The following is a 57,671-nucleotide window of genomic DNA, read 5'->3' as shown; positions in this document are numbered from 1 at the left end:
CCGGCGAGGTCGGCGTAGGGGCCGTACTTGCGGTCGGCGGGGTAGTCGGGCAGCGGTCGGTCGAAGTAGTCGGCGAGCGGGCGGTCGAGTTCGATCCTGCCGTCGTCGACCAGTCGCATGACGGTGTAGGCGAACACCGCTTTGGTCAGCGAGGCGCCGTACATCACCGTGTCGGTGCGCAGCGGTTCGCCGCGCGCGTTGCGTTCGCCGTAAGCGCGGACCTGGACGACGCGGCCGTCGTCGACGACCGCGACCGCCAGCCCGCGCGCGCCGGTCGCGGCCATGGCGCGGGCGACTTCGGCGTCGAGCGCGGCCGGCTCGGGCAGTGCGTGCGGCCGGGCGAGGGGGCGTGCGGCGGCCGTGGGCAGCGCGGCGGCCAGCAGCAGGGCGGCGAGCAGCGCGGCGGCGCGCGGGCGGCGAAGCATGGATGCGGGCAGGGGCATGGCGCGTTCTCCTGGGATTCACCACACTCGACGCGCGGGGGCGGCGGAACTTACATCGCCGCGTGGCGGTGTCGCGGGCGGGGGCGGGTGGGGGACGGACGGGGCGATGTAAGTTCCGCCGCGCCGGCGCGTCTGCTCGGTCGAGACCCACGAACGGATCCCGATCCATGACGTCCCCGACCGCCCGCATCGAGAGGAGCGAGCCGATGAGCGCAAGCGAGCAGTCCCGGTTGGCCGAGTCGCTGGCGCGGCAGTACGGGCGGCTGGTGTTCCAGGCCGCCTACCGCGTACTCGGCGACGCGGCCCAGGCCGAGGACGTGCAGCAGGAGGTGTTCCTGCGCCTGCTGCAGTCCGACGGCCGCGACACGATCGAGTCCTGGCCGGCGTACCTGTCGGCGGCGGCCTCGCGCGCGGCCATCGACGTGCTGCGCCGGCAGCGGCGCTGGTGGCGGGCACTGCCGCTGTGGCGCGCGCAGCAGTCCGGCGCGGCCGAATCGGCCGAGCAGGCGAACCTGCACGACGAACGCGCGCGCCGCCTGCGCCAGGCGCTGGCCGGGCTGCCGCGGCGCGAGGCGCAATGCTTCGGCCTGCGCTACCTGGAAGGGATGGAGATCGAGCAGATCGCCCGATCCCTGCAACTGAGCGTCAACAACGTCAACGTCGTCCTGCACCGCGCCCGCCGCCGGCTCGAAGCCGAGCTGGCCGAACGCGGCGATACCACGGAGATCGCGCCATGAACCGCCACGACCACGAACTCTCCGCGCCGCTGGCCGACGCGGTGCGCGCCGCGCAGGCCGCGCCCGCCGACGCCGCCGACGCGGCCCAGGCGCGCTTGCTCGGACGCCTGCGCGCGCAGCCGCGTCCGGCCGACGGCGCGCGCCGACCGGCGCTGCCGCGCTGGCTCGCCGCCGGCGCGTTCGCGGCGCTGGCGGTGGTCGCGGTGTTGGCCGTGCCGCTGCTGCCGGGCGGCGGCGACGCCTTCGCCGCCGTGCAGCAGCGTCTGCGCGAAGCCGCGGTGCTCGACCTGCGGGTGATCCAGCGCATCGACGGACAGGTGTTGCAGACCTCGCGCACCGTGGTCGACCGGCGCGGCGTGCTGCGCACCGATGTCGGCGCGCAGCTGAGCGTGATCGTCGATCCGCCGCGCCGGCGCGTGCTGACCTTGCTGCACGATTCGCGCGAAGCCAGGATCATGCCGCTGAGCGCGCAGGCCGCGGCCGCCGCGGGCGACCTGGGCTGGTTGCGCGAACTGCGCGACTTCCAGGGCCGCGCCGAACGCCTGCCCGACCAGCGCGACCGCGACGGCCGCACCGTGCAGCGCTGGTCGCTGCGTCTGGGCGGCACGCCGGCGGAAATGTGGGCCGACGCCGCCGGCCTGCCGCTGCGCCTGCGCCGGGCCGGGCCGGGCGGGCTGCAGATCGACTACCGCTTCACCCTCGATCCGCCGCTGGCGCCGGGCTGGCTCAGCAGCGAGCCGCCAACGGGGTATGCGCTGGAGGACGCGCCGCGGTGAGCGGCGCCGGCGGCTATCGCGGCGCTTCGTCGCGCAGGTTCTCGCGCTGCGGCAGATCGCGCTGCGGTAGATAAGGCAGCGCGAACAGGTACAACCCGGTCAGCGCCAGCAGCGCGAGCGGCGCCAGCGGCAGGTAGGACATCCACAGCAGCGGCCGCTCTTGCGCCAGGGCGATGGTCGTGGCGATCACGCACAGGAAGAAGACGACGGACGTCCAGCGGTGGAACTGGCGGATCCAGCGGGTCGCGCGCATGGGCGTTCTCCAGGTCGGTGGGCGGGCGCGGGCGAGCCGCGCCCGTGCGGCCGCGGGATGCGGCCGGGTGCGAAGGTTCGGGAAGCCGGAACGGCCGGGGAGGATCGGTCCGCGAACCGCGGGCCGGGACGCGCGGTTCGGCTGCGGCGGCGCGGACGCCGTTGCTGCGCGGGCGGCGGACGGCGCCGGCGGATGCGGCGCCGCGCGGCGCGGGCTCAGCCGCGCGCCGGGGTCTGCTGGATGCGGATCAGGTTGCCGGCCGGGTCGCGCACCGCGCAATCGCGCAGGCCGTAGGGCTGGTCGACCGGCTCCTGCACGATCTCGGTATCGCCGGCCTGCAGCTTGGCGAAGGTGCCGTCCAGGTCGGGCGTGGCCAGGTTGAGCATGGCGAAGCTGCCCTTGGCCATCATCTCGGCGATCGCGCGTTGTTCGGCGTCGGTGAGGCCGGGCGTGGCCTGCGGCGGGTACAACACGATCGCGGTGTCGGGTTGGCCGGCCGGGCCGACGGTGATCCAGCGCAGGCCCTGGTAGCCGACGTCCTTGCGCACTTCGAAGCCGAGCGCGTCGCGGTAGAACGCCAGCGAGGCCTCCGGGTCGGTGTGCGGGAGGAAGCTGGAATGGATGCTGAGGTTCATGGCGGCGCTCATGGTGGCGATGTCCTGCGGGTGGTGGCGGGAGAGGCCATGCTAGGCGGGCGCGCGCCGCTACGCTTCTCGATTCCTGATCGGTCGCGTCACCTGCTTGGCGACGCAGGCCGGCATGCCGTCGGTGGCGTCGGCGTGCTGGCGCTGGTAGACGCTCGGCGGCATCCCGACCAGTTCGGCGAAGCGGGTGCTGAAAGTGCCCAGCGACGAGCAGCCGACCGCGAAGCAGACCTCGGTGACGCTGAGCCCGCCCGCGCGCAGCAGCGCCATCGCCCGTTCGATCCGCCGGGTCATCAGGTAGGAATAGGGCGATTCGCCGTAGGCGGCGCGGAACTGCCGGCTCAGGTGCCCGGCCGACATGTGCGCGCCGCGCGCCAGCGCCTCCACGTCGAGCGGTTGCGCGTACTCGCGGTCGATGCGGTCGCGGACCTTGCGCAGGCGCGCCAGGTCGCGCAGGTGGACCGGGTCGATGGGGCTGTCGTTCACGGCGGCGATGCTGCCACTGTCGCCGGACGCGCTCAAGCCGGCGCGGGCGCGCGAGGGACGCGCACGCCGCGGGCATGACAACGGACATGACAGCCGGCGCGACCGATGGCACGGGCGCGCGCCGGCGCGCGCCGGCAGCATCGGCGCGATCGCGCGCGCCGGCCGGCGCCGCGCGCCGCCCCGCACGCCTCAGTCAAGGAGCACCGCATGCCCCGCTTGTGTTCCGCGCTCTTCGCCAACGCGCTCTTCGCCAACGTGTTCTTCGCCATCGCGTTCCTCGCCGTCGCCTGGCTCGCGGCCGCGTCGCCGGCCGCCGCGGCCGATAGCGCGTCGTTGGTCGGCACCTGGCGGGTCGAGCGCATCGTCGACACCGACGCCGCCGGCAAACGCCACTATCCCTACGGCGAGAAACCCAAGGGCTACATCGTCTACGACCCCAGCGGCCACCTGCACGTGCAGATCATGCGCACCCCGGCGCCGCCGCCGTTCGCGGCCGGCGACGACGCCAAGGGCAGCGATGCGGAAACGCGCGCGGCCTTCCTCGGCTATGCCGCCTACTTCGGCACGTATCGCGTCGATGCGGCCAAGGGCGTGGTGGTGCACCGGGTCGAAGGCAGCCTGATGCCCAGTTACACCGGCACCAACCAACCGCGGCCGTTCCGGATCGACGGCGACGTGCTGACCATCGAAGGCGACAGCGAGGGCGTGCACTTCGTGCGCCAATTGCGCCGGGTGCGCTGAGCGCGCTCAGTCGGACGATGGATTCGGCGACAGTTCGCCGTTCCAGTCGTTGAACAAGAAGCCGCCGGTGCCCTCTTGCAGGGTCGTCTGCACTTCGATCAGGGTGTTCATCTCGTCGAGGGCTTCGTCGAGGTCGTCGATGGCGATCTCGAAGCGCGCGTCGCAGCCGCGCAACGCGTCTGCGTAGCCGCCGCCGGCGGCGATCGCGGCCGCTTCCCGCGCGACCTGCGCGCCGTGGACGAACGCGATCCGCAGCACCGGGCCGTCTTCGTCCCAGCGCACCTGCAGCCCTTGCGCCGCGGCCGCGACCTCCAGGCCCTGCGCCGACAGCGTGGCGTGCGCCCAGTCCAGGTCGAACGCGGCGGCGGGAAAGAGCACCATCGAGACGGCGGTGGTCATGGTGCGTTCCTTGGCGGGGCGCGGGTCGCGAGACGGCCAGGATAGCGCGCCTGCGTGCCCCGGCCCTGCCGTGTCGGGATCGCGGCGCGGGCGGGCGCGGCGCCGGCTGCGCAGCGGCGACGCGGGCCGGATTCGTCGCCGCGCAGCCGGTTTCGTCGCCCTGCCGGCGGTTTCGTCGCAATGCGCTTGCGGCGCCGGCGCGCGCCGCCGCAGTCTGACCCTGCGCCGGCCCCGCGGCGCCGTCCTGGAAGGAAGCCGCCCCGTGAAGACGCTGTTCGTCCTGCTCGCCTGGTGCCTGCTGTTCGTGCTGTGCTGGCCGCTGGCGCTGCTCGCGTTGGTGCTGTGGCCGCTGGTGTGGCTGCTGTCGCTGCCGCTGCGCCTGGTCGGCATCACCCTGGGCGCGGTGTTCGCGTTCCTGCAATCGCTGCTGTACCTGCCCGCGCGCCTGCTCGGCTGGCGTCCGGCGGCGCCGCAGTACGCGCCATGAGCCCGGCGCTGCGCGGTCGCCCCGCCGCGCAGCGCCGTCCTCGGCCGGCCGCGCTCAGAAACCCGACAGCCACTGCGCGACCGCCCGCAGGAAATAATCCGGCGGCTGGTGGTCGCGCAATCCGCCGCCGCCGGAGTACTGGCCGCCGGCGTACAGGGTGAAGCGCACGCCGGTCTTGCAGCCGCGATAGTCGCGGGTTTCGCCGTTGCTGTCGTAGCGGCTGGAACACTGTTGGCGGGCGGTCCAGAACGCGTTGTGTTCCTTGCCGAACAACCCGTCCGGACTGGCGGCGCCGAAATGATCGTCGTCGCGGCCGAAGAAGGTCCACACCGCCGGCATGCCGGTGCAGTCGGCATCGCTGGCCGGCGAGCCGAACCAGTACGGCCGGTTCGCCGCCACCGGCGCGATCGCGCGCAAATGCGAACCCAGATAGCAGCCGACCACCGCCGCCATGTCGCCGCCCCAGGAATGGCCGGTGGCGAAGACGCGATCGGTGTCGATCGAATAATCCCGTTCGGCCTGGGCCAGCAGCTCCTCGGCGAAACGGATGTCGTGCCAGCCGTCGTAGGGGCTGGCCTTCGGGCCCAGCGCCCAACCGCTGACGTCGCCCCAGACGTACAGCTGGTCGGGATAGACGAACACGGTGTCGTCCATCCAGCGTTCCAGGCCGACCACCTCGGGCGGCCGCCAGCCGGCGCCGAACCATTCGTGCATCTCGCGCCCGCTGGTGTCGGTGCCGGCGAACACCACCACCAGCCGGTAGCGCTTGTTGCGGTCGTAGTTGGCCGGCAGCGCGACGTAGTAGCTGCGCTCGCCGCCGGCGGCGTCGGAAAACACATGGGACAGCTGGCCGCTGGGCGGCGCTGCGTCGGCGGCGGGCGCCGGGCCCGGCAGGGCGGTGGCAGCGAGCAGTGCGAGCAGCATGGGGGTATGAATGGGCGAGCGCATCGTTCGACCTGTCGTGGGGGAAGGCACGGTGGAGGCGGCGGGCGCTGCGCCGGGCCGGGGCGAGTCGGGCCTGGCGGCGCGACTCGCCGTGCGGTCGGGGGGAATCGGCGTTCGCCCTCGTAGCCCCTGGCGGGGCGCGCCCACCTTCGCGCAGCGCGCGCGGCGCGTCTTGACCGGTTTGCGCCGCGCCGATGCGGATATGCGCCGAGTGCGCATCCAGGCCAAGAATCCGCTGTGACTGCGGCCGCAATCGGCGAAATCGCTGGTTCGGGGCGGCGATCGCGCGGCCGTCGCCGGCTAGTGGCCAGCACATCGACGCGGCTGCGTCAATGCATTCGCCGCGATTTACCGCGTTCAGCCGCGATGACCGCCGGCCCAACCGCGATGCCGTGCGAACCGCGGGCGGTCGCATCGCGCGTGTAAAATGACGAACTTTTAGCCAGACCAGTTTGATAGTGGAAGCTTCTCGACGGGCGGCGGTCCGTGGTCCGACCTTCATCCGCCTGCTCGCCCGCCTCGCCGATGCCGACGCCGCGCCCGATGCGCAGCCGCTGTCGGACCGGCTCAGCCAATGGATCGAATGGACCCAGACCCTGGCGCTGTCGGCAGCGTTGGACGGCGCCCCTGCGGTTGCGGGTTTCGGCGCGGCCGGCACGGTCCAAGCCGAGGCGCAGGAGTGCGCGCGGGTGCGGCGCATGCTGGCCGCGGCCATCGACGGCGATCGCGCGTTCGCGCCGCCGCGCGCGGGCGCGGCCATCGCCGGGGCCCGCTCCGCGGCCGCGGTCGAGGACGCCGGCGACTATCCGTTCTTCCGCCAGCGCTACCTGGTGCTGCAACAGACCCTGGAAGCCGGCGCCGGCCGCCTGCGCGAACGCCTGCGCGAGCGCCTGACCGTGGCTTCGCCCGAACTGGCCCGGCTGGCCGCGCTGGATGCGGTGATGGAACGCGCCCTGGGCCGGCGCGAACGCAGCCTGCTCGGCGCCGCGCCGGCGCTGCTGGGCCGGCGCTTCGAACGCCTGCGCGAACGCGCGCAGGACGCCGCCGACGGCGGCGAACCCGACCGCGAGACCTGGCTGCCCCGCTTCCGCGCCGACATGCGCGAGGCCTTGCACGCCGAACTGGATCTTCGACTTCAACCTGCGCAGGGCCTGCTCGACGCCCTGCGCGCACGCGCAAACGACTGACATGCTCAACAAATCGCTTCACGCCGCCGTCTTCGTCGCCGGCCTCGCCATCGTGGCCTGGGTCGGCGCGGTCGCCTTGAATTCGCATCCGCTGGCATTGGCGGTGCTGGCGCTGATCGCCGCCGGCTACCTCGCCGGCGGACTGGAACTGCGCCGCTATCGCCAGGCCACCGCGACGCTGCAGCGCGCGCTGGACGAACTGCCCGCGCCGGCGGAGGCAGGCGACGGCGAACGCCTCGACGCCTGGCTCGGCCGGCTGCATTCCTCGCTGCGCAGCCCGGTGCGCCTGCGCATCGAAGGCGAGCGCGTGCCGCTGCCGGCGCCGACGCTGGCGCCGTATCTGGTCGGCCTGCTGGTGCTGCTGGGCATGCTCGGCACCCTGCTGGGCATGACCGCGACCCTGCGCGGCACCGGCCTGGCGCTGGAAAGCGCCAGCGACCTGCAGGCGATCCGCGCCGCGATCGCCGCGCCGGTCGCCGGCCTGGGCTTCGCCTTCGGCACCTCGATCGCCGGCGTCGCCGCCTCGGCCATGCTCGGCCTGCTCGCGGCGCTGTGCCGGCGCGAGCGCGCCGCCGCCGTGCAGCGCCTGGACGCCGCCGCGAGCGGCGCGCTGCACGCGCACTCGCGCGCGTTCCAGCGCGAGCGCCGTCGCGCGCAGGCGTTCGAACTGCTGCAGCGCCAGACCGAGACCATGCCCGCGCTGGTCGCGCAGTTGCAGGCCGCGATGCAGGCGCTGGAACGCCACGGCGAAAGCGCGCACGAGCGCCAGCTCGAACGCCAGGACGCGTTCCACCAGCGCAGCGAGGCGGCGTACGCGCGCCTGGCCGAATCGTTCGAGCGCTCGCTCAAGGACAGCGTCGGCGAAGGTGCGCGCGCCGCGGGCGCGGCGCTGCAGCCGGTCGCGGACGCGACCATGGCCGCGCTCGCGCGCGAGAGCGCGGCGCTGCACGAACGCGTCGGCGACGCGGTGCAGCGGCAACTCGACGGCCTCAGCGCCGGCTTCGCCAGCGCCGCCGACGCGGCCGCCGACGGCTGGAGCCGCGTGCTGGCCGACCACCGCGGCGGCAACGAAGCGCTGCTGCGCGACCTGCGCGGCGCGCTGGAAGGATTCGCCGGCACCTTCGAGCGCGGCACCGCCGGCCTGCTCAAGGACGTGTCGACGCAACTGGAAGCCAGCCACGACCGCAGCGCGCAGGCCTGGGACGACGCGCTGGCGCGCCAGGGCGAGGCCAACCAGGCCCTGGCCGAGCGCCACCAGCAGGCGCTCGGCGGCGCCGCGGCCGCGTTCGAACGACACGCCGCGGCATTGGTGACGGTGGTCGAGCGTTCCCACGCCGAACTGCAGGACGCGCTGGAATCGCGCGACCGCGAACGCCTGTCGGCCTGGACCGAATCCTTCGCCGCGATGAGCGCCGCGCTGGGCGAGCGCTGGGAGCAGTCGCAGACGCTGACCGCGCAGCGCCAGCAGGACATCTGCGCCACGCTGGCGCGCAGCGCCGACGAGATGTCGGCGCAGGCGCACGAGCGTGCGCGCGGCACCCTGGCCGAAATCGAGCGCCTGGTCGACGCCGCCGCCGAAGCGCCCAAGGCCGCGGCCGGCGTGGTCGCCGGATTCGAAACGCATGCGGCCGGGTTGGTGCGCATCGTCCAGGACTCGCACGCGCAGTTGCAGGCCGCGCTGGAATCGCGCGACCGCGAACGCCTGGCGATGTGGACCGACGCGTTCGGCGCGATGACCGCCGACCTCGGCCAGCGTTGGCAGCAGGCCGGCGAAACGGTCGCCGGCCGCCAGTTGGAAGTCTGCGACACGCTCGCGCGCACCGCGCAGGAGGTTTCGGCGCAGAGCCAGGCGCAGGCGCGCGACACCATCGCCGAGATCTCGCGCCTGGTCGATGCTGCGTCCGAAGCGCCCAAGGCCGCGGCCGAAGTGGTCGCCGAGCTGCGCCAGAAACTTTCCGACAGCATGGTCCGCGACACCGCGATGCTGGAAGAGCGCAACCGCCTGCTGGCGACGCTGGAAACCCTGCTCGACGCGGTCAACCACGCCTCCGGCGAACAGCGCGCCGCGGTCGATGCGCTGGTCGCATCTTCGGCCGAACTGCTCGAACGCGCCGGCGCGCGCCTCAACGAACGGGTCGAAGCCGATGCCGGCAAGCTCGACGCCGCCGCCGCGCAACTCGGCGCCGGCGCGATCGAGGTCGCCAGCCTCGGCGACGCCTTCGCCGCGCTGGTGCAGCAGTTCGGCGAAACCCACGAGCGCCTGGCCGACCGCCTGCAGGGCGTGGAGGTCGCGCTGGACAAGTCGCTGGCGCGCAGCGACGAGCAACTGGCCTACTACGTGGCGCAGGCGCGCGAGGTCGTCGACCTGAGCGTGCTGAGCCAGAAGCAGATCATCGACGAACTGCAGCGCGTGGCCGACGGCCAGGCCGCGGCGCAGGCCGGCGACGGAGCGCAGGCGGCATGAGCGCGCTGATCGAGGACGACGCCGGGATCGATTCCGGCGCGCCGGTGTGGGCCGCCTTCGGCGACTTGATGTCGGTGTTGCTGGGCGTGTTCGTGCTGATCCTGGTCGGCGTGATCGGCGCGCAGATGCAGCTGTCCAGCCGCCTCGACGAGGAAGTGAAGCAGCGCAAGATCGAAGCGCAGCGCCGGCAGACCCTGGAGCGCGCGCTGGCCGCGCCGCTGGCGAGCGGCCGGGTGACCCTGGTCGACGGCCGCATCGGCATCAACGGCAACGTGCTGTTCGCGCTGAACTCCGACCGGTTGCAGCCGCAAGGGCGCGAACTGCTCGATACCCTGGCCGGTCCGTTGACCGAGTACCTGCGCTCGCGCGACGAGATCCTCATGGTCAGCGGCTTCACCGACGACCGCATGGTGCGCGAGAGCAACCGCCAGTTCGCCGACAACTGGGAGCTGTCGGCGCAACGTTCCTTGACCGTGACCCGCGCGCTGATCGCCGCGGGCGTGCCGGAAACGGCGGTGTTCGCCGCCGCGTTCGGTTCCCAGCAGCCGGTGGATTCCAACGCCGAGGAAGCCGGCCGCGCGCGCAACCGGCGCGTGGAGATCGCGCCGATGCCGCGCCCGGCGCAGGCCGCCGCGGCGCCGCGCGGATCGCGATGAATTCCGTCCCGGCGAGCGCGGACGCGGCCGATCCGCGGACGACGCTGGAGGCCTGGCGCGCGCGCGGCGACGACCGCTGCGATCGCGCCGGCTTCGCCCGCATCGACGCGCTGGAGCGCCGCGCCGCGGCGCAGGACGGCGAGCTGCGGCGGGTGCTGGACGCGCGGGTGCGCGAGTTGATCGGCGTCTACGCTGGGGCACTGGAGCGCAGGCAGGCGCAGGCGAGCGAAACGGCCGCGCGCGAGGCCGGCGCGCAGGCGAGCGCGGTCGATGCGGCGACGGCCGCCGCCGCGCCCGCCAAGCGCGCCGCGCGCAAGGGCGCGAAGCGCAAATCCGGGACGAGCGCGGAAGCCGCGGCGCCGGCGCCGACCCTGATCGAACTGACCCAGCGCCTGCAAGCGACGGCGGCGACGCGCGAGGCGGGCGACGGCGATGCGCCGCGCGCCGCGTTCCCGCAACTGGCCGCGCTCGACGAGTTCCGCATGCGCTTCTCGCGCCTGCGCATGGACCGCCAGCTGCGCGAGTCGCTGGAACCGTCGTCCACCGACGCTGGTCCGCTCAATTCCGGCCGGCTCGTGCACCGCGCGCTGAGCACCATGCAGGCGCTGGCGCCGGAGTACCTGCAGCAGTTCATGGCCTATGTCGACGCGCTGGCGTGGATGGAGCGGCTCGGCGCAGGCGTCGGCGAGTCCGAGGAACCGGCCGCGGCCGGCGGCAAGCGCGGCCGCAAGCGCCGCGAATAGCGCCGGCGAAAGCGTCGCCGCGCGCGCGGCAGGCGCCGCGGCCGCTCAGCGCCGCCCGACCGAACGCAGGTAGGCGCAGAACATGTCGGCCATGGCCTGCGCATAGGTCTCGATCTCCTGCGCCGTGCGCGGCGTCTCCGAGAATTCCTTGCCGACCTGCGACAGCGTGGAGATGACCAGGTCGCCGGCGACCGTGCGCGCCGCGTCGTCGGCGCGCGGCAGCGCTTCGCGCATGAACGCCTCGAACGCGCGCTCGCTGGCGCTGTGGGCCTGGCGCGCCTCGGGCGCGTCGCGGTACAGCGGCGCTGCGTCGGCCAAGGCCACCCGCATCGCCGCTTCTTCGCATTCCGAACGCACGAACGCATGCACCAGCTCGCGCAGCCGGCGCAGCGGCGGCTTGCGCGCGTCTTGCAGGATCGCGCACAGCAGCGCGGTGGTCTGGCCCCATTCTTCGGTCTGCAGGCGGAACAGGATCGCCGCCTTGTTGGGGAAGTACTGGTACAGCGAGCCGACGCTGACGCCGGCGCGCTCGGCCACGCGCGCGGTGGTGAAGCGCTGTGCGCCTTCCTTGGCCAAAACCTGAGCGGCGGCCTCCAGGATGACCGCGACCGAGTCGCTGGAGCGCGCCTGCTTGGGCTGTTTTCGCTGGGAAATCTGCGGTTTCTTGGGGTCGGTCATGGGGGCGGCGCCAATGCGAATAGCGAACATGACGAATCAGTCGCATTCTGATTCTACCCCCCAACGACGCCCGCATACGGGCCGGAGACGCCGCAATGAATACCTCCGCTGCAAGCCATGGCGCGGCCAGCACGCTCACCGCCGCGCCGCTGTCGGTGCTGATCCAGCGCCTGTTCGACGAAGCCGACGCGACCTCGCCGATGGACCTGCCCGAAGTGGCTGCGATGCCGCGCGACGAACACGAGCGGCTGATGCGCAGCACCACCGAATACCTGGATTTTTACGGTCGGCTCAAGGACATGCCGCTGGCGGTCTCGCGCGAGACCGGCATCCTGCTGTACCAGCTGGCGCGCAGCACCGGCGCGCGCAGCATCGTCGAGTTCGGCACTTCGTTCGGCATCTCGACCCTGCACCTGGCGGCGGCGCTGCGCGACAACGGCGGCGGCCGCCTGATCAGCAGCGAGTTCGAGCCGTCCAAGATCGAGCGCGCGCGCGCCAATCTCGCCGCCGGCGGCCTCGCCGACCTGGTCGAGATCCGCGAGGGCGATGCGCTGCGCACCTTCGCCGCCGACCTGCCCGAATGGATCGATCTGGTCCTGCTCGACGGCGCCAAGGCGCTGTACCCGCAGGTGCTGGACCTGCTGGAGCCCAGGCTGCGCCCCGGCGCGCTGATCGTCGCCGACAACGCCGACTACAGCCCCGACTACCTGCAGCGCGTGCGCTCGCCGCAGCGCGGCTACCTGTCGGTGCCGTTCGGCGACGACGTGGAACTGTCGATGCGCCTGGGCTGAGCGGCGCCGCATCGGCCGGCGCGGATCAGCGCCGGCCGATGCGCACGTCGTGGAACACGCCGTCGGGATCGCAACGGCGGCGCAGTTCGCGCAGCCGCGCCCAATTCGCCGGGGCGAAGCAGCGCTCGACCCGGTCTGAGCGTTCTTCCAGGTCGAACTCGTTGATGTAGGCGCCGCTCGCGATGCCGGCCAGTTCGTCGTACAGCGCCTTGAGCCAGCGCCGGTTGGCCTCGTCGTCGCGTTCGGCGTCCCATTGCGCGTAGGTCGAGACGAACCAGCGGCCGCGCGCCGAGAACGCCGCGTCGGGCAGTCGCGGTTCGCCGCGCCAGATCAGCAACGGCACGGTCGCCGGCGACGGCCGCGCGGGCAGGTGCGCGGCGAGGATGCGCGCGGCCTCGCCGGCGCGGTCGGTGAGGATGTTGTCGCTGCGGTAGCGGCGCGAGACCAGCATCGCCTCGCTCTGGCGGTAGATCGCTTCGAAACCGCTGGGCTGGTCCTGCGCCGGCGGTTCGAGCAGTCCCGCCGGCAGGTTCGCGAACAGCGAGGCGTGCAGCGCCTGCGCCTGGCGCGGCGTGTCGGCGAAGGCGAGCGCGCTCAGCGATGCCTGCAGGCCGTCGCCGTCGGGCACCACCGCGACCATGACCTGCAGCGCCGGCTCCGGGTCGGCGCGTTCGATCGCCTGCAGCAGTTCGCCGAGCCGGTCCAGGCCGGTGCGTGCGCTCGTCGAGGTGATGCAGCGCGGCAGCGGCCGGCAGTCGAGATAGAACTTCACCACCACGAAGCCCAGTCCGGGGCCGCCGCCGCGCGCGGCCCAGAACAGCTCGGGGTGGTGTTCGGCGTCGGCGTGCAGCAAGTCGCCGTCGGCGCCGATGAGGTCGATCGCGCGGACATTGAACGCGCTGATTCCGCCCCAGGCGCGGAAGTTGATGCCGAGCCCGCCGCCGAGCAGGAAACCGCTGAGCCCGACGTCGCCGCCGTGGCCGGTCGGAAACGCCAGCCCGTGCGGCGCCAGCGCCTGGGCCAGTTGCCGGCTGCTCGCGCCGGGTTGCACCGCGGCCAGGCGCGCGGCCGCGTCGACGTCGATCCGGTCCAGCGCGGCCAGATCCAGCAACAGGCCGTCGTCGCGCAGGAAGCAGCCGGCGTAGCTGTGGCCGCGGCCGCGCACGCTCACCGGCAAGCGGTGGCGGCGGGCGAAGTCGATGCTGTGGGCGACGTCGGCGACCGACTGCGCGCGCACGATGTACTCGGGGAAGCGCTCGAAGCGGCGGCCGTTCCAGCAGGCGCTGCGGTGCCAGCCGGCGTATTCGGCGTGATGGCGCGAGCGCGCCTTGCCGTCGAGGTGGCGCGGGAAGATGCGGAAATCGTCGGCGTCGATGGGATCGCGGCGCGTGTCCATGGCGGAGCTCCTGTCAGTCGAGGGCGGCGGAGGCGGGCACGCGCGCGGGCGGCGGGGCGGTTCGCGGCAGCGGCGCGAGACGGGCGATCGCGCATTGCAGCGGCACGGGCGACAGGCCCAGGCGCCGCTTGATCCGTTCGTTGAGGCGGCCGCCTTCGAAACGCTGCAGGCCGTGGGCGAAGGCGTGGCGAAAGGCGGCGGCGAAGCAGATCGTGTACGGGCTGAAGTCGCTTTGGTCGTAAGTCACGCCGGCCGACCACAGGCAGAACGTGTCGCGCCGTTGCCAGCCGATCATGCCGCTGATCACGCGCCCCTGCGCCTGGATCAGCACCAGCCGCGCCAAGTCGCCGCACAGGCGCACGAAGCGCGCCAGCGGCGCGGCCGGGAAATAGTGCGGGGTGCCGCGGCGGGCGGTGGTGCGGAAGCACAGCTCGCAGACCTGCTCCAGACGGTCGTCGAACGGCGGCGCCAGCACCTGCGCGCTCGCGCCGCTGGCCTCGAACTTGCGCAGCTGGCGCCGCATTTCCGCGCGTCCGTCGCTCGGCAGCGCGCGCACGTAGTGATCGAAGTCGTCGAACAGGCCCAACTGCGCGTCGTAGCGTTCGACCAGCGGGTGCAGGCGCAGGCGACTGCCGCCCGCCCGCGCCGCTTCGCCGAGATTGAGCAGGCCTGCATAGGCGGCGCCCTCGCGCGCGGCGACGTCCAGCAGCGCGTCGAGCAAGGCTTCGCGCACGCCGCCGGCCGTTTCCAGGCAAGGCACGCTGCTGTCCCAGCAATGCATCATGTGGCTGAACAAACCCGATTCCCCGCCGCGGGCGCGCACCTGCGCGGCGCGCGCCAGCAAGCCCAGCGGGTCCACCGCCGCCAGGCGCTGCAGATAGGCGGGCAGGCATCCGGCCAGTTCGTCGCCCTCGTACGCGCACAGGTACAGGGTCTTCTGCGTCGGCAGCAGCGGCGAGCGCTCGGCGGCGAGCAGGAAACGCCAGTCGTAGAACAGCGACGCGCGGCTGGCGTCGTGCAGGGTCTGGTAACTGCGCCGGTCGACCCGTTCCAGCGAGTCGAATACCTCGATCCTCGGTTTCACCACGGCCTCCTCGCGCGCGAACGGGCCTGCGCCGGCCGCGGCCGGCGGCGTTGCGGCGCGTCAGCCGCGCCGGCACTCGACGATGGCGGCGTGCGGCCGGCGCACATAGGCCTGCAGCTCCGGCGGCGCGTCCGCCGGCGCGTGCAACTGCGGCGGGTGCCAACGCACCGCCGTGGCGCCGGCGCGGTGCAGCGCGGTTTCGATCGCGCTGCGGCTCCAGTACCAGGCGTGCACGCTGGCGTCGTAGCGCTGCTGATAGAACAGGTCCAGGCGCAGGCGCGCGCCGTCGCGATGCGGCTCGCGCGGATCGTCGGGCGTCATGCGGAAGCCGAACGGCTCGTAGTACGACGGCGCGGGTTCGTAGTCGGGATGGATCGGCAGCGCGATCAGGCGTCCGCCCGGGCGCAGCGGCGCGAGCATCTGGAAGCACATGCGCTCAAGCTCCGGCAGCGCCTGCGCATACGGCAGCACGTACACCGCCAGCACCAGGTCGAAGCGGCCGGCCTGGTCGGGCCCGAGCGCGGATACGAACTCCACGTCCAGGCGCTCGGCCGCGGCGCGGCGGCGGGCGCTGGCCAGCATGCCTTCGGCGAGGTCGTAGCCGACTACGCGGCGCGCGCCGGCGCGCTTGAACATCCGCGCATACGTGCCGGCGCCGCAGCCGAAGTCGAGCACGTCGGCGCCGGCGACATCGCCGATGCGCGCGAGCACGCTCGGCGTCTCGATGTATTTGCGGAACGGCCAGTCGCTGATGTCTTCGTACAGATCGGCCAGGGCTTCGAACTGGGCGGCGTTGTGCTGGGTCATCGGTCGGGTCCTCGACGAAAGCGGGCGATGCGGCGGACGCGGCGGTGCGACGGCTTGCGCGGCGACGCGCGCGGACGCGTTCGCCGATGCGGATGGAGTGCGCGCGTCTTCCCCGGCGTGCGGCGGTACTAGTACGTCCGAAGCCGCCCGCGCGAACGTGATGGCGAATGCACAAATGCGGCCGTTAACGCACGCTCACGCGCGTGTGGCGCGCGCGGTCACAGCGCGGGGGCGAGGGTGATGGAGCGTGAGCCGTTTTCGCCGCGCCCTGCGAGTGCATCGATGGGCGGCCCGCTCTCCCGGCGCGACCGCATCGCCGCCGCCCGCACCACGCAGGCATTGGCGCCACGTCGGGACTCACCTGTCTTTCGAAGGGATATCGATCATGAAACTCAAGTCGTTCGCGACACTCTCGCTGTCGGCCTCGCTGTCGGCGCTGGCCTTGCTGGCCGCGTCGCTTCCCGCCGCGGCCGGCTCGGTGACGGTGTCGCCGGCCGGTTCGACCACGCTGGCCGGCGGTGCCACCATCACCGTGATGGGCCTGGACGGCCGGCTCGAGCGTCAGGTGCGCTGCGCGCTGAGCCTGAGCATCGCGCTCGCCGGCAACGGCGCTTTCAGCATCGGCGCGATGGAGTTTTCGCCGCAGTGCCAGGACCAGACCGGCACGCCGTTCAGCGCGGTCGCGCAGAACCTGCCGCAATGGCGCGGCACCACGTCGGCCTACGACGCCAATTCCGCGCAGTCGGCGCTGACCAATCCGTGGGTCGTGCTGATGGAGGACAGCGGCCTGGGGCCGCCGTACTACGCCGAGTGCCGCGGTCCCTCGCTGAAGGGTTTGTACTGGGTCGGCCTCGCCGGCGGCCCGCCGACGCCGGCCACGCGCCTGTACACGCCGGGCAACCAGTCGATCGGCGCGACTTCGAGCGGGCGCAAGTGCTACATCGACCTGGACCTGCGGCCGGCGTCTTACCAGTATTTCAACTACCGGCCCTGAGCCGCGCGCCCGTCGCACGCGCGGCGGGCGCATTCCTCAGTGCGCGGCGAGCCAGACGGGCCACCACAGGATCAGGCCTTCGCCGGCCTGCCATGGCTTGCGGGCCAGAACCCCATTGCGCAGATGCACCAGCGTCCAGCCTGCATGGGGCATGGGAAAGCTGTGCGTTCCGCCGCCTTCGACCGAGACCGTGGCCTGACGTCCGTCGAAGACCAGGACGAACCGCGACAGCGACGGCTTCGGCGAGAGATCGGCGACGGCAAGGGCCTGGGTTTCGCCCAAATCGTCGGATGGACCGGCCAGCGACCAGCCCGCTCGCCCGGGCGCGTACAACTGCGCGAGTACCCGGGTCGGCCCGGCCCCTGCGTCCTTGCTGTCCTCGCTTCGCCACAGGCTGAGGACGAGCAAGCGCAACTCGCCGGTCTTGCTCGACTCGAACGTCCATTCGATCAGGGCCTCGCCATCGACGAAGTTCTGCGGCCCCACATCCACCTCCAGACGGACCGGAGCGGCCGTTGTAGCGGGCGGCCGGCGCAACGTGTCCCATTGCAGATCGTGCAGGCGCAAGCCGCCGGCGGGATCGAGCGGACTGGGGCGGTCGCGGAGCAGATCGACCTGGCAGCGGCCGCCGGCATAGTCGTTGCCGGACCGGGTCAGCAACGGGACCTCGACGATGCCGTCGCAGAAGTCGTTGCCGCCCGCGGCGACGGCTGGGAGGGCGGGGCCGGCGCAAAGCAGGCCGGCGAGGGCGAGGGAAGACAGACGATGCATGCGACCTCCTTGTTGAGCAGACCGCGCAGCGGGCACGGTGCCCGGATGTGCTGGCGTCGGGGGATATGCGCGCCGTTACCGGCGAGCAGGGTTGGCGGCGAAGCGGCCCCGCCGCCGGCGCGAGCGGGCGCCGGCGGCGAATCAGTCTGCCATCGGCGGCGCATGCCATCCGCGGGGATGCGCGGCGCTTGCGGCGCCGATGCCGGATACTCGCGATCCAGCCCCGAAACGGCTCACGCTCGTGGCTGAATGCGCCCATTCGCGCCCGTACGGCGTCGGGATTTCAGCATCGGCGCGGCAGCGCCTAAAATGCGTGGCCCCAGCCGACGAGATTCGACATTGATCATCCATCCCAAGGTCCGCGGTTTCATCTGCATCACCACCCACCCCGTGGGCTGCGAGCTCAACGTGCGCGACCAGATCGCCGTCGCCCGCGCGCACGGCGTGCGCAAGGATGGCCCGAAGAAGGTGTTGGTGATCGGCGCGTCCAGCGGCTACGGGCTGGCCGCGCGCATCGGCGCCGCGTTCGGCTTCGGCGCCGACACCCTGGGCGTGTTCTTCGAGAAGCCCGGCAGCGAGAAGAAGCCCGGCACCGCCGGCTGGTACAACGCCGCCGCGTTCGACAAGTTCGCCAAGGCCGAGGGCCTGTACGCGCGCTCGATCAACGGCGACGCGTTCTCCGACGAAGTCCGCGCCAAGGCGATCGAGCTGATCAAGAACGAGATGGGCGGGCAGGTCGACCTGGTGATCTATTCGCTGGCGTCGCCGGTGCGCAAGCTGCCGTCGACCGGCGAGGTCAAGCGCTCGGCGCTCAAGCCGATCGGCGCGGCGTACACCTCCTCGGCGATCGACACCAACAAGGACCAGATCGTGCAGGCCACGATCGAGCCGGCCACCGAGCAGGAGATCGAGGACACGGTCACGGTGATGGGTGGCCAGGACTGGGAGCTGTGGATCGACGCGCTCGAACGCGCCGACGCGCTGGCCCCGGGTGCGCGCACCGTCGCCTTCAGCTACATCGGCACCGAAATCACCTGGCCGATCTACTGGCACGGCGCGCTGGGCCGGGCCAAGGCCGACCTCGACGCGACCGCGCTGCGCCTGGACGCGCGCCTGCGCGCGCACGGCGGCGGCACGGCCAACGTGGCGGTGCTCAAGTCGGTGGTGACCCAGGCCAGCTCGGCGATCCCGGTGCTGCCGCTGTACATCTCGCTGGTGTTCAAGGTGATGAAGGAAAAGGGCCTGCACGAAGGCCCGATCGAACAGCTCGACCGCATGTACCGCGAGCGCATGTACCGCCAGGACGGCCAGCCCGCGCAGACCGACGAGCAAGGCCGCCTGCGCCTGGACGACTGGGAATTGCGCGAGGACGTGCAGGCGCAATGCAGCGCGCTGTGGCCGCAGGTGACCAGCGAGAACCTGTTCGCGCTCAGCGACTATGCCGGCTACAAGCACGAGTTCCTGAAGCTGTTCGGCTTCGACCGCGACGACGTCGACTACGACGCCGACGTCGACCCGGACGTGAAGTTCGATTGCATCGAAATGTGATCGCGAAAGGCCGGCGCAAGCCGGCCTTTTCGTTTCCAGCCGCAGCGGAAATCCGGGCGCGCCCTGTAGGAGCGGCGCGAGCCGCGACCGCGAAACCTCGCTTGCGTCGTCAGCGCGATGTCGCGGCTCGCGCCGCTCCTGCAGTCGGGAATCCGGTTTACGAATCCGCGGCCACCGCCAGTGGCGCCACGGCGGCGCGGCGCGCGCGCAGCCGCTCGGTCAGGCGCTTGCCGGCGCGGATGCCGGGCTCTTCGATCCAGCGGTAGCTCAGCAGCGAGCCCGCGCACAGCGCCAGCGCGCAGCCGATGTTGACGATCCAGAACGGCAGCGTGCCGCTGAGCGCGTAGGCCTTCACCCCGGGAATCGCGAACACCGCCACCAGCGCCAGCCCCTGCGCCAGGTAGATGCTGTAGCTCATCGCGCTGAGCCGGCGCGAAGCCGGCCACGACAGGGCGCCGAACAGGTCGTTGCCCGAGCACAGCACGAACAGGAACGCGCCCAGCAGCGGGCAGAACGCCAGCAGCTGCAGCATGCCGACATCGCGCGCGCCCAGCATCGCCGCGAACGCCAGCGCGATCGCCAGCAGCGCCAGCGCGCCCCAGCGCGCCTCGTGCAGGCGCAGGCGTTCGCCGATGCGTTCGTGCAGCAGCGAGGCGACCAGCATGCCGGTGGCGAGCGTCGCGATCAGCTCGGCCAGCACCGCCAGCAACAGCGCCGGCCGCGGCTTGACCCCGGACACGAAGCCGCCGTTCCAGGTGCCGGCGAGGATGACCAGCAGACAGGCCGCGACCACGCCGGCGCTGAACGCCAGGTGCCGTCCGCGGCGTACGAACAACGCCCACAGCGGCAGCGAGAAATAGAACAGCCACTCGAACAGCAGGGTCCAGGTGACGCCAGCGAGGATGGTGCCGGTGTCGGCGTAGCCGTTGATCGCCGGCGGCGGCGGCAGGATGCCCAGCGCCAGCCACGCCAGCGCCTGGCCGATCACCTGCAGCGGCGGCTGCCGCCATTGGAAGCCGGTGCGGTAGGCGACGATGGCGATCATCGTCGCCACCACCGCCACGTACATGGGCCCCAGCCGGAACACGCGGCCGATGTAGAGCGCCTTCCAGTCGGGCCGGCCGCCGGCCTTGAGCAACTTGTTCCAGAACAGGAAGCCGGTGAGCATGAAGAACAGCGCCACCGAGATCACCGCGGCGACGTTGTAGAAGCGCGCGGACGAGGGCTTCCACACGCCGCTGAGCAGATAGTCGTAGTGCACGACCGCGTGCACCGCGAACACGCCCAGGGCCAGGAAACCGCGCAAGCCGTCGAGGGTGTCGGTGCGCCGGCCGCTGCCGCCGGCGGCGTCGGCGCCGCGGAACGCGGGCAGCGCGGCCAGACCCAGGCAGGCCAGCAGGATCGCGAAATACGGCCATACCGTGTGGATATCGACCATAACGCTGCGCGCCGCGGGAGTGGGGTGGCAGCAGGCTAGCGGCCCGGCCGCGCGGCTTCTGCCGTCGGGATCACGCTTCCCGGGGAACGCCGGCGGGCAAACGTGGACTGGGTTGGCTTTCCGGTTTTTTCCGCACGTCGCAGCCGGGACGGGCGGCCCCGGTCCGAGCGCCGCGGATACGACGAAGGCCGGCTTGCGCCGGCCTTCGTGGACGTTGCTCTGGCCGCGCCGCGGTCAGAAGTTGAACAGATAGCTGAACTTCATGAAAAGCTGCTTGCCCGTATGCATGTCCAGCCCGCGCGTGGGCACGACGATGTTCGGGTTCTCGTTGATGCGCAGGTTCTCCTGCTGGTCGGTGTAGCCCAGGTAGAACGCGGTGCCCGGGTTGGGCGAATAGCTCACCAGCAGGTCGGTGACCAGCTTCTTGCCGCGCGGGATCGCGAACAGGTTCTGGTTGGAGTCCAGCGCGCGGTAGTCGAAGATCACGTGCGCGGCCCAGAAGCGGCTGAACTGGTACTTGATCTTGGTGCGCGACTGGGTGGTGCTGAACACCCGCGAATCCGAATCCTGGCCGGCCAGCGAATGCTGGGTGCGCAGTTCGTCCCAGATGAAGGACTGGTCGATGCGCAGCTGCGCGAACGGGCTGATGGTCAGTTTGATGATCGCCAGGCGCTGGTCGCCCATGAACGGCTCCAGCCCGGCCGCAGGCGTGTAGTTGATCTTGTCGCGCACGGTGATCTTCGCTTCGGCGGTCAGCCACCTCCACCACTCGGTGCTGGCGCCGATGGTGAAGCCGCTCATGTAGAAGTCCTTGCCGGCGAAGGTCTCGTAGTTGCGGATCAGGTTGCCTTCGAACTTGGTCTGCAGCAGGCCGTTGACCACGAAGCCCGGCTCGACGCTCCAGTCCTGCACGTCGTTGCCCTGGTCGACGGTGTACTGCGCCGTCAGGGTCGGGCCCATGCTGATCAGCCACGGCGCCTCGGGGAACTGCTTGAGGTAGGACGACTTCTGGTAGAGCTGGCGGATGTCCACGCGCGGCAGGTAGGCCAGTTCGGCCTCGAAGTCCTTGCTGGCGTCGAAGTACTGGCCGTCGAAGTTGAAGTTGCGGCCGCCGCGGATCGCCTGCAGGAAGAACAGGCGGCCGTCGCGCTTGTAGCCTTCGGCTTCCTCGGAGTTGCTGTGCGCGGCCTGGGCGTTGAGGCTCCAGCTGTCGTTGAGCTTCATGCGCGAATCGACGCTGAAGACGCGGTTGTACTGGTCGCCGACGCTGCGGTCGGACAGGAACACGCCGAGGTTGGACTGCTGGCCGATGTCGCGCTGGACGCGGGCGATGCCGATCTTGCCGGTCTTGCCGGCGTCGTCGCCGCCGACGGTCGCGCCGGCGTACTCGTCGTCCATCAGCAGGCCGCCGACGGCCCAGCGGCCGAGCCGGCCGGACACGCGCGCGCCGTACTGCGGGTTGACGATGCGGCGCGAGTAGAACATCGACACCGGCGAGGTGAAGATGCCGCTGTTCTCCAGGAAGAACGGTCGCTTCTCCAGGATGTTCTGCTCGTAGCGCTCGTTGACGATGACCTGCGGCTCGTCGGTCTCGACCTCGCCGAAGTCGGGATTGACGGTCAGGTCGACCGCGATCGAATCCTTGATCACGAACTTGGCGTCCACGCCGAGCTCGCTGCGGCGGTGGCCGCGCATGTCCGGGCGGCCGGCCGAGTCGACGCCCAGGGTCTGCGCGTCGCGGTAGGTCATGTGCGGAATGACCTGGATGTTGCGGCCCGGGCGCAGGTCGTCGTCGATGCGCGCGGTGGCGAACTGGGCGACGAAGCCCTCCTTGCGCTCAGTGATGTAGGGCCAGTACACGAACTCGTTGGTGCGCGGGACGATGCGGTTGACGGCGATGCCCCAGTCCTGCTTGGAGCCGCGTTCGAAGCGCAGGCTCTTGAACGGGATCTGCATCATCGTGACGTAGCCGTCGTGGGTGATCTGGCCGTCGGAGACCCACTGGGTGTCGAAGTTGAAGTCGTAGCCCGGGCCTTCGGTGTAGCGGCTGTCCATCTGCGCGCCGTAGGGGTTCACCGTGAACACGAACGCGCGCTGCTTGTCGTGGTAGGTGTCGAGCATCAGCTGCACGCCGTCGTCGCCGAACACCGCGTCGCGGCGGGCGATGCGCGCGCGCACCTGCTTGGGATCGTCCTTGCACACGAACACCACGTACAGGTTGTGGTCGTCGTACGACAGGTAGGCGCGGGTCTCCAGGGTCGAGGGCACGCCGTCGCCGGGTTTGTTCTGGCGGAAGTCCTTGACCTCCGCGCCCGCATTGGCGGGGATCTTGCCGATGTAGTCCTCGAGCCGCGGCGCATGCTCGGTGCGCGGAATGTCGAGAACGTCTTGAGCGTGGGAGCAGAACGAAGCGCTCAACAGCCCCAGCATCGCCAACCACAGAGATTTACGCCGCATCGCTAACCACCTTCGTATTGAGAAAAAAGGATTCCTTTCCGGCGGCCGCGGCGGCTGCCGAATCGTCGTTGCTCCAAGAACTCTTGCCCGCGCCTGCGCCCGCGCGCAGCGCGTGCGGCTTGCGCAGCACCGCCCACACGCACAGTCCCAGCGCCACCGCCTGGATCGCGCTGGCCAGCAGGATCCGCGCGTGCAGTTCCGGCAGTTCCACCCCGCCGACCGGCATCACCGCCGTGCACGCCAGCCAGCCCAGCGCCAGCAACACCAGGTTGCGCGCCGACGGCAGCGCGGCCGCGGCGATCAGGCTCCACAGCCACATCGGCGCGATCAGGCCGCTGTGGTCGGGCAGGAACGGGCTGCGCATGGTCGCCAGGCCCAGCACCGCCACCCACACCGCGGCGCGTTCCAGCCGCGTCATCGAGGCGTTGCGCGCGGCCGCGACCAGCGTCAGCGCGATCGCCAACGCGGTCCACACCCACGACACCGCGCCCATCACCGCGCGGGTCATGCCGTCCAGGCCCAGCGCCTTGGCCTTGAGCACCGCGCCGGGCACCGACTGGTTGAGCGCGCTGACCCACTCCAGTCCGGGGATTTCCAGGAACGCCCAGGCGTCGCCGCTGGCGATGCGCGGCGCCTGGTAATGCAGGAAGGCCTCGAACGGCGCCTTGCCGAACCAGGCCAGCGCCACCAGGCTGTAGAAGACCGAGAACGCGAAGGTCCAGATCGCCGCGCGCCAGCGCTTGGTCGCCAGCAGGTAGATGCCGAGCAGGCCCGGGAACAGCTTGAAGATCGCGAAGCCGAGCATGGCCCCGCCGGCGACGTTGCGGCCGCGTTCGAACTGGATCATCGCCAGCACCGACAGCGAGATCGCGGCGAGCTGGAAATTGCCGACCTGCAGAGTCACCACGATCGGGCTGGACACCATCACCAGCGGCATCAGCAGCCAGGCGCGGCGGCCCGCGCCCTGGCCGATGTAGGCCGCCAGCGCCCACAGCCCGGCCAGCACGATCGCCGCCTCCACGCCGAACCAGACCGCGCGCAGGCTGTAGAAGTCGCCGCCGAGCAGCAGGCCGAGTTCCGGCAGCAGCACGAACTGCGGCAGGTACATGAACTCGTCGAGCTTGAAGTGATCGACCGAGCCGGTGTACAGCGCCACGTCGTAGAGATTGGCCGCGCCCTCGCGCGCCAGTTCCGCCGCCTGCCAATAGGCCGAGTAGCAGCTGTGGCCGATGTAGAACGGATCGAACCAGAACGCGGAGAACTGCGACTGGCTGGCGTCGGCCATGTACAAGGCGACGCCGAGCAGGCGGGCGATGGCGAGCAGCGCGGCGAGCGCCAGCAGCGCGAACGCCAGGCCGTGGCCGCGGCGGCGGCCGTCCCACTGCGCCGGCAGGCGCCGCGCCAGCGGATGCCACAGCAGCGCCAGCGGCAACGCCGCCAACGCCAGCGACAGCGCGAACGGCAGGCCGCCGGCGCGCGCGCCGAGGCCGACGCCGGCGACGACGGTGGCCAGCATCGGCCAGACCAGGCCCAGCGCCAGCGCCGCGGCGAGCGCGCGCTCGGCCGAGAGTTTCGTGGACGGTGTTGCAGTATTCGCGTTCATCGCGGTGCGCGCTCCTTGCGCGGCACGATGCGCGCGGCGGTGTCCTGGTTCATTGCGTTCTCCCCCTGCTTGGATGGGCGCGCCGCTCAGCGCGCGTGCGCGCCGGCGAACTGGCTCACCCCGTCGACCTTCCCCGAGAAGAAGAACTGGTGCAGTTCGGTGAAATCGTCGAATTCCACGTCGCAGCCGGCGTCGCGGCCTTCGTGGTTGCGGTCCACCCGCAGCAGCGTGCTGATCCCGAACGGGCGCGCGCCGGCGATGTCGTTGACCGGGTGGTCGCCGATCATCCAGATCCGCGCCGGATCGATGCCGAGCTTGTCGATCGCGAGCCGGAACGGCGCTTCCTGCGGCTTGTCGGCGCCGGCCTCCTCGGACGTGACCACGTAGTCGAAGCAGTCGTCCAGGCCGAAGTAGATGATCTTGCGGAACTGGATCTGCGAGGTCAGGTCGGTGATGATCGCCGTGCCGATGCCGCTGCTGCGCAGCGCCTGCAGGAACTCGCGCACGCCCGGGAACAGCTCGCAGTGCGAGAGGAAGGTGCGCCAGTAGGTCTGCTCCAGGTCGAGCGTGATCACCAGCTGGGTCTTGCGCCCGAGGATCTCGATGCCGCGCTGGAAGTACAGCAGCCGGCTGTGCGAGCTGGCGGTCTTGCCGAGCTGGCGCTTGACGTCTTCGCGCGCGCGCGCGAACGCGCCGCTGACCTCGTCCGCGGCGACGCCGAGCAGCTTGGCCGCCTTGCGTTCGGCCGCCGCCAGCGCCTGGCTGTGCGGCCGGTCGTAGGCGTACAAGGTGTTGTCGGTGTCGAAAATAATCGCCTGCGGCGCACGCAGGACCTTGTCGTTGTTGTGGATTCTCAGCGTCATCGGATGCGGCTCTTCAACGATTCTTCGATCTGGATCAGCACGAGCAACTGCATGATTCCGCTCATGCCCCCTTCCCACTGCGGGCGGATGTCGAGCATCTCCTCCAGCCCCGGCACCAGCGTGTGCGCGGCCATGGCGATGTCGTCGGCGTCGACTTCCCCCTCGATGCTCATTTCCACCTCGCTGCCGTCCTCGCTGGACTGCACGTCCAGGTGCAGGCCGCAGATGCCGATCAGGATCCGCGCCAGGCGTTCGTGCGAGGTGCCGTTGCGGATCAGCGCGACCAGCTTCAGCCGCACGTGTTCGAGCGCATCGCCGGTCTCCAGCTGGCGCGCGTTGACCGGCTCCAGCCGCAGCACCAGCCGCGCCAGACCGCGCTGCGGATGGATGTGCAGGCGCGAGTCGGCCATGCGCTTCTCGATCGAGGCCAGCACGGTGGCCAACGGGTGGCCGCGCTGGTGCACGTCGCGCTCGATCTTCCAGGCCCGGCGCAAGCGCTCGTCGAGGTCGAGGAACACCGACACGTCGAAGCGCTCGCGCAGTCCGCGCATGTGCAGCGCGTGCAGGCCCGAGGCGATCACCACGTCGTTCTTGTCGATCCGGGTCGGCGCGGTGAAGCGGCCGGCGCCGTGGTCGTAGTGGCGGCACAGGATCGGCTTGCCGTCCATCAGCGCCAGCACGTCGTTGTTGAAGCGTTGCAGGTCGTTGGCGCGCGGATTGAGATGGGTCAGGCCCTTCCACATCGGCGCGTAGCGGTCCCAGACGTGATAGTCGTCGCCGGAGACGTGCACCACCGAGTGCTCGCCGAAGATCCCGGCGAGCGCGCGGCTGAGGGTGTCCTTGCCCGAGCCCGAATCGCCGGCGATGCCGAGCGTGACCGGCTTCTGCGCGATGCGGTAGTAGTCGTTGCGCGCGACCCGCTCGCGCAGCATCTGCACCAGCAGCACCAGCCCGGCGGCGACGATCAGGGTGTAGGCCAGCGAATGCAGGTGCGGGCTCAGCGCGCCGCCGAGTTCGGCCAGGCGCGCGGCCGGGTCGAGTCCGGTCCACGGCAGCGAAGCGCCGCTGGAATAGACCAGGTGCATGGCGATCAACAGGGCCGAGAACACCCCGGTCAACACCCGTGCGCCGCGATCGCTGTGCAGTTGATGGGCGACCAGGAACGGCACCAGCCACAGGTACCAGCCCGGCGGCGCGGGCGTGGCCAGCACCACCAGGAAGAACGCCAGCCCGGTCGCGGCGACCAGCAGCTCGAAGCTGATCCGGCGCAGCCGCCACAGGCCGTAGACCGCCAGCAGGTACAGCAACGGGGTCAGGTAGACGCGCAGGTCGTGGCCCAGCGGCAGGGCGAGATCGAACAGGCGCAGCGATTCGGGCGTGCCGAACACCATGCGCACGAAGCCCGGCGAGGCCAGCCACGGCGCCAGCGACAACAGCGCGGTGATCGCGAAGCCCTGCGCGAACGGCCGCAGCAGGCCGCGCAGGCGCTTGTTGCGCCATAGATAGATCGCCAGCACCGGCGCCGCCAGCAACATGCTGAACTTAGCGGCGAAGGCCAGCCCCAGGGCGATGCCGCCGCGCCGCACCCGGTATTCGCGCAGGCACAGCAGCGACCACAGCAGCAGCGCCACCGGCACGATGTCGGTCTGGCCGTTCCAGTAGGTCACGTACAACGCGATCGGCGACCACCAGTACAGCCACAGCAGCATGCGCGGGCGTTGCGGCCACAGCCGCAGCAGCAGGTACAAGGTGGCGATGTCGAAACCGAGCAGGCCCAGGCGGAAGCCGATGCCGGTCAGTTCCGGAACTCCCGCCAGCGTCGCCGCGAGCAAGCCCAGCGCGGTGCCGGGCAGGTGCGCGATCAGCATCGCCGGGCCGTAGGGATAGGCCATCGGGTCGCCGCCGGCGGCGAGGAACGCCGACCACGGGTCCAGCGCCGGATGGGCGATGGCGTGGGCGACGAACGGCACGAACCACTGCTGCTGGATCTGCGGCGCCAGCAGCACCGCCAGCGCCAGCTTCAACAGCAGGCCGAACCGGAACACCGGATCTCGCCAGATCCTGTTCGCCCAGATCTTGTCGGTCCCAATCCGGTCCGCGCTCATCGCCACAGCTCCGGTTCCTTGGTGCACACCGCTTCGGCGACGATGCCCTCGCGCGCCAGCAGCGCGCGCAGGGCCGGAATTCCGCTGCCGGCATCGCGACCCTGCAGCTCGGGCGAGACCAGGCACAGCTTGAATCCGGCGTCCTGCAGCCGGCGCGCCTGCGCGCCGTCGAGCGGGAAGCGGGTGAAGCAGTCGACCCACACCCACTGGATGCGTCCGGCCAGGCTCAGCGCGGTGTCGATGGATTCGAACTCCGACACCCGCACCGCGCAGCGCGATTCGCCGCGATTGGCGGTGCGCACCAGGAACGGGAAGGACTGGTCGAGGAAGAAATAGTCCTCGATGCCGCGTTCGCGCATCAGCGCGATCAGACGGTCCTCCAGGCCTTCTTCCTTGACGTTGAGGATCAAGGTGCGATGGCGGAAACCGGCCAGCCAATCCTCGAAGCGCTCGCCGTCGGCGAAGGCGTCGTGGTGGATGATCAACTCCTCGCCGCGGCTGCGCAGGTCGAGTTCGATGCCGAGCTCGGCCGGGGTGTCGCTCAGCTCGGCGAGGGTGTTGCGGCGATGGCGGATCACGATCATGCCGGGCGTCCTCGCAGTTCGCGGCGCAGGCGCAGGCTGAAGTCGACGGTGCGTTTGATGAAGCGCAGCTTGGCCCGCCAGTTCACGTTCCAATGCGAGTGGCCGTGCGCGCGTTCGCCGAAACGCACCGGAAAGCGCTGCACGCGCAGGCCTTGATGCAGCGCCTGGTGATAGGCGTACAGGTCCAGGGCGAAATCCTGCGGCGGCTCGCGCCAGGTCTCGAAGAACGCGCGCGGGAACAGGGTCGGCTGGGCATTGATGTCCCACATGCGCCGGCCCAGCAGCACCGTTTCGAACGCCGACATGCCGACGGTGAAGGCGACGTCGCCGAGCGGGCGGCCGTGGCGGCGGCCCTTGACGAACAGGCGCCGCGGATCGGCGTCGGCGTCGAACAGCTGCAGCCCGCGCAGCGCGTCGAACGGATCGGTCTGCATGTCGGCGTGGGTCCAGCCGATCACCTCGCCGCGCGCCGCGCGCAGGCCAGCGAGGATGCCGTGGCCGTAGCCCCGGTTGACCTCGACCCGCACGCTGCGGATGCGCGACTGGCCTTCGAGCAGGCGCGCCAGCACCGCCGGGCTGTCGTCGCTGGAACCGTTGTCGACCAGCACCGCCTCGACCCGCTCGTCGCGGAAAGTCTCGCGCAGGCGCGCCACCAGCAGCGGCAAGTTGGCCGCTTCGTTGTAGCAGGGGATCACCAGCGACAAAGTGGTGCGCGCGCCGGCGCTGTCGCCCGCGGCCGCGCCCGCGTGCGTCACCGCGGCCGGCGCAGCGTCGGCGCCGAACACGAACAGCTTGAGCCCGATGAAGTTCATCGCCGCCGACACCCCGGTGGCGGCGACGAAGGCCAGCGCCAGCGCGATCTCGCCGCGGCCAAGCACCGCCAGCGCCAGCGCGTTCACCGCCACGTTGGCCGCCAGCGCGACCGCGTAGACGGCGAGGAAGCCGAGCAGTTCCCGCGGGTGCCAGCGCGCGCCGACCCGGAAGGTGAAGGCGCGGTTGGCGAAGTAGCCGAACGCCGCGCCGGCGACGTAGCCCGCGGTCTTGGCCGGATGCACGTTCAGCGCCAGCCACAGCAGGCCGCGATAGACCGCGAAGTCGATCGCCACCGCGGTGAAGCCGACCAGCAGGAAACGCGCGAGTTCGCCGCGCAGGCGCGAGGACGCGGCGGGCGCGGGCAGGGCGTTCACCACGTCGCGCGCTCCGGTTGGCGCATGCGGTAGCGCTGCTCCAGCGCCGCACGCGCCGGTTCGGCCACGCGCGGATCGCGTTCGAGCCGGTACGGATGCGCCGGCCACTTGTGGAAGCACGATTGCCAGTACTCGTAGGTGCGCAGGTCGTCCGGCGTGCCCCAGCACAGGTAGTGCGAGACCTCGAAGGTCTTGCAGCGCAGGCCCAGCGCGAGCGCGTCGTTGATGCAGGTATCGACGTAGAACTCGCCGTTGACCCGGCCGTCGCGCGCGATCATCGCCTGCGCGGCGGCGACGAAGTCGGCGGCGCGGCGGAAGGTGAAGGTGCCGAGCACGATCGGGTCGTTGGCCGGGTCGGCCAGCGGCTGCTTGACCGAGACCGCGCGCACCGCGCCGTCGCTTTCGTCGACCCAACCGTAGTGCTGCGGGCGGCGCGCCGCGCCGGGATAGCCGCGCGCCGTCCACACCAGCACGTCGGCCGAATCGTCGGCCAGCGCCAGCGCCAGCGCGTCGGCGTCGAACACGGCGCCGTTGTCGCAGGCGCCGATAGTCAGCGGCTGTTCGAGATCGATCCCGTCCAGGCCGAGCAGGCAGGTACGCGCCTGGCCGTCGGTGACCTGCTCCAGATCGACCTGGGCGCTGCCGGGGAAGCGTTCGCTCAGCGCCGCGCCGATGCGCTCGCGCCCGGGGATGTCGCGGCGCTGCACGAACACGCGTTGCGCCGGTTGCGGCAGGTCGCGCGCGGCCTGCACCACCATCGCCTCGCCGGAGACTTCGATCAGCGGCTTGGGATCGGCGTAGCCTTCGGCGGCGAAGCGCGAACCCAGCCCGGCCATCGGCACCATCACCGCGCCGCGCTGGGCCGGCGGCGGCAGCGCGCGCGCGGGATCGGCGATGCGGCGGAACGCGTCGGACCAGTAGCGGTATTCCTCCAGGTCCTGCGGCGTGCCCCACTGCATGAAGTGGTTGAGTTCGTACACCGCGATGCGGCGGCCGTCCTCGAGCAAGGGCTTGTAGGCCAGGCTGACGTAACGCTCGCCGCCCAACTCCAGGTCCGGCCGCGCCATGGTCCGCTCGAACGCGTCGCGCATCAGCGCGCCGGAGGCGAAGTAGTAGCTTCCGCTGGAGGCGTACTCGTTGCGCGGCTGGTCGGTATAGGGCTTCTTTTCCTGGATGTCGAGCACGCGCCCGCGCTCGCTGCGCACGTAGGCGTAGTTGGTCGAGCCCATCATGTGCGGGTGGAAGCCGGTATAGCAGGGGATCGCGCCGTCGCAACCGCTTTCGAGCACCGCGCGCTTGAAGTCGGCGTAGTCCCAGCTGCAGGCGAAGTCGCAGTAGTTCACCAGCGTCGGCGCATCCGGATCGAGGTAGTCGATCGCCTGCAGCACCGCGTTGACCGGGCCGAGCTTGTGCGGCGCGATCGCGACCACGCGTCCGCTCGGGCAGTACTGCGCGAGCAGGTCGGCCATGCGATAGGACGGTTCTTCCAGGTGATCGCGGTTGCAGACGAACACGAACTCGGTTTCGCCCGGGAACATGTCGACTACGTGGGCGACGATGGGCTTGCCCTCGACTTCGATCAGCGGCTTGGGCACGCGGTATCCGGCGCGCCTGAAGCGCTCTCCGAAACCCGACATGGGAACTACGATCTGCATGGATTCCTTCCGTGGATCAGTTCGCGATGGGTTGGACGCGGCGGTGGATCAGTTCGGTGTCCGCATCAGCGAACGGCGGTACTTCTCGGCTTCCCAATCGATCAGTTCGGCGACATCGGACTCGCCGAGCTCGGCCAATGCGGCCTCGCCGTCGAGCCGCAGCGCCACCAGCGCCAGGCAATGCAGCATCGCGTGCGCGCCGTCGGACAAGTCCGGCGCGGTCAGCACGCCGGCGCCCGGCACCAGCGCGAAACACGGCGCCGCGCCGCATTCGGCGGCGGTGCGCGCGAGCGCCGCCGACAGGCATTCGCCGTCGTTCACCACCGCCGCGCGCGGCCCCAGGAACACCGCGTGATCCGGATACAGCACGCCGCCGGCGGCGATGCGCAGCGCTTGCGCATCGGTCGCCAGCGCGTGCACCAACTCCAGCGGCGCCGGCGCCCAGTGCAGATCATTGACCTGCGCCAGTCGCTGCGGCTGCGACGATGGCGCGTCGCGTTGGGGAAGACGCAAACGGCGCTCGACCTCGGCCAACAAGGCTTCGGCGCCGGCGCGATCGGCCGCGCCGACCACCAGGCCGTGATTGCCGAGCACCAGTACGTCGGGCGTGCGCGTATTCAGTATTCCGGCCACGACTTGGGTCAGGCGATGGCCGGGACGGCGATACGGCACCCACGCCCAATTCAGTCCGTCTAAGCGCTGCGCGAGTTGCGTTTGTGCATCGCGACGCACCGCCCAGGCGATGGTGGCGACGCTGTGCACATGCACCACCAACGCATGCGGCAGCAACGCATGCAGCGACGTCTCGATCGACGGACGCAGCGCCAGCCCTTGGCTCAGCAGGTTCACGCGCGTTTCGCCGTCGTCGTGGCGCAACGCGTCGCGCACCTGCGCCAACGGCAGCGGCACGAAAATGTCGCGTTCGTGCGCGTGCGCAAGCCAGGTGCCGGATGCTTTCACCCACAGCGCGTCGCCACGCTTGAGCGAGGTATTGCCGCCACCGCCCTGCACCAGCGACGGGTCCGCGCCGATACGCGCAGACAGTGCGATTAGATCGTTTAAAAAGTCAGCATTGACCACATCACCCACCCCTGGGCAATGGTTGCCGACCGCACCTGCGGTGCCCCATTCAACTGCCGATCCATGCATTGGGCCCCCCCGGGCCAAAAACTCCTGACGCTCGCAAAAACCCCTATTCCTATCGGGAAATGGAAACGAAACCCTTCACCGCCCGTTCCCCAATCGTGTACCGCTCGTCGGCACTGCTTCGGGTCCCCAGCCTGGCACTGGCGTGCCGGCAACCGAATGTGGTCCGCTTTGCGCCCGAACCCCGTTATGTGCATAGGATATATACGGGGGGCACGACTGACTGCACACCAAGGATGACAGCGACCACCGGTCGCGTGCAACAACATCTCAGGTTCTGCGAAGAGTACGTGCCATTAAAGCGCCGACAGGGTAGGTCGGCTGACGATGTTTCGTCACATGGAAGGTAAAGGGATGAGCGAGATCGATCATCGCATCGCTGGGTTGTCCCCGGCGAAGCGCGAGCTTTTGCGTCAGATCGCGGCGCGCCAGCGCGCTGCGCAGAACCGGATTCAAGCGAGGCCGCGCCCCGAGCGCATCCCGCTGACGTTCGGCCAGCGCCGCTTGTGGTGGCTGGACCGTTTCACTCCCGGCATGACGGCGTACAACTCGCCGGCCGCGCTGTGGTTGCGCGGCGAGTTGAACGTGCCGGCCTTGCGCGAATGCGTGCAGGCGCTGGTCGATCGCCACGAGGCGCTGCGTACCGTGTATCGCACGCACGACGGCGAGCCGCACCAGCACATCCTCGAACAGCTGCAGGCGCCGTGGCGCGAGGTGCGCGCGCACGGCGACGATGCCGACGCGCGCAGCGCCGATGCGTTGCGCCTGGCGCGCGAGGACATCCGCGTCTCGTTCGACCTGAGCCGCGACGCGATGCTGCGCGCGCTGCTGATCGAGGCCGAGCCGAAGTCGCATCTGCTGGTGCTGACCTTCCACCACATCGCCATCGACGGCTGGTCGATCAGCAAGCTGCTCGACGAGCTGTACCTGCTCTACAACGCGCGCGTGCGCGGCGAGCAGGCGACGCTGGAAGAACTGCCGCTGCAGATCGCCGACATCGCGCTGTGGCAGGACGAAACCCTCGGCGGCGAAGGACTGCAGCCGCAGCTGGACTACTGGCGCGAACGGCTGACCGGCGCGGCGACCACGCTCGACCTGCCCGCCGATCGCGCACGCCCGGCCGCGCAGAGCTTCCGCGGCGCGCTGCATCGCCTGCAGATTCCCGATGCGCTGAATCAGCGCATCGAAGCTTTCGCGCGCGAGCGCAACGCGACGCTGTCGATGGTGTTCCTGGCCGCGTACCAGGCGCTGCTGTCGCGCTACACCGGCCAGGACGACATCACCGTGGCGATGGGCGTGGCCGGGCGCAACCGGGTCGAGCTCGAATCGGTGGTCGGTTTCTTCGTCAACACCCTGGCGATGCGCACCCGCCTGGACGGCGAGCCAAGCTTCGCCGAACTGGTCGAGCGCGTGCGCGAAAGCGTGCTCGGCGCGATGGAGAACGCCGACGCGCCGCTGGACAAGGTGCTGGAAACCCTGCGCCTGCCGCGCTCGCCGAGCCACACGCCGCTGGCGCAGGTGATGTTCTTCTTCCAGAACTACCCGGCCCAGGACGTCGAACTGGAAGGGCTCACGGTCGATCCGCTGCAGCTCGACGAACTGCAGCCCGGCAACGCCCAGGGCGATCTGAGCCTGTTCGTGAGCCAGGACTCGCGCCGCGAGCTCGTGCTGGAGTACAGCACCGACCTGTTCGATGCGGTGCGCATCCAGCGCCTGGCCGCGCACCTGCTGACCCTGCTCGATCACGCCGTCGCCGAACCCGACGCGCGCGTGTCGGCGCTGCGGTTGATGGGCGCGGACGAAACGGCCGAACTGGCGCGGTGGAACGACACCGCGCGCGAACTGCCCGCGCAGCGCACCCTGGCGACGCTGGTGCAGGCGCAGGTGGAGCGCTCGCCCGATGCGATCGCGCTGAGCTTCGGTACGCGCCACATCGCTTATCGCGAACTCGACCGTCGCGCCAACGCGCTCGCGCATCAGCTGCGCGCGGCCGGAGTGAAGGCCGGCGAACTGGTCGGCCTGTACGTCGATCGCACGCCGGAGATGCTGATCGGCCTGCTCGGGATCCTCAAGGCCGGCGGCGGCTACGTGCCGCTGGACCCGACCTATCCCAGCGACCGTCTGGCCTACATGCTGGAGACCTCGGCTTCGCGCGTGCTGGTGACCCAGCGCGAACTCGCGGCGACGCCGCCGGCCGCGGTCGAATCGGTAGTGATCGCCGATGCCGACGCCGAACTCGACGCCAGCGCCGACGCGCCGCCGGCCGACGGCGCCGGCGAGGACGACCTGGCCTATGTGATCTTCACCTCCGGTTCGACCGGCAAGCCCAAGGGCGTGGAGATCCGCAACCGCTCGGCAGTCAACCTGCTGCGCTCGGTCGCGCGCGAACCGGGCCTGGCCGCGGGCCAGACGCTGTGCGCGATCAGCACGCTGTCGTTCGACATCGCCCTGTTCGAATTGGTGCTGCCGCTGACCGTCGGCGCGCACATCGTGCTGGTCGACCGCGACACCGCGCGCGACGGCATCCGCCTGCGCCGGTTGGTCGACGAAGCCCGACTCGACGTCATGCAGGCTACGCCGGCGACCTGGCGCATGCTGCTGGAGGTGGGCTGGCGCGGCAACGACGCGATCAAGATCATCTCCACCGGCGAAGCGCTGCCGCGCGAACTCGCCGACCGCCTGCTGCCGTGCTGCGGCGAGCTGTGGAACCTGTACGGCCCGACCGAGACCACGGTGTATTCGGCGCTGTGCCGGGTGTTGCCGGGCGAAGGCCCGATCTTGGTCGGCAAGCCGGTCGACAACACCCAGATCCACATCGTCGACCGCAACATGCAGCTGCTGCCGGCCGGCGTGCCGGGCGAACTGTTGATCGGCGGCGATGGCCTCGCCGCCGGTTATCGCGGCCGCCCGGACCTGACCGAAGAGAAGTTCATCGCCGATCCGTTCGCGGCCGCGCCGGGCAGCCGCCTGTACCGCACCGGCGACCTCGCGTTCTGGCGCTACGACGGCACGTTGGAAGTCATCGGCCGCATCGATCACCAGATCAAGCTGCGCGGTTTCCGCATCGAGCTGGGCGAGATCGAATCGGTGCTGGCGCAGTTCGCCGGCGTGACCCAGGCAGTGGTGCATTGCCGCGAGGACCGTCCGGGCGACAAGCGCCTGGTCGCCTACGTCACCGCCGACGGCGCCGCGCCCGCGGCGACCGCGCTGCGCGACCACCTGCGCGCGGCGTTGCCGGACTACATGGTGCCCAGCGCGTTCCTCGTGCTCGAACGTTTCCCGCTCACGCCCAACGGCAAGGTCGACCGGCGCGCGTTGCCGGCGCCGGAAGACGTGGCCGGCGGCGAGGACGGCGGCGAGGACGACATCGCGCCGCGCACGCCCGAGGAAGAAACCATGGTCGAGCTGTGGAAGCAGTTGCTCAACGTGCGCCGGGTCGGCGTGCGCGACAACTTCTTCGACCTCGGCGGCCATTCGCTGCTGGCCACGCGCCTGCTGGCGCGCATCGACCAGCACTTCGGCATCGAGCTGCCGCTGCGCGCGATGTTCGAGGCGCCGACCCTGGAACAACTGGCCGCGCGCGTCGCGGTGGCGCGCGAGCAGATCGACGGCGCCGACCTGGAAGCGCTGCTGGCGAGCCTGGAAAACCTCAGCGACGAAGAAGCCGCGGCCCGCTTGAACCAGGCCACGGGAGGCGGAGAGCCGTCATGAGCGAGTTGGACGCGCGTTTGGCCGGTTTGTCGCCGGAACGCCGGGCCCTGGTGCTGCGCCAACTGGCGCAGCGCAAGGCCGCCGCGGCGCGGCCCGGCGTGGTGCGGCGCGAGCGTCCCTCGCGCCTGCCGCTGTCGTTCGCGCAGCAGCGCCTGTGGATCCTCGATCAGTTCGAGCCGGGTTCGGCGGTGTACAACGTGCCGCTGTCGCAGTGGATCGACGGCCCGCTGCGGCGCGAGCCGCTGCAGCGCGCGCTCGACGAGGTCGCGCGCCGCCACGAAAGCCTGCGCACGGTCACCCGCAGCGACGCCGAAGGCCCGTACCAGCACATCCTGGCGCCGGCGCAGGTGCCGTTGGGCTATGCCGACCTCAGCGACCTGCCGGCGGCCGAGCGCGACGCGCAGGCGATCGAGCTGGCGCGCAAAGAAGCGGCCATCGGCTTCGACCTGAGCCACGGCCCGATCCTGCGCGCGCTGCTGGTGCGCACCGGGCCGCAGCGCCATCTGCTGGTGCTCAACGCCCACCACATCGCCATCGACGGCTGGTCGCTGGGCGTGATCCTGGAAGAGCTGCACGCGCTGTATCAGGCGTTCGACGCCGGCCAGCCCTCGCCGCTGGCGGACCCGCAGCTGCAGTACGTCGATTACGCGCTGTGGCAGCGCGACGAGTTCGAGCACGGCACCCTGGCCAAGCAGCTGGAGTACTGGAAAGAGCGGCTGTCCGGGCGCCTGCCGGTGCTGGAGCTGCCCGGCGACCGGCCGCGTCCGCCGCGGCAGAGCCCGCACGGCGCGGTGCTGCGCGCGGTGCTGCCGGAAGACGCGTACGAGCGCGTGCGGCAGATGGCGCGGCGCGAGGACGCCACCGCCTTCATGGTGTTGGTGGCGGCGTTCCAGACCTTGCTGATGCGCTACTCCGGGCAGACCGACCAGGTGCTCGGCGTCGGCGTGGCCAACCGCGGCCGGCCCGAACTGGAGTCGATGGTCGGCTTCTTCGTCAACATGCTGGCGCTGCGCAACGACCTGTCCGGCGATCCCAGCTTCCGCGAACTGCTGGCGCAGGTGAAGGAAACCACCCTGGGCGCGTATTCGAACCAGGACCTGCCGATCGAGCGACTGATCGAAGAGCTCGACCTGGACCGCGCGCAGAGCCACACGCCGCTGTTCCAGTCGATGCTGTTCTTCCAGAACTTCCCCGGCGAGTCGCGCACCGAATCGGGCCTGCGCCTGAACACGGTGGCCTTCGACACGGTCAACCAGGGCACTTCGCGCACCGACTTGTCGCTGTTCGCGGTGGAAGACCGCGGCCAGCTGGTGATGATGTTCGAGTATTCGACCGCGCTGTTCGACGAGGCCACCATCGCCGCGTTCGCCGGCCAGCTGCAGCGCCTGCTCGCGGCGGCGGCCGAAGACCCGGCGCGCACGCTCGGCGAACTCGACATCCTGTCGCCGCTGGAGCGCCGGCAGTTGCTGCGCGACTGGAACGACACCGCGGCCGACACGCCGGCGTTGCCGCTGCACGGGCTGTTCGAAGCCCAGGCCGCGCGCACGCCCGCGGCGATCGCGGTCGAATCCGGCGATCAGCGGCTGAGCTACGCCGAACTCGACGCGCAAGCCGAAGCGGTGGCGCGCGCGCTGGCCGCGCGCGGCGTCGGCGCGGGCGATCTGGTCGGCCTGTACCTGGAGCGTTCGCCGGCGATGCTGGCGGCGCTGCTGGGCACGCTCAAGGCCGGTGCGGCGTACGTGCCGATGGACCCGAGCTATCCCGCGCAGCGCCTGGGCTACATGCTCGAGGACGCGTCGATGCGGTTGGTGCTCGGCGACCGCGACCTGATCGCGAATCTGCCCGCCGGGCAGGCCTCGCTGAGCCTCAAGGACGCGCTCGCCGACGCCGGCGATGCGCGCGCGCCGGTCGCGGTCGGCGCGCGCGATCCGGCCTATGTGATCTTCACCTCCGGCTCGACCGGCCGGCCCAAGGGCGTGCGCGTGCCGCACGGCGCGGCGGTCAACTTCCTCGCCTCGATGGCGCGCGAACCGGGCCTGGGCGAAACCGACGCGCTGTGCGCGGTGACCACGCTGTCGTTCGATATCGCCTTGCTGGAACTGATGCTGCCGCTCAGCGTCGGCGCGCGCGTGGTGCTGGCCGACCGCGACACCGCCGGCGACGCGATGGCGCTGGCGCGCTTGATCGAGCGCTCGCGCAGCACCGTGGTCCAGGCGACCCCGGCGACCTGGCGCATGCTGCTCGACGCCGGCTGGCACGGCCGCGCCGACCTGCGCCTGCTGTGCGGCGGCGAAGCGCTGCCGCGCGAGCTGGCCGACCGCCTGCTGGAACGCTGCGCCGAGTTGTGGAACATGTACGGCCCGACCGAGACCACGGTGTGGTCGACGCTGGAGCGCGTGCGCCGCGACGGCGCGATCTGCATCGGCAAGCCGATCGCCAACACCCGCGTCTACGTGGTCGACCGCGCGCTGCGGCCGCTGCCGGCCGGGGTGCCGGGCGAGCTGTTGATCGGCGGCGACGGCGTCGCCCTGGGCTATCTCGACCGGCCCGAACTGACCGCCGAGAAGTTCGTGCCCGATCCTTACGCCGCTTCGCCGGACGCGCGCCTGTACCGCACCGGCGATCTCGCGCGCTGGCGCCGCGACGGCCGGCTGGAAGTCATCGGCCGCATCGATCACCAAGTCAAGCTGCGCGGTTTCCGCATCGAGCTGGGCGAGATCGAATCGGTGCTGGCGCAGTTGCCCGGCGTCGGCCAGGCGGTGGTGCATTGCCGCGAGGACCGTCCCGGCGACAAGCGCCTGGTCGCTTATGTCGTCGCCGACGGCGATGCGCCGGCGGCCGGCGCGATGCGCGAACACCTGCGCGCGAGCCTGCCCGACTACATGGTGCCTAGCGCGTTCGCGACGCTGGAGCGTTTCCCGCTCACGCCCAACGGCAAGGTCGACCGCAACGCATTGCCGGCGCCGGACAGCGGCGCCGACAGCGAGCGCTACGTCGCTCCGCGCAACGACGACGAGGCGCGGTTGGCGGAGATCTGGGCGCAGACGCTGGGGATCGAGCGGGTCGGCATCGACGACGACTTCTTCGACCTCGGCGGCCATTCGCTGCTGGCGACCCAGTTGCTCAGCCGCATCAACCAGGCCTTCGCCTGCGATGCGCGGCTGCGCACGGTGTTCGAGGCGCCGACCGTGGCCGGCTTCGGCCAGTGGCTGCAGGCGCAGTACGCGCAGATGCTGCACGACGACGACGGGCTGGCCGGGATGCTCGACAACCTGGAAGGCCTCAGCGACGAGGAAATCCAGGCGCTGCTGTCCGAACAGGTCGCGACTGGAACCTGAGCGAACGGCCGCGGCGGCGCGGGGGCGCCGGCCGCGGCCGGGTGTTGCGTTCGCGCAACGCGGGTGGAAACACCGGTTTTTTCGGGAATTGCGTTAACGCAGTGGATGTACCCGGGCCGCCGTCGGGAGCGGCGGCCCGCGAGCGGTTCGCGGCGCTTGGCTGGGGCCAGCGCCTCCTGCAACGGTAGTCAAGGATGAAGCAGCACGCATGAGTTCGTCTCCGCCTCCTTCACAAGGCAACGGTGCGCACGACGCCACCGCCGAGCGCCTGGCGCGGTTGAGCCCGCAGCAGCGCGAGCTGTTGTTGCGGCAACTGGCCGCGCGCAAGAGCGCGGGCGCGGCGGCGCAACCGATCCGGCCGCGCGCGCTCGAACCGGGCGCGCCGTTGCCGCTGTCGGCGGCGCAGCAGCGCATGTGGTTCTTCGAGCGCCTGCAGCCGGGCACCGGCGCGTACCACGTGTACGCGCACCTGCGCCTGCGCGGCGCGCTCGACGCCGGCGCGGTGCAGCGCGCGTTCGCCGCGGTGATCGCGCGCCACGAATCGCTGCGCACCGGCTTCGGCGAAGTCGCCGGCGAGCCGCGCCAGACGGTGGCCGCGCAGGTCGGCTTCGCGGTGCCGACGATCGACCTGAGCGACCTCGACCCGCAGCGCCGCGAGGCCGAGCTGCAGCGCCGCGCCGACGAAGAGACCGTGCGCCCGTTCGACCTGGCCAGGCCGCCGCTGTTGCGCGCGACCCTGGTCCGGCTGGATCGCGACGACCACGCGCTGTTGGTGGTGCTGCACCACATCGTCTCCGACGCCTGGTCGCTGGGCGTGCTGTTCGACGAGTTCAATCGTTTCTATGCCGCCGAGATCGGCGCCGCCGACGTCGCGCTGGCGCCGCCGGCGCTGCAGTTCGGCGATTGCGTGTTGTGGCAGCGCGAGCCCGCGCACGAACAAACCCAGGCGCGGCAGCTGGCGTTCTGGCGCGATGCGCTGGCCGGCACCGGCGGCCTGCTCGATCTGCCCACCGACCGGCCGCGTTCGAGCGCGCCGCTGGGCCGCGGCGCGCGCTATGCGATGTACCTGCCGCCGGAACTGGTGCGTGCCGCCGGCGATTTCGCCAAGGGCGAGAACGCGACCTTGTTCATGCTGTTGCTGGCCGCGTTCCAGACCGTGCTGGCGCGCAACAGCGGCCAGGACGACGTGGTCGTCGGCTCGCCGGTGGCCAACCGCGGCGAGCCGGGCACCGCGCCGCTGATCGGCCTGTTCGTCAATACCTTGCCGTTGCGCGGCGACCTCTCCGGCGAGCCGAGCCTGCGCGAACTGCTGCGCCGCACCCGCGGCCACGTGCTCGACGCGATGAGCCATGCCGACGCGCCGCTGGAGCGGGTGATCGACGAGCTCAAGATCGAGCGCGCGCCCGGGCGGACGCCGCTGTTCCAGACCTTGTTCGTGCTGCAGAACGCGGTCGCCGAACCGCTGCGCCTGCACGGCCTGGACACCCGCGTGTTCGAGTCGCAGGAGATGGCGGCGCGTTTCGAGATCACCCTGACCCTCGGCGCGGCCAGCGACGGCGGCCTGGTCGGCAGCTTCGACTACGACCGCGACCTGTTCGACGCCGACACCATCGTGCGCCTGGAGCAGCAGCTGGAAACCCTGCTGCGCAACGCCCTGGCCGCGCCGGACCGGCCGCTGGCGCAGCTGTCGCTGCTGCCGGCGGCGCAGCGCGCGCAGTTGCTCGCGCTGGGCGACGGCGGCGCGCCCGCGCCGTGCGCGCACAACGATCTGTATTCATTGTTCGCCGCCCAGGCCGCGCGCACGCCCGACGCGCCGGCGCTGGTCGAGCCCGGCCGCGCGCTGAGCTACCGCGAACTGCTGCATCGCGCCAACGGCCTGGGCCGGCGCCTGCGCGAACTCGGCGCCGGCCGCGAGAGCCGGGTCGCGGTGCTGACCGACCGCTCGATCGAGGCGCTGGTAGCGGTGCTCGGCGTGCTCGCCGCGGGCGCGGCGTATGTGCCGCTGGACCCGGCGCATCCGGACGATCGCCTGCAGTTCCTGCTCGAAGACACCGCGGCCAAGGCGTTGCTGGCGCCGCCGCAGTGGCGCGCGCGCGCGCAAGAGCTCGGCACGGAGGTGCCGCTGCTCGGCAGCGACGAAACCGCGTCGTCGCCGCAGCGTCCTTGCGACGACATCGCCGCCGACGACGCGGCCTACGTCATCTACACCTCCGGTTCGACCGGCCAGCCCAAGGGCGTGACCGTCGAGCATCGCGGCGCGGTCAACCTGACGCTGGGCTTCATGGCCGGCCACGATTTCGCCGGACAGCGCCTGCTGATGATCCCGCCGTTGGTGTTCGACGCCTCGGTCGGCGACGTGTTCCCGGCGCTGGCCAGCGGCTCGGCGCTGGTGCTGCATCCCCATCCGACCGAGCTCGGCCCGTTCGAGCTGGAAGCGTTCTGCGCCGAGCACCACGTCAGCGCGATCGACGCGCCGGCGGCGCTGTGGCGGCGCTGGAGCGAGGGTTGGACGGCGCGCAAGCGCGATGGCGCGCTGTTGCCGCAGCTGCGGCTGATGATGATCGGCGGCGAGAGCGTCGGCGTCGAACAGGTGCGCCGTTTCGCCGCGATCACCGACGGCCGGGTCGCGCTGAGCAACCACTACGGGCCGACCGAGACCTCGGTGTGCGCGGCCATGCTGAGCACCCGCGACGGCGCCGAGTTCGCCGCGCGCGAGCTGCCGATCGGCCGGCCGCTGCCGGGCGTGCGCCTGTACGTGGTCGACGCGCACGGCGAACTGGCGCCGCGCGGCGCCGCCGGCGAGCTGTGCATCGGCGGCGCCGGCGTGGCGCGCGGTTATCTCAACCGGCCGGAGCAAAGCGCGGAAGCCTTCCCGCCGGATCCGTTCGCGCCGGGCGGGCGGCTGTACCGCACCGGCGATCTCGCCCGTTGGAACGCCGACGGCACCCTGCAATTCCTCGGCCGCCGCGACCACCAGGTCAAGCTGCGCGGTTTCCGCATCGAGCTGGGCGAGATCGAGAGCGCGCTGGAAGCGCATTCGCAGGTCGAGGCCGCGGCGGTGCTGCTGCGCGAGGACCGTCCTGGCGACAAGCGCCTGGTCGCCTATCTGGTCGCCGACCCAGGCAGCGGCCCGGCGCAGTGGCGCGAACATCTCGCGCGCAGCCTGCCCGAGGCCTTGCTGCCGTCGGCGTATGTGCGGCTCGAGGCCATGCCGCTCAACCGCAACGGCAAGATCGACCGCAAGGCGCTGCCCGAACCGAGCGAGGAACTGCTGGAACAGCGGCCCTTGGTCGAGCCCTCGACCGACATCGAACGCGCGGTGCTGGCGGTGTGGCGCGAGGTGCTGGGCCGCGAGCGGATCAGCGCCGACGACGATTTCTTCGCCATCGGCGGCGATTCGCTGATGACCCTGCCGCTGGTGTTCAAGCTGCACGCCGCGCTCGCCGTGGAGGTGCCGCTGGCGACGGTGTTCGCCGCGCCGACCCTGGCCGCGCTGGCGCGGCGCATCGAAGAACTGCGCGCCGGCGGCGGCGAGGACGAGTTCGACCTCGCCGCGCAGGTGCGGCTGGACGACGACATCCATCCGCGCAATGCCGCGTTGCCGGCGGCCTCGCGCGCGCATCCGCGCTCGGTGCTGATCACCGGCGCCACCGGCTTCCTCGGCGCCTACATGGTGCGCGAGCTGCTCGATGTCAGCGACGCCGAGATCCTGTGCCTGGTGCGCGCCGGCAGCGACGAGGACGGGCTCGCCCGCATCCGCAACAACCTGCGCGGCTACGAGCTGTGGCGCGAGGGCGACGAAGCGCGCCTGCGGATCGTGCCGGGCGATCTGGCGCTGCCGCGCCTGGGCCTGGACGAAGCCGCGTTCGATGCGCTGGCGCAGCGCGCCGAGGCGATCTTCCACAACGGCGGCCAGGTCAACTTCCTCGCCCCGTACGAGCATCTGGAAGCGGCCAACGTCGGCGGCACCCGCGAAGTGCTGCGGCTGGCGACCCGGCACCGGGTCAAGCCGGTGCATCTGGTGTCCACGCTCGGCGTCTGCCTGACCGCGTCGAACCTGGACCGCACCGTGCGCGAGTCCGATCCGCCGCCGCGCGCCGACGAACAATACGGCGGTTACAACCAGAGCAAGTGGGTCGGCGAACAGCTGGCGCTGCTGGCGCGCGAACGCGGCCTGCCGGTGGCGATCTACCGCCCGGCGCGCATCACCGGCGACAGCCATACCGGCGCCAGCAACGCCGGCGATTACTTCAACGCCTGGATCAGGGGCTGCGTGCAGCTCGGCCGCGCGCCGCACTTGCCCGACGAAGCCTTCGACATGGCGCCGGTGGATTACGTCGGCCGCGCGATCGTGCGCATCGCCCTGGGCGCGGGCGAGGCCAACGGCACCTTCCACTTCTACAACCGCCGCCGGCTGCCGATTCCCGACGCGGTGCGGGCGATGCGCGAGGCCGGCCTGCAGGTCGAGGAGATCGATTACCCGCAGTGGCGGCGCGAGCTGTTGGCGCAGGCCGCGGTCTCGCGCGAGAACGCGCTGGCGCCGTTCGCCGGCCTGTTCCCCGAGCATCCCAACCCGCGCGAGCCGCAGTTCGATTGCAGCGCCAGCACCCGCGCGGTCGAGCCGCTGGGGCTGATCTGCCCGCCGGCCGACACCGCGTTGATGCGGCTGTACCTGCGCTTCCTGCAAGCGCGCGGCGTGCTGCCGGCGCCGGCGGAGGCCGAAGCATGAGCCGCTGGTCGGGACTGCGCGATTTCCTGCTGATCTGGTTCGGCCAGCTGGTCTCCGGCGTGGGTTCGCGCCTGACCACGTTCGCGCTCGGCGTGTGGGTGTTGCAGACCACCGGTTCGACCACGCGTTTCGCCCTGGTGTTCGTGTCGATGGCGGTGCCGGCGCTGCTGATCTCGCCGTTCGCCGGCGCCCTGGTCGACCGCTGGGACCGCCGCCGCACGATGATCGTGTGCGAGGCGATCTCGGCCGCGACCATGCTGGCGCTGGCGGGATTGCTGGCGAGCGGGCATCTGGCGATGTGGCATATCTATGCCGGCGTCGGCGCGGTCGCGTTGTCGAACGCGTTCCTGCAGCCGGCGTACGCGGCCAGCATTCCGCTATTGGCGAGCGCCGACCAGCTGACCCGGGTCAACGGCCTGGTCCAGACCGGTTTCGCCGTGGCCCAGGTCGGCGGGCCGCTGCTGGCCGGCGTGCTGGTCAGCACGATCTCGCTGCAGGGTGTGCTGGTGGTCGATGCGCTGACCTTCGTGATCGGCCTGCTGGCGCTGTGCCTGGCCAAGGTGCCGCGGCTGGCGCGCGATCCGCAGGCGCCGAAGCAGGGCCTTTGGCAGGAAGCTTCGACCGGCTTCGCTTACGTGCGCGAGCGGCGCGGGTTGATGGGGCTGCTGATCGTGTTCGGGCTGAGCAACTTCATGTTCGGCATCGCCAGCATCGCGATCACGCCGCTGATCCTGTCGGTCGCCGATCCGGCGCTGCTGGGCGTGCAGATGGCGATCGGCGGCAGCGGCCTGCTGTTCGGCGGATTGTTGATGAGCACCTGGGGCGGGCCGCGCCGGCGCGTGGTCGGCGTGCTCGGCTTCTCGATGCTGGCCGGGCTGTTCCTGGCCGCGCACGGCCTGCGCCCGTCGTTTCCGTTGCTGGTGGTGGCCGGCTTCGCGTTCTTCCTCAGCGTGCCGGTGATCAACGCCTGCAACGCGACGCTGTGGCAGAGCAAGGTGCCGGCGGAGTTGCAGGGCCGCTGCTTCGCGATCCAGCGGGTGCTGGCCGAATCGGCGATGCCGCTGGCGTTCTGCCTGGCCGGCCCGCTGGCCGAGCACGTGTTCGAGCCGCTGATGGCGGCCGACGGCGCGCTGGCCGGTTCGCTCGGCTTGCTGATCGGGGTCGGGCCGGGGCGCGGGCTGGGGCTGATGTTCCTGGTGCTGGGCGCGGCGATGATGACCATCGCCGCGGTGGCGTGGTCGCGGCGCGCGATCCGCGAGGTCGAGAACGACCTGCCCGACGCACTGGCTGCGCCGGCGGTGGCGCATGCTGACTCCGAGGCGCCTGCCGGCGCCGCCCAGGGAGACGCCCGATGCGCAGTCTGATCCGCGGCCCGGCCGGGCGCGCCCTGCGCGAACCGCCGCTTCGCGCTGGATGCCGCGCATCGGCGCGGAGGAGCGAGCGGCGGCGAAGACGACGGAAAACGCCCCCGGATTGCGATCTATCCAGATCGGGGCAGGAAAAAACAAGCCAGGAAAAAACGCCAGGAGCGGGACGATTCCCGATCGCGACGCTTTCGACCGGAAACACACGCAGCCTCGCCGCCACCGGCGAAGCGCACACGGACCGCCGCGCTGAGCGCTGCGTGGGTTCGAACCAAGCCAAGTATGCAGGGATGAAACGGCAATGATTCCAGACAACGATTCCACTCCGGTCATCGAAACCGACCGCCTGATGATGCAGGCGCAGACCGTGGTCGAGACCCCGATCGCCGCAGCCCGCGGCAAGCTGATGCAGGCGTCCACGGTCGAGCGCGACCAGCCGGCCGACGCGCCGCTGCCGCGCACGGTGGCGTGGATCCGCAATTTCCTCGCCCGCCCGCATCCGGACGTGGGCCGTCCCGGGCCGGTGTGCCCGTTCACCCCGACCGCGCTGGCGCTGGACACGATCTGGCTGGCCGAGATCCAGGACCGCGACGTCAGCCTCGACCGCATCGTCGAACTGATCAGCGTGTACCGCGACCTGTTCGGCGAGATCGAACCGCGCACCGGCCAGGTGGCGATCAACAAGACCGTGCTGATCGTGTTCCCGCACCTGGGCGACGACGCGGCCGCGTTCGTCGACGAAGTGCAGCAGCAGCTCAAGCCGAGCTTCGTCGACCTCGGGCTGATGCTCGGCGAGTTCCACGCCAGCAACGAGAGCCCCGGCCTGCGCAACCCGGACTTCCGTCCGCTGCGCAGCCCGGTGCCGATGCTGGCGATCCGGCAGATGGTCGAGACCGATCTGCCGTTCCTGCGCCGTTCGCTCGATACCGCGCAGGTGCGCAGCCAGTTCCTGCGCTCGTACCTGCGCCGGCTCGGCGGCACGGTGCGGCGCAACTACTTCGACCAGGCGGTGAAGGCGCTGGTGGAGGCGGAGGTCGAACTGCAGGCGCAGTCCGCCGCCGCGGCCAAGCCCACCACCGCCAGCGCCTGAGGCCCCGCGATGACCGAGCAGAACAACGCGGCGGGCCGCGTGGCGATCGTCGGCGGCGGCCTGGCCGGTTCGCTGCTGGCGCTGTCGCTGGCGCGCCAGGGCATCGGCGTGGACGTGTACGAGCGCCGCAGCGATCCGCGCGTGGACCAATCCGGCGGCGGGCGTTCGATCAACCTGGGCCTGTCCAAGCGCGGGATCCAGGCATTGAGCGAAGTGGGCCTGCTCGACGAAGTGATGCCGCTGACCGTGGCGATGGCCGGACGGGTGATCCACGCGCCCGACGGCAGCACCCGCTTCCAGCCCTACGGCAAGGACCGCGGCGAGGTCCTGCATTCGATCGACCGCAACGAACTCAACCGCCTGTTGCTCGACCACGCGCAGCGCCATCCGCAGGTGCGCCTGCACTTCGAGCACCGGCTGGCGCGGATCGACAAGGACGCGCGCGAGCTGGAGTTCGAGCACGGCGAACAGCGGGTACGGGTGCAGCCGGCCTGGACCGTCGGCGCCGACGGCGCGTTCTCGCGCGCGCGCCGCGAAATGCAGCGCGGCGAGCGCGCCGACTACCACCAGGAATACCTGGAATGGGGCTACAAGGAACTGAGCCTCGCGGCGCTGCCCGACGGCGGTTCGCGGATCCAGCTGGAAGCGCTGCACGTGTGGCCGCGCGTGCATTGCTTCTTCGTCTCCCATCCCAACCGCGACGGCTCGCACACGCTGACCCTGTTCCTGCCGCACGAAGGCCCGGACAGCTTCGCCACCACGCGCGAGCCGGCGCAGATCCGCGCGCTGTTCGACAAGTATTTCCCCGATCTGGTGCCGCTGTTGCCGACCCTGGTGGACGACTGGAACCGTCATCCGACCGGCTCGCTGATCACCACCCGCACCGCGCCGTGGAGCCTGGACGAGTGGATCGTGCTGGTCGGCGACGCCTGCCACGCGGTGTATCCGTTCTACGGCCAGGGCATGAACTCCGCGTTCGAGGACTGCTCGGCGCTGATGGCCGCGCTCGGACGCCATCCCGGCGACCGCCGCGCCGCGTTCGCCGACTACGAGCGCACGCGCCGGCCGCATACCGACACCTTGGCCGAGCTGTCCAAGGCCAATTTCGTCGAGCTCAAGCAGAAGGTGCAGTCGTTCTGGTTCCTGGCGCGCAAGCGCATCGACGTGGCGCTGAACCGGCTGCTGCCGCGTACCTGGCTGCCGCTGTACACGATGATCGCCCACACCACCATGCCCTACGGCGATGCGCTGCAGCGCGCGCGCAAGCAGGACAAGATCCTGGTCGGTGCGGCCTCGGCGGCGGCGGTCGCGGCGGTGGCGGCGCTGGCGTTCGGCGCATGGGCGACGCATTTGATTTGATCCGATCGGAGCGATGCGCGCACGGGCGCGCCGATGTCTGCGGCGCGGGGGCGCCAGGGGAGCGGGACCGACATGGACGAAGCAGGGCAGGCACACGGCGCCGCGGCGCCGGTCTGGGACAACGGCGATCTCAGCCGCGAGGAGCGCAGCGTGCTGCTGCGTGTGTTCGGCATCGATGCGCGGGTGACGCCGTTGAGCGCGGTGGCGGTCGAGTTCATCCGCACGCGGCGGCGGATCCGGATCAACCAGGAGCGCAGCCAGCGCGCCCGCGCCGATTCGACCGGCGATGCCGACGAGCGCGCGGACCGCGAGACCGTCGACTAGGGCCTCGGCGCGGACCGGACAACGCCGGCTCTTGCGGCGAAGCGACACGTCTGGCGCGCCGCGCCGGCGTTCGCCGCCGATGGCGCGCGTCCTGCTACGATCGCGCCGACGCGCGGCCCGGTCGCTCGCGCGACGGAGCCGAACCTTGAAGATCCATCGTCGCGGCGCGCGCGCCGCGCTGCTGTCGCTGGCCGTGGCCTGCGCCGTCGCCGTCGCCGTCGCGCCGGCTTGCGCGCAAGCGCCTGCGCAGACAGCACCTGCCGCGCCGACCGCGGCCAAGCTGTACGACAGTTTCACCCTGGATTCGAAGATCCTCGGCGAGACCCGCCGCATCAACGTCTACGCGCCGCCGGGCTACGCCGCCCGCGGTCGCGACCGGCATCCGGTGCTGTACATGCCCGACGGCGGCCTGCAGGAAGATTTCCCGCACGTCGCCGACGCGGTCGACCGCGCCATCGCCGACGGCGCGATCGCGCCGATGTTCGTGGTCGGGATCGAGAACACCCAGCGCAAGCGCGACATGACCGGTCCGACCGAGGTCGCCGAAGAGCTCAAGCTGGCGCCGACGCTGGGCGGCTCGGCGCAGTTCCGCGCCTTCATCCGCGACGAGTTGATCCCGCAGGTCGAGCGCCGCCTGCGCACCGATGCGCGCCGCGGCATCGTCGGCGAATCGCTGGCCGGGCTGTTCGTGGCCGAAACCTTCCTGCGCGAGCCGCGCCTGTTCGACGTCTACATCGCGATCAGCCCGAGCCTGTGGTGGAACCGCGACGCGCTGCTGACTCAGGCGCCGGCATTGCTGCGCGAGAACCTCAAGGCATTGCCGCGCCGGACCCTGCGGCTGTACTCGGCCGACGAGGACAACATCGCCCCGCAGACCCAGCGATTGGCCGACCTGCTACGCGCGCAGGCGCCGGCCGGCCTGACCTGGGGCTACTGGCCGCGGCCGGACCTGACCCACGGCACCATCTATCGCGCGGTCGAGGACGAGTCCATCCGCGCCGCGTTCGCCGCGCCGGCGCGGGCCCCGCGCAAGTAAGTCGCCGACAGCGCGGCGGCGCCCGCCGCGCTGTCGCCGCCGCCGGCAAACCCGCAGCGCCGGCGGCGTACTATGCTCGGCCTATGCGAGCCGCGAGCGCACCCCAGCCGACCTGGATGCAGTCGATCCGTTGCAAGGCCTATGCGCCGGCCTCGGCCATGCCCGCGCATCGCCACGACGAACCCTCGCTGTGCCTGGTGGTGTCGGGACGCTATGAGGAAACCCAGCGCGGCCGCGCGGTCGCGCACGGCCCGGGTCATCTGTTGTACTGCGCCGCCGGCGAGCCGCATTCGCAGCGCTTCGCCGGCGAAGGCGCGCGCAAGTTGCTGTTGCGTCCCGCGCCGGCGGCGCTGGAATTCCTGGATGCGCGCGGCGCGCTGGAACCGGGCCGGCACGTGGCCGCGCCGCGGCTGGCGGCGCTGGCGCGCGAACTGGCGGCCGAGCTGGACGCGCGCGACGACTGCGCGGCGATGGTGGTCGAGGGCCTGGTGCTGGAGCTGCTGGGCCTGTTCGGCCGCGGCGGCGAGGAGCGCGGGCGCGCGGCCTGGCTGCAGCGCGTGCGCGACTATCTGCACGAACACCAGGCCGGGGAACTGGCGCTGGAAGGCGTGGCGCGCGAAGTCGGCCGCCATCCCACCCATGTCGCGCGCGAGTTCAAGCGCGCCTTCGGCGTCTCGGTCGGCGGTTACCTGCGCGAGATCCGGGTGCAGCGCGCCGAGCGCCTGCTCGACGGCGAGCACGCGTCGCTGGCGCAGATCGCCATCGCCTGCGGCTTTTGCGATCAGGCCCACATGAGCCGGGTGTTCCGCGCCCTGCGCGGCACCACGCCGGCGGCGCGCCGGCGCGCGCGCCGCGGTTAGCGCGGCGCCCGCGCGCTAGCGCCGTACCCGACGCTAGCGGCGTCCAAGAACCGGCCCGCGCCGGCGCCGATACTGGCCGCCCACCCGTCCATTGCCGCCGGAATCCGCCGATGCGCGCCTGTCGCCTGTCCCTTCTCGTCGCTGCCGCGCTGGCCGTCGCGGCCTCGCCCTGCGCCGCCGCCGCTTTCGACCCGGCGCCATGGCGGCAGGACTACGCCCAACTCAAGCAGGCGCTAGAGCGCGAATACGCCAACCTGGCCTGGTTCGCCTCGCCGCAGGGCGGGGTCGATCTGCCCGCGCTCGATCGCGCCACCGCGCGCGCGCTCGACAGCGCCGAGAACGACGCCCAGGCCGAACGCGCGCTGCGCGACTTCGTCGCGGGTTTCGGCGATGGACATTTTTCGTTCGTGCCGAGCCTGCAGCCGCCCGCGGCCGAGCCGGTCGCGGCGCCGCCGCCCGCGGACGCGCGCCGCCTGGACCCGGCCGCCGGTTGCGCCGCGTTGGGCTACGACGGCGGCGATGCGCGGGTGCCGTTCTCGCTGCCGTTCGAATCCTTGCCCGGTTTCAGCCTGCTCGACGACGGCATCGCCGGGCCGTTCCGGTCCGGGCTGATGGTCACGGCGCAGGGCGCGCGCATCGGCGTGGTGCGGCTCAAGGAATTCAGCCGCGAAAGCTATCCGTCGCTGTGTCTGGCGGCGTGGGCCGACCCCGAAGTGGTCGGCGCCGGCGCCGGCGCCAGCGACGCGCAGGCGTGGCGTTCGCGCTTGCGCGCGCGGATCGACGAAGATTGGTACGGCGCACTGGAGGCCCAGCTCAAGCGATTGGCGGCGCTCGGCGCGCGGGCGTTGATCGTCGATGTCGGCCGCAACGGCGGCGGCGACGACAGCGGCGACATCGCCACCCGCCTGTTCACCCGCAAGCCGCTGCATTCCTCGCCGTTGCTGGTTTCGCAATCGCCGACCGCGGCCGGCTATCTCGACGAGCAGCTCGACAACCTGGCCCAGGCGCACGGCTTCGGCCCGGATGCGCAGGCGACCCAGGCGCTGGACCGGCAGACCGAGCGCTTGCGCGCCGCGCGCACCGACGCGCGCGAAGGCCGCTGCGACCTGTCCTGGGTCTGGCGCGAGCGCCGCGACTGGAACGGCGGGCACTGCCGGCGTCTGGTCGAAGCGGGTTCCGCCGGCGGCCCGTTGGACAACTTGCCCGCCGGCGCCTACGGCAACGCGCGCGTGGCCAAGCGCCTGCATTGGCCGATCCAGATGGACGACCATTGGGGCGCGTGGGACGGCCCGCTGTACGTGCTGACCGATGCGCGCACGTTCTCGGCCGCGGAGATGTTCGCCGCGACCCTGCGCAACAACGGCGTCGCGCGCACGCTCGGCCAGCGCACCGGCGGCGACGGCTGCGGTTTCATGCTCTCGGTCGAGCCCTTGACCCTGCAGCGTTCGCGCCTGCGTCTGCGTATGCCCAACTGCGTGCGCCTGCGCAGCGACGGCAGCGATGAAGTCGCCGGGATCGCTCCGGACCTGCCGTTGCCGCCGCGCGAGGGCGAGAACGCGCGCGCCCGCGCGCAGCGCGCGATCGCGGCGGTAGTCGCGGACTGGCCGGCCCAGTTCGGCGGCGCCGGCCGGTAACCCGGCGATCAAGGCGCTTCGCGCAGGCGCCCATCGACCAGTTCCAGCCGCCGCGTCGGCGCAAGTGCGGCGATGAAGGCCTCGTCGTGGCTCACCGCGACCAGCGCGCCGCGATAGGCGCGCAGCGCGCGTTCGAGTTCGCCCAGCGCGTCCAGGTCGAGGTGGTTGCTGGGTTCGTCGAGCAACAACAGCTGCGGCGCGGGTTCGGCGTGCAGCACGCAGGCCAGCACCGCGCGCAGGCGCTCGCCGCCGGACAACGCGGCCAGCGGCAACTGCGCGCGCGCGCCGCGCAGCAACCAGCGCGCGAGCAGGTGGGCGCGCGCGGTATCGTCGAGCCGCGGCGCCGCGGCGCGCAAGTGGTCGGCCGCGCTGCGCGCCGGATCGAGCAGGTCGAGGCCTTGCGGCAGATAGGCGATGCGTCCTTCGCCGTGCTGCAGTTCGCCCGCGTCGGCCGCGCGCTCGCCGCCGAGCAGGCGCAGCAATGTCGATTTGCCGGCGCCGTTGGCGCCGGCGAGGACGATGCGCTCGGGGCCGCGGATGTCCAGGTCCAGGCCCGGCGGCGCGAACGCGTCGACGCCGTCGTGCCGCGCCTGCAGGCCGCGCGCGCGTAGCAGCAGGCGGCCGCCGGGCACCTGCGTGTCCGGCAGTTCCAGGTCTAGCTCGGGCGCGTCGCGCAAGGCCTGCGCCGCCTCGCTCGCGCGTGCGCGCGCCGCGTCGCTGCGCGCGGCGTGCACGGCTGCGGCCTTGGCCGCCGACACCTGCGCGGCGCGCGCGCGATTGCCGGCGACGATCCGCGGCAGGCCCGCGTCCGGCGCCGCCCGCTGCGCCCGCCCGGCGCGTCGCTGCGCGCGTTCGTGCGCCTGCTGGCGTTCGCGTTGTTCGCGCCTGGCCTGTTGCCGCAACTGGCGCAGGTCTTGTTCGGCCGCGGCGCGTTCGGTTTGCGCGGCCTGGCGATAGAACGAGTAACCGCCGCCATGGACGCGCAGCGCGTCCGGCGCCAGTTCGCCGATGCGGTCCATGCGTTCGAGCAGGGCGCGATCGTGGCTGGCCGCGATCAGGCAGCCTGGCCAGTCGTCGATCAGGCGATACAGGCGCTCGCGCGCGGCGCGGTCGAGGTGGTTGCTGGGTTCGTCCAGCAACAGCACGTCCGGCCGCTGCAGCAGCCGCGCGGCCAATTGCAGCGCGGTGCGTTCGCCGCCGCTGAGGCGATCGAGCCGACGCTGCAGCGGCAGGCCGTCCAGGCCCATGCGCGCGAGCGCGGCGGCGCTGCGTTCGGCCAGGTCCCAGTCCTCGCCGACCGCGTCGAACAGCGCCGGATCGCAAGCGCCGGCGGCGATCGCATCGAGCGCGCGCAGCCGCGCCGACACGCCCAACGCATCGGCGACGCGCGCGGCGCCCGGCAGCGTCGCCTGCTGCGGCAGGTAGGCCAGCGCGCCGCGCACCTCGATCCGGCCCGAGGCGGGCTGCAGTTCGCCGGCGATCAGGCGCAGCAGGGTGCTCTTGCCGGCGCCGTTGGGCGCGACCAGGCCGGTGCGTCCGGGACCCAGCAACAGCGAGAGATCGGTGAACACCGGACTGCCGTCCGGCCAGGAAAAACACAAAGCGGTGATGCGAACGAAACGTTCGGCCATACGTTCGGCCATGAGGGAGCGCTCCTTCGGGGCCGCGGCGCGTTGCGCGCCTGCGCGGCGATCGACCCGGGCCCGCGTCCGCGTGGTGCGGCAGCGTGGGGGCCCGCGCGGGGTCTCAGCGAGGGGGCGTGTCGATCACATGTCCTGGGCGGGTCTCCATCGTGCGGCGCCGATGATAGCGCGGCTGCGCGGAACGGATGCGAAACCGGCGCGCGAGTGTGTACTCTCCCCGATCCTGCCGCGGCGTCGGTCGTCGCGGCGTGCGGACTGCAAGGAGGGGGCATGCAGTGGGATGCAATCGTAGCGGTGGTGCGCGAACTACGGCTGAAGGCGCGGGTCAAGCCGCGCGGTTCGCCGCCGCCGCCGGAGTGGACCACCTTCCTGATCGTGCCGGTGCCCGGCTATGTCGAATCGTCCGGCTGCGGACCGTTGCCGTTTCGCGAAGTGGAGTGGATCGAGATCGATCCGGTGCGGGTCACCGAACGCGGCCGTCTGCTGGCGCCTGCGGTGGAGAACCTCGCCGGAGAGCTGTTGTCGCGCCTGACGGCGCTGGGCCTGCAAGCCCAGGGCGGGGAGGGTGCCAAAGTGCGGGTGACGGCGGGCGAGCCGAATGCACGGCCTGCTTCGTGAGCGGGACGCCTGTCGATTCTTGGCCCGCCGATTCAATCCGTGCATCCGGCGAAAGTCGCGGCTGCTGCATGGCGGCTGCGGTGAAAGTTTCGTCGTAGCTGCGTTGGCGCGGTCGCGGCTTGCGCCGCTCCTACAGTCGGAAACGCAACTTCACTGCAGGCATTCCAATTTTGCTGTTGCTTGCGCACGCCCCCGAGCGCGTTGCAATCGTCCCGCAGCCCCGGAGGGCGTGCGCATGGATGCGCACGCGCGCCATGGGGCAGGATGCCCCTTATGGCGCGGCCCCGCGCCCCTTTCGAGCCCTAGTGGCTATTGACTCGAAAAAATAAGGCCTTTTCTTTGGTTACTTTCTTTGTGGCTTAAGACAAAGAAAGTGACCCGGCCGCTTGCGGACGGAAGCTTTTGATTTTGGCTTGTCGCCACCCGTCACGACAGCAAAGGCAAGAGCAACAGCGAAGTCAAAATGGATTCCGGCTTGCGCCGGAATGACGGGCAAAGGACCGCCCAGTTTGCCTTTTGATCGGTGCGTGCAACGCAGCGGCGGATCGGAAAGCGTCGGGCCTGAAGGCCCTCCCACGGTCGAGAACCACCAGCCCTGAAGGCCCTCCCACGGCCCAGAACCACCACCCCCCAACCGCCAGCGACTACGCCCCCACCCGCCGCTCCAACAACAACGGCGAAGCCAACGTCGAGCCCGGATGCAAACGGTTGAGCCCGTGGATCGCCCCCGCCAGCCCCGTCATCAACCCCGGTGTGAACGCCGCCCGGGTCAGCCCGCCGACCATTCCGCGATGCTCCTCGATCGCCGAAACGATCTGCGCCGCGCTCTCGTCCGGATCGCCGCCGCATCCCTGCGGATCCAGTTCGGCGGCGCGCGCGAACAACTCGTGCAGCGACATGTCGCCGTGGCAGAGCGTGTGGCTGGAACCCCACTGCCCGCGCGCGGAAGCGACCGCGCGGCGCATCGTGCGCAAGTGGCGGGCCTCGCCGGTGCGCGCGTACAGGTCGCAGGCGCACAGGCCGATGCCGACGCTGCCGTGGCACCAAGTCGGGGAATGGCGGCCGCCGTCGCTCTCGCGCGCGTCGCGCCAGTCGCCCGCGGCCTCTTCGTAGTACGACTCCTGGAATCGGAACGCGGCATCGGCCAGCGCGCTCCAGCGCGCGCGCTGGGCGGCGTCGCCGGCGCCGGCCAGGACCAGCCGCGACAGCGCCCAGGCGACGCCGGTGGCGCCGTGGGAAAAACCGTTCGACGGCACCGCGCTTTCGATTCCGGCCCAGCGCGCGCCGGCGTCGTCGACGATCGCGGTCGCTTCCAGCCGCTGCGCCGCGCGCACCGCCAATGCGCGCCAGCGCGCATCGCCGCTGGCTTCGGCCAGCGCCAGCAGCGGCACGATCGCGCCGGCCGAGCCGTCGATCACGTCGAGGTAGTCGTCGTCTTCGAAGCCGCGCGCTTCCAGCGCGCGGGCGCAGGCCAGCGCGTCGTCGAGCAGTTCGGGGCGCCGCAGCAGGTCGTGCAGGCTCAGCCAGGTCCACACCTGCGAGGCATGGCCGGTGAACGCGCCGACGGTGTCCGGCGTTTCCAGCGCCTGCATCGTGCGCAGGGTGCTCACGGCGCCTTCCATCGCCGCCTCCAGCCCTTCGACCGGATCGGCGCGGCCGTGGCCGACTTCGTGCAGGTAGCCGGCCAGCGCGAGCGCGATCCCGCCGAGGCCGAAATACAGGTCCGGACGCACCGGCTGCACCAGCCAGCCCTGGCGGCTGATTTCCGGGGTGATCCAGACGGTCGAACCGTCGTCGCCGCGTACCGCCAGGCGCAGCAGCCGCGCCGTCGCCTCGGCGGCGAGCCTGCGCCGGCGCGCGTCGAGGTCGCGCGCGTGCGGCGCCTGGGCGGCGTAGCGGCGGCCGCCGCGTTCTTCTTCGCGATAACGCATGCGCAGGTTGAGGTCGGTGGCGACCAGGGCGCTGCGGATGGTCAGTTCTTCCAGGTCCAGGCGCATCGCCCGCCAGTCGTCGAGCGCGGCGTCGATGCGCGCGGCCTGCAGCGGCGCGACGAAGATCGGCACGTCGCCGTAGCGCAGCGCGTCGATCTCGGCCTGGATGTCGGCGCGCAGTTGCGGATCGTCGCGCTCTTCGCCGCCGGCCGCGCCGTCGCCGCCGGCCAGCATCGCCGAGTTGCGCGCGAACAGGTCGCGCGCGCGCTCGATCGCCTCGTCTTCCTTGTGCAGCGAGGCCGGGTGCCAGAGCATGCGGCCGATCTCGACGTAGGCGCGGGTGGGGCGGCGGATCTCGCGCACCCGGCAGCCGGCGAAGCGCGCCAGCAGCGGCGCCAGCGCGCCGTCGCGGTCGAGCGCGCGCAACTGTGCGGTCAGTTCGAGGAAACCGTCGCTGATGCAGTCCCAGTAGCGCGACACGTCCGGGTTCGGGCTGGGATGGTTCTGCGCCGTCGCCATCTCGATCTCGACCAGGGCCAGCCGCGCGCGCGGCGTGCCTTCCTCGGCGATGATCGGGGTGCGTACCTTGGGCTGCTGGTCCGGCAGCGAGCCGGCGGCGGAAATGTCCACGCCCTCCATGCCCAGCGCCTGGGTGCGGAACGGGACGATGCCGGTGCGCAGCACCGAATTGCGGATCAGCGCCTGGGCGAAGTCGTAGGCCTGGCCGTAGCCGCTGGCCTGCAGCGCCGGCACGATCTCGAACAGGCTTTCCACGTCGATCACCACCGGCACCGGGCCGGCCGCGATCAGGTTTTCCAGATGGATGTCGGTGCCGCCGAGCAGGCGCAGCGCCGCCAGCCAATGGCCCAGGCCGCGGTAGAAGCGCGCCAGTTCGGCGTCGCCGTCGCAGTAGCGATGGGCGACGAACGCGGCCCAGCCGTAGTCGCCGCGGTCGAGCACGGCCGGAACCCGCACGCGTTGCGGGTCGTCGGGAAACAGCGCGGCCAGGAAGCCGTCGAGCGCGGCGTCGATGCGCAGCGAGCGCGGCTTGTACATGATGTTGCCGGCGTCGAACTGCAACCGCGCCACGGTCTGGCCGCCTTCGTGCAGGTCGCCCTGGCCGAGCGCGAGCGCGCGCAGCGGCCCGGCCGGCGCGCCGAGCAGCCCGGCCAGCGCGTCGCGGTCGGCGACGAAGCGCTGCATCAGCCGCTGCAGCGCCGCCGATTGCAGCTCCAACGCGCGCAACAGGCGCGGACGCAGCGGCGGATAGCGCTGGTCCAGGTGCGGATCGAACTGAGGTTGCAGCGCCAGTTCGACGAACTGGGCGAAGCGTTCGGCGTCGTCGTCGGCGTCGAGTTGGCCGGCGCGGTGCGCCGCGTGCAGTTCCAGCAGCAGTACCCGGTTGAGCTTGAGTCGGGCGTTGCCGCGCAAGGCTTCGTCGGCGGCGGCCTGGACCAGCGCGGCTTCCTCGCGATCCAGCGGCAGCGACGCCAGGCAGTCGGCGAAGGCCGCGCGCGAGGCGGCGACGTAACGATCGACGATGCGGCCGAAGGCATCGGGCGGAGCGGGTTCGCTCATCGTGCGGGTTCGATCCTTCGAGGCGGCCGGCGCGCGCGGGCGCGGGCTCGCGGGAGACAGCGCGCGAACGCGGCGCGCGCGGGTGCCGCTACCGGGTTATCGGCGCGCAGCCGCGGCCGGAGCCGGGCTGCGCGTCGCCCGCATGCGGGATCAGCAGCAGAGGCAGCCGCCGTTGTAGCTGCAGCTGGTGCCGCCGAGCGTGCCGCAAGCGCCCAGGGTGGCGCGCATGCCGGTGCCGGTCATCGCGGCTTCCGCCGCGGCCTGGCCTTCGATGAAGAGCGAGCCGGCCGGATTGTCCTGGCCGTCGACACTGTCGGAACCGTTCAACCAGCCAGAGACGACGTCGTCATTCTGTTGCATGGTGCTGTCCTCCATTTCGGGTTCTGTG

At 71.4% G+C, this 57,671-nt stretch carries 45 protein-coding genes (2 of these 45 cut by a window edge); 22 read left to right on the top strand and 23 right to left on the bottom strand.

Going from position 1 to position 57,671, the window contains the following annotated elements; genetic code table 11:
• Positions 1-443: the 5' portion of a serine hydrolase domain-containing protein gene (locus tag RDV84_RS03865; protein ID WP_309152528.1), read on the bottom strand. The gene continues 772 nt to the left of window position 1, outside the view; 443 of the gene's 1,215 nt are visible here — the first part of the coding sequence; the start codon lies at positions 441-443; its stop codon lies beyond the left edge, outside the window.
• 206 nt (positions 444-649) lie between these two features.
• On the opposite strand from RDV84_RS03865, the gene RDV84_RS03860 reads away from it, so the two are divergent.
• Together RDV84_RS03860 and RDV84_RS03855 are read left to right on the top strand one after the other, a co-directional pair.
• Entirely contained in the window at positions 650-1,180 is a 531-nt protein-coding gene (locus RDV84_RS03860) for an RNA polymerase sigma factor (RefSeq protein WP_309152527.1), read from the top strand.
• Complete coding sequence (locus tag RDV84_RS03855) at positions 1,177-1,956, top strand: hypothetical protein (protein ID WP_309152526.1); 780 nt, start codon at positions 1,177-1,179, stop codon at positions 1,954-1,956. The genes RDV84_RS03860 and RDV84_RS03855 overlap by 4 nt, the downstream gene beginning before the upstream one ends.
• A gap of 13 nt (positions 1,957-1,969) precedes the next feature.
• Here RDV84_RS03855 and RDV84_RS03850 read toward each other — a convergent pair whose 3' ends face one another.
• The 3 genes from RDV84_RS03850 to RDV84_RS03840 form a co-directional block, all read right to left on the bottom strand.
• Positions 1,970-2,209, bottom strand: a complete 240-nt coding sequence (locus tag RDV84_RS03850) for a hypothetical protein (protein ID WP_078997670.1) — start codon at positions 2,207-2,209, stop codon at positions 1,970-1,972.
• 215 nt (positions 2,210-2,424) lie between these two features.
• Positions 2,425-2,856 carry a VOC family protein gene (locus RDV84_RS03845; RefSeq protein WP_309152525.1) on the bottom strand — a complete coding sequence of 144 codons (432 nt, stop codon included), beginning with the start codon at positions 2,854-2,856 and terminating at the stop codon, positions 2,425-2,427.
• Positions 2,857-2,913: 57 nt separating this feature from the next.
• Positions 2,914-3,339: a helix-turn-helix transcriptional regulator gene (locus RDV84_RS03840; RefSeq protein WP_057949926.1), complete on the bottom strand. Its 426-nt coding sequence runs from the start codon at positions 3,337-3,339 to the stop codon at positions 2,914-2,916.
• Between the two features lie 207 nt (positions 3,340-3,546).
• Between RDV84_RS03840 and RDV84_RS03835 the strand changes: the two genes are divergently transcribed.
• Positions 3,547-4,080: a lipocalin-like domain-containing protein gene (locus RDV84_RS03835; protein ID WP_309152523.1), complete on the top strand. Its 534-nt coding sequence runs from the start codon at positions 3,547-3,549 to the stop codon at positions 4,078-4,080.
• Between the two features lie 6 nt (positions 4,081-4,086).
• On the opposite strand, the gene RDV84_RS03830 is transcribed toward RDV84_RS03835, so the two are convergent.
• Positions 4,087-4,479 (bottom strand): hypothetical protein, encoded by a 393-nt coding sequence (locus tag RDV84_RS03830; RefSeq protein ID WP_309152522.1) that lies wholly within the window; start codon positions 4,477-4,479, stop codon positions 4,087-4,089.
• 262 nt (positions 4,480-4,741) lie between these two features.
• On the opposite strand from RDV84_RS03830, the gene RDV84_RS03825 reads away from it, so the two are divergent.
• Entirely contained in the window at positions 4,742-4,966 is a 225-nt protein-coding gene (locus tag RDV84_RS03825) for a hypothetical protein (RefSeq protein WP_078997674.1), read from the top strand.
• Between the two features lie 54 nt (positions 4,967-5,020).
• Here RDV84_RS03825 and RDV84_RS03820 read toward each other — a convergent pair whose 3' ends face one another.
• Positions 5,021-5,890, bottom strand: coding sequence for a CE1 family esterase (locus RDV84_RS03820; protein WP_309152521.1), 870 nt, complete (start codon positions 5,888-5,890; stop codon positions 5,021-5,023).
• 479 nt (positions 5,891-6,369) lie between these two features.
• Between RDV84_RS03820 and RDV84_RS03815 the strand changes: the two genes are divergently transcribed.
• From RDV84_RS03815 to RDV84_RS03800, 4 genes are read left to right on the top strand one after another with little or no spacing between them, the layout of a single operon-like run.
• Positions 6,370-7,098 (top strand): DUF3348 family protein, encoded by a 729-nt coding sequence (locus RDV84_RS03815; protein ID WP_309152520.1) that lies wholly within the window; start codon positions 6,370-6,372, stop codon positions 7,096-7,098.
• 1 nt (position 7,099) lies between these two features.
• Positions 7,100-9,562, top strand: a complete 2,463-nt coding sequence (locus RDV84_RS03810; protein WP_309152518.1) for a DUF802 domain-containing protein — start codon at positions 7,100-7,102, stop codon at positions 9,560-9,562.
• Positions 9,559-10,218, top strand: coding sequence for an OmpA family protein (locus tag RDV84_RS03805; protein WP_309152517.1), 660 nt, complete (start codon positions 9,559-9,561; stop codon positions 10,216-10,218). Before RDV84_RS03810 ends, RDV84_RS03805 begins: the two co-directional genes overlap by 4 nt.
• Positions 10,215-10,961, top strand: a complete 747-nt coding sequence (locus RDV84_RS03800; protein WP_309152515.1) for a DUF2894 domain-containing protein — start codon at positions 10,215-10,217, stop codon at positions 10,959-10,961. Before RDV84_RS03805 ends, RDV84_RS03800 begins: the two co-directional genes overlap by 4 nt.
• Before the next feature lie 45 nt (positions 10,962-11,006).
• Here RDV84_RS03800 and RDV84_RS03795 read toward each other — a convergent pair whose 3' ends face one another.
• Positions 11,007-11,639: a TetR/AcrR family transcriptional regulator gene (locus tag RDV84_RS03795; protein WP_309152514.1), complete on the bottom strand. Its 633-nt coding sequence runs from the start codon at positions 11,637-11,639 to the stop codon at positions 11,007-11,009.
• 95 nt (positions 11,640-11,734) lie between these two features.
• Between RDV84_RS03795 and RDV84_RS03790 the strand changes: the two genes are divergently transcribed.
• Positions 11,735-12,430, top strand: coding sequence for an O-methyltransferase (locus RDV84_RS03790; protein ID WP_309152513.1), 696 nt, complete (start codon positions 11,735-11,737; stop codon positions 12,428-12,430).
• Positions 12,431-12,455: 25 nt separating this feature from the next.
• On the opposite strand, the gene RDV84_RS03785 is transcribed toward RDV84_RS03790, so the two are convergent.
• Genes RDV84_RS03785 through RDV84_RS03775 form a run of 3 tightly spaced genes read right to left on the bottom strand, consistent with a single transcriptional unit; the run spans position 12,456 to position 15,717 of the window.
• The gene (locus RDV84_RS03785; RefSeq protein ID WP_309152512.1) at positions 12,456-13,826 is read right to left on the bottom strand and encodes an FAD-binding oxidoreductase; all 1,371 of its coding nucleotides are present in this window, start codon (positions 13,824-13,826) and stop codon (positions 12,456-12,458) included.
• Between the two features lie 13 nt (positions 13,827-13,839).
• Positions 13,840-14,910, bottom strand: coding sequence for a GNAT family N-acetyltransferase (locus RDV84_RS03780; protein ID WP_309152511.1), 1,071 nt, complete (start codon positions 14,908-14,910; stop codon positions 13,840-13,842).
• Positions 14,911-14,970: 60 nt separating this feature from the next.
• On the bottom strand, positions 14,971-15,717 hold the full coding sequence (locus tag RDV84_RS03775) for a class I SAM-dependent methyltransferase (RefSeq protein WP_309152510.1): 747 nt from the start codon (positions 15,715-15,717) through the stop codon (positions 14,971-14,973).
• A 385-nt stretch (positions 15,718-16,102) separates the two neighbouring features.
• Between RDV84_RS03775 and RDV84_RS03770 the strand changes: the two genes are divergently transcribed.
• Positions 16,103-16,711, top strand: a complete 609-nt coding sequence (locus tag RDV84_RS03770; protein ID WP_309152509.1) for a hypothetical protein — start codon at positions 16,103-16,105, stop codon at positions 16,709-16,711.
• A gap of 36 nt (positions 16,712-16,747) precedes the next feature.
• Here RDV84_RS03770 and RDV84_RS03765 read toward each other — a convergent pair whose 3' ends face one another.
• A complete protein-coding gene (locus tag RDV84_RS03765) occupies positions 16,748-17,482 on the bottom strand; it encodes a hypothetical protein (protein WP_309152507.1) in 735 nt (244 codons plus the stop codon).
• A gap of 339 nt (positions 17,483-17,821) precedes the next feature.
• Here RDV84_RS03765 and fabV point away from each other — a divergent pair, with 339 nt between their 5' ends.
• Positions 17,822-19,030, top strand: a complete 1,209-nt coding sequence (gene fabV / locus RDV84_RS03760) for an enoyl-ACP reductase FabV (protein ID WP_250447139.1) — start codon at positions 17,822-17,824, stop codon at positions 19,028-19,030.
• A gap of 157 nt (positions 19,031-19,187) precedes the next feature.
• Here fabV and RDV84_RS03755 read toward each other — a convergent pair whose 3' ends face one another.
• From RDV84_RS03755 to RDV84_RS03715, 9 genes are all read right to left on the bottom strand, one after another.
• Positions 19,188-20,468 (bottom strand): acyltransferase family protein, encoded by a 1,281-nt coding sequence (locus RDV84_RS03755; protein WP_309152506.1) that lies wholly within the window; start codon positions 20,466-20,468, stop codon positions 19,188-19,190.
• Positions 20,469-20,702: 234 nt separating this feature from the next.
• A complete protein-coding gene (locus tag RDV84_RS03750; RefSeq protein WP_309152505.1) occupies positions 20,703-22,925 on the bottom strand; it encodes a carbohydrate binding family 9 domain-containing protein in 2,223 nt (740 codons plus the stop codon).
• Positions 22,915-24,528, bottom strand: a complete 1,614-nt coding sequence (locus RDV84_RS03745) for a glycosyltransferase family 87 protein (protein WP_309152504.1) — start codon at positions 24,526-24,528, stop codon at positions 22,915-22,917. Before RDV84_RS03745 ends, RDV84_RS03750 begins: the two co-directional genes overlap by 11 nt.
• 86 nt (positions 24,529-24,614) lie before the next feature.
• Positions 24,615-25,391 (bottom strand): HAD family hydrolase, encoded by a 777-nt coding sequence (locus tag RDV84_RS03740; protein ID WP_078997694.1) that lies wholly within the window; start codon positions 25,389-25,391, stop codon positions 24,615-24,617.
• Entirely contained in the window at positions 25,388-27,496 is a 2,109-nt protein-coding gene (locus tag RDV84_RS03735) for a hypothetical protein (RefSeq protein WP_309152502.1), read from the bottom strand. The genes RDV84_RS03740 and RDV84_RS03735 overlap by 4 nt, the downstream gene beginning before the upstream one ends.
• Positions 27,493-28,080, bottom strand: a complete 588-nt coding sequence (locus RDV84_RS03730; protein WP_309152501.1) for a phosphatidylinositol-specific phospholipase C/glycerophosphodiester phosphodiesterase family protein — start codon at positions 28,078-28,080, stop codon at positions 27,493-27,495. The genes RDV84_RS03735 and RDV84_RS03730 overlap by 4 nt, the downstream gene beginning before the upstream one ends.
• A complete protein-coding gene (locus RDV84_RS03725) occupies positions 28,077-29,267 on the bottom strand; it encodes a glycosyltransferase (RefSeq protein ID WP_309152500.1) in 1,191 nt (396 codons plus the stop codon). Before RDV84_RS03725 ends, RDV84_RS03730 begins: the two co-directional genes overlap by 4 nt.
• Positions 29,264-30,904, bottom strand: coding sequence for an NTP transferase domain-containing protein (locus tag RDV84_RS03720; RefSeq protein WP_309153677.1), 1,641 nt, complete (start codon positions 30,902-30,904; stop codon positions 29,264-29,266). The genes RDV84_RS03725 and RDV84_RS03720 overlap by 4 nt, the downstream gene beginning before the upstream one ends.
• A gap of 66 nt (positions 30,905-30,970) precedes the next feature.
• Complete coding sequence (locus RDV84_RS03715) at positions 30,971-32,011, bottom strand: class II aldolase/adducin family protein (RefSeq protein ID WP_309152499.1); 1,041 nt, start codon at positions 32,009-32,011, stop codon at positions 30,971-30,973.
• A 411-nt stretch (positions 32,012-32,422) separates the two neighbouring features.
• Between RDV84_RS03715 and RDV84_RS03710 the strand changes: the two genes are divergently transcribed.
• From RDV84_RS03710 to RDV84_RS03665, 10 genes are all read left to right on the top strand, one after another.
• A complete protein-coding gene (locus tag RDV84_RS03710; protein WP_309152498.1) occupies positions 32,423-35,779 on the top strand; it encodes a non-ribosomal peptide synthetase in 3,357 nt (1,118 codons plus the stop codon).
• Positions 35,776-39,117: a non-ribosomal peptide synthetase gene (locus tag RDV84_RS03705; protein WP_309152497.1), complete on the top strand. Its 3,342-nt coding sequence runs from the start codon at positions 35,776-35,778 to the stop codon at positions 39,115-39,117. Before RDV84_RS03710 ends, RDV84_RS03705 begins: the two co-directional genes overlap by 4 nt.
• A gap of 208 nt (positions 39,118-39,325) precedes the next feature.
• Positions 39,326-43,846 (top strand): non-ribosomal peptide synthetase, encoded by a 4,521-nt coding sequence (locus tag RDV84_RS03700; protein WP_309152496.1) that lies wholly within the window; start codon positions 39,326-39,328, stop codon positions 43,844-43,846.
• On the top strand, positions 43,843-45,210 hold the full coding sequence (locus tag RDV84_RS03695) for an MFS transporter (RefSeq protein WP_309152495.1): 1,368 nt from the start codon (positions 43,843-43,845) through the stop codon (positions 45,208-45,210). The genes RDV84_RS03700 and RDV84_RS03695 overlap by 4 nt, the downstream gene beginning before the upstream one ends.
• A gap of 301 nt (positions 45,211-45,511) precedes the next feature.
• Positions 45,512-46,300, top strand: coding sequence for a DUF6875 domain-containing protein (locus RDV84_RS03690; RefSeq protein ID WP_101943861.1), 789 nt, complete (start codon positions 45,512-45,514; stop codon positions 46,298-46,300).
• A 9-nt stretch (positions 46,301-46,309) separates the two neighbouring features.
• Positions 46,310-47,659 (top strand): FAD-dependent oxidoreductase, encoded by a 1,350-nt coding sequence (locus RDV84_RS03685; RefSeq protein ID WP_057946118.1) that lies wholly within the window; start codon positions 46,310-46,312, stop codon positions 47,657-47,659.
• A gap of 72 nt (positions 47,660-47,731) precedes the next feature.
• Positions 47,732-47,983 carry a hypothetical protein gene (locus RDV84_RS03680; RefSeq protein ID WP_309152493.1) on the top strand — a complete coding sequence of 84 codons (252 nt, stop codon included), beginning with the start codon at positions 47,732-47,734 and terminating at the stop codon, positions 47,981-47,983.
• A gap of 145 nt (positions 47,984-48,128) precedes the next feature.
• Entirely contained in the window at positions 48,129-49,019 is an 891-nt protein-coding gene (locus tag RDV84_RS03675) for an alpha/beta hydrolase (RefSeq protein WP_309152492.1), read from the top strand.
• 116 nt (positions 49,020-49,135) lie between these two features.
• On the top strand, positions 49,136-49,879 hold the full coding sequence (locus RDV84_RS03670) for a helix-turn-helix transcriptional regulator (protein WP_309152491.1): 744 nt from the start codon (positions 49,136-49,138) through the stop codon (positions 49,877-49,879).
• A gap of 110 nt (positions 49,880-49,989) precedes the next feature.
• Positions 49,990-51,513, top strand: a complete 1,524-nt coding sequence (locus tag RDV84_RS03665) for a S41 family peptidase (protein WP_309152490.1) — start codon at positions 49,990-49,992, stop codon at positions 51,511-51,513.
• An 8-nt stretch (positions 51,514-51,521) separates the two neighbouring features.
• Here the strand turns inward: RDV84_RS03665 and RDV84_RS03660 are convergent, their stop codons facing one another.
• Positions 51,522-53,156, bottom strand: coding sequence for an ABC-F family ATP-binding cassette domain-containing protein (locus RDV84_RS03660; protein WP_309152489.1), 1,635 nt, complete (start codon positions 53,154-53,156; stop codon positions 51,522-51,524).
• 270 nt (positions 53,157-53,426) lie between these two features.
• Between RDV84_RS03660 and RDV84_RS03655 the strand changes: the two genes are divergently transcribed.
• Complete coding sequence (locus RDV84_RS03655; protein ID WP_309152488.1) at positions 53,427-53,774, top strand: DUF6678 family protein; 348 nt, start codon at positions 53,427-53,429, stop codon at positions 53,772-53,774.
• Between the two features lie 644 nt (positions 53,775-54,418).
• Here RDV84_RS03655 and RDV84_RS03650 read toward each other — a convergent pair.
• Both RDV84_RS03650 and RDV84_RS03645 read right to left on the bottom strand, forming a co-directional pair.
• Positions 54,419-57,283, bottom strand: a complete 2,865-nt coding sequence (locus tag RDV84_RS03650) for a type 2 lanthipeptide synthetase LanM family protein (protein WP_309152487.1) — start codon at positions 57,281-57,283, stop codon at positions 54,419-54,421.
• A 150-nt stretch (positions 57,284-57,433) separates the two neighbouring features.
• Positions 57,434-57,671, bottom strand: partial view of a DUF6229 family protein gene (locus tag RDV84_RS03645; protein WP_309152486.1) — the 3' portion only. Its footprint extends 341 nt past the window's final position; only the last 238 of its 579 coding nucleotides appear in the window; its start codon lies off the right edge, out of view — the gene reads right to left on this strand; its stop codon occupies positions 57,434-57,436.

Source organism: Lysobacter yananisis (assembly GCF_031199375.1).
In the GTDB taxonomy this organism is placed as follows: domain Bacteria; phylum Pseudomonadota; class Gammaproteobacteria; order Xanthomonadales; family Xanthomonadaceae; genus Lysobacter; species Lysobacter yananisis.
The sequence above is the reverse complement of the archived record's forward strand: the minus strand, read 5'-3'. Positions and strand labels throughout refer to the sequence as shown.

What these genes read in the sequence shown, in the direction of transcription:
- RDV84_RS03860 (WP_309152527.1), top strand. Translation starts at nt 650, where the DNA reads ATGAGCGCAAGCGAGCAGTCCCGGTTGGCCGAGTCGCTGGCGCGGCAG.
- RDV84_RS03855 (WP_309152526.1), top strand. Translation starts at nt 1,177, where the DNA reads ATGAACCGCCACGACCACGAACTCTCCGCGCCGCTGGCCGACGCGGTG.
- RDV84_RS03850 (WP_078997670.1), bottom strand. Translation starts at nt 2,209, where the DNA reads ATGCGCGCGACCCGCTGGATCCGCCAGTTCCACCGCTGGACGTCCGTC.
- RDV84_RS03845 (WP_309152525.1), bottom strand. Translation starts at nt 2,856, where the DNA reads ATGAGCGCCGCCATGAACCTCAGCATCCATTCCAGCTTCCTCCCGCAC.
- RDV84_RS03835 (WP_309152523.1), top strand. Translation starts at nt 3,547, where the DNA reads ATGCCCCGCTTGTGTTCCGCGCTCTTCGCCAACGCGCTCTTCGCCAAC.
- RDV84_RS03830 (WP_309152522.1), bottom strand. Translation starts at nt 4,479, where the DNA reads ATGACCACCGCCGTCTCGATGGTGCTCTTTCCCGCCGCCGCGTTCGAC.
- RDV84_RS03820 (WP_309152521.1), bottom strand. Translation starts at nt 5,890, where the DNA reads ATGCTGCTCGCACTGCTCGCTGCCACCGCCCTGCCGGGCCCGGCGCCC.
- RDV84_RS03810 (WP_309152518.1), top strand. Translation starts at nt 7,100, where the DNA reads ATGCTCAACAAATCGCTTCACGCCGCCGTCTTCGTCGCCGGCCTCGCC.
- RDV84_RS03805 (WP_309152517.1), top strand. Translation starts at nt 9,559, where the DNA reads ATGAGCGCGCTGATCGAGGACGACGCCGGGATCGATTCCGGCGCGCCG.
- RDV84_RS03800 (WP_309152515.1), top strand. Translation starts at nt 10,215, where the DNA reads ATGAATTCCGTCCCGGCGAGCGCGGACGCGGCCGATCCGCGGACGACG.
- RDV84_RS03795 (WP_309152514.1), bottom strand. Translation starts at nt 11,639, where the DNA reads ATGACCGACCCCAAGAAACCGCAGATTTCCCAGCGAAAACAGCCCAAG.
- RDV84_RS03790 (WP_309152513.1), top strand. Translation starts at nt 11,735, where the DNA reads ATGAATACCTCCGCTGCAAGCCATGGCGCGGCCAGCACGCTCACCGCC.
- RDV84_RS03785 (WP_309152512.1), bottom strand. Translation starts at nt 13,826, where the DNA reads ATGGACACGCGCCGCGATCCCATCGACGCCGACGATTTCCGCATCTTC.
- RDV84_RS03775 (WP_309152510.1), bottom strand. Translation starts at nt 15,717, where the DNA reads ATGACCCAGCACAACGCCGCCCAGTTCGAAGCCCTGGCCGATCTGTAC.
- RDV84_RS03770 (WP_309152509.1), top strand. Translation starts at nt 16,103, where the DNA reads ATGAAACTCAAGTCGTTCGCGACACTCTCGCTGTCGGCCTCGCTGTCG.
- RDV84_RS03765 (WP_309152507.1), bottom strand. Translation starts at nt 17,482, where the DNA reads ATGCATCGTCTGTCTTCCCTCGCCCTCGCCGGCCTGCTTTGCGCCGGC.
- RDV84_RS03755 (WP_309152506.1), bottom strand. Translation starts at nt 20,468, where the DNA reads ATGGTCGATATCCACACGGTATGGCCGTATTTCGCGATCCTGCTGGCC.
- RDV84_RS03750 (WP_309152505.1), bottom strand. Translation starts at nt 22,925, where the DNA reads ATGCGGCGTAAATCTCTGTGGTTGGCGATGCTGGGGCTGTTGAGCGCT.
- RDV84_RS03745 (WP_309152504.1), bottom strand. Translation starts at nt 24,528, where the DNA reads ATGAACGCGAATACTGCAACACCGTCCACGAAACTCTCGGCCGAGCGC.
- RDV84_RS03740 (WP_078997694.1), bottom strand. Translation starts at nt 25,391, where the DNA reads ATGACGCTGAGAATCCACAACAACGACAAGGTCCTGCGTGCGCCGCAG.
- RDV84_RS03735 (WP_309152502.1), bottom strand. Translation starts at nt 27,496, where the DNA reads ATGAGCGCGGACCGGATTGGGACCGACAAGATCTGGGCGAACAGGATC.
- RDV84_RS03730 (WP_309152501.1), bottom strand. Translation starts at nt 28,080, where the DNA reads ATGATCGTGATCCGCCATCGCCGCAACACCCTCGCCGAGCTGAGCGAC.
- RDV84_RS03720 (WP_309153677.1), bottom strand. Translation starts at nt 30,904, where the DNA reads ATGTCGGGTTTCGGAGAGCGCTTCAGGCGCGCCGGATACCGCGTGCCC.
- RDV84_RS03710 (WP_309152498.1), top strand. Translation starts at nt 32,423, where the DNA reads ATGAGCGAGATCGATCATCGCATCGCTGGGTTGTCCCCGGCGAAGCGC.
- RDV84_RS03705 (WP_309152497.1), top strand. Translation starts at nt 35,776, where the DNA reads ATGAGCGAGTTGGACGCGCGTTTGGCCGGTTTGTCGCCGGAACGCCGG.
- RDV84_RS03700 (WP_309152496.1), top strand. Translation starts at nt 39,326, where the DNA reads ATGAGTTCGTCTCCGCCTCCTTCACAAGGCAACGGTGCGCACGACGCC.
- RDV84_RS03695 (WP_309152495.1), top strand. Translation starts at nt 43,843, where the DNA reads ATGAGCCGCTGGTCGGGACTGCGCGATTTCCTGCTGATCTGGTTCGGC.
- RDV84_RS03690 (WP_101943861.1), top strand. Translation starts at nt 45,512, where the DNA reads ATGATTCCAGACAACGATTCCACTCCGGTCATCGAAACCGACCGCCTG.
- RDV84_RS03685 (WP_057946118.1), top strand. Translation starts at nt 46,310, where the DNA reads ATGACCGAGCAGAACAACGCGGCGGGCCGCGTGGCGATCGTCGGCGGC.
- RDV84_RS03680 (WP_309152493.1), top strand. Translation starts at nt 47,732, where the DNA reads ATGGACGAAGCAGGGCAGGCACACGGCGCCGCGGCGCCGGTCTGGGAC.
- RDV84_RS03670 (WP_309152491.1), top strand. Translation starts at nt 49,136, where the DNA reads ATGCAGTCGATCCGTTGCAAGGCCTATGCGCCGGCCTCGGCCATGCCC.
- RDV84_RS03665 (WP_309152490.1), top strand. Translation starts at nt 49,990, where the DNA reads ATGCGCGCCTGTCGCCTGTCCCTTCTCGTCGCTGCCGCGCTGGCCGTC.
- RDV84_RS03660 (WP_309152489.1), bottom strand. Translation starts at nt 53,156, where the DNA reads ATGGCCGAACGTATGGCCGAACGTTTCGTTCGCATCACCGCTTTGTGT.
- RDV84_RS03655 (WP_309152488.1), top strand. Translation starts at nt 53,427, where the DNA reads ATGCAGTGGGATGCAATCGTAGCGGTGGTGCGCGAACTACGGCTGAAG.
- RDV84_RS03650 (WP_309152487.1), bottom strand. Translation starts at nt 57,283, where the DNA reads ATGAGCGAACCCGCTCCGCCCGATGCCTTCGGCCGCATCGTCGATCGT.